Source organism: Anabaena azotica FACHB-119 (genome assembly GCF_014697625.1).
Lineage (GTDB): Bacteria > Cyanobacteriota > Cyanobacteriia > Cyanobacteriales > Nostocaceae > Trichormus > Trichormus azoticus_A.
In genome coordinates this window covers 1-57,671 of the sequence record NZ_JACJSG010000038.1, presented here as the reverse complement: position 1 = coordinate 57,671, position 57,671 = coordinate 1, and the positions used below count along the sequence as shown (strand labels likewise).

The window sequence follows — 57,671 nt, the reverse complement described above, 5'->3', positions numbered from 1 at the left end:
CCATTTGATGATAAGTTTTTTGACTTTTCCATATGTTCTCATACTTTAGAAGATGTCAGAGATCCATTATATGTATGTTCTGAACTGGTTAGGGTATCAAAACGTGGATATATAGAAGTTCCATCCAGACTAATTGAATCATGTCGGGGATTAGAATCAGATAAATTAGCTGGATTATCACATCATAGATGGTTAGTTGATATAACAGATAATCATGTGCAGTTTCTCATGAAATATCACATCATACATGGAGATTTCCAGTTATCATTTCCGCCATCGTTTGTCAAAACTATCCCAGATAATGAAACTATTGCCTTTTTATTCTGGGAAGATAAATTTGATTTTTCTGAAAAGCGAATTGATGGATTAGAAAACATCTATGAAGAACTTAGCCAATTTGTTTCTGCCAGATATCAGTATCCTCAGTATAGATATAATATTCAACAATTTACTAAAGAGGGAAATAGAATTTTTAAAGGTATAAAACGTCGATTATTTAGTTAAGTAAATTAGTATCATAGAAAATATGAGTATACTGTCTGTTGGATGCGGTAGAAAGCAAAAACAACCAAACTTAGTGAGACTGGATATATCGCCTGAAGTAGAGCCTGATATAGTTTGGGACTTAGAAAAGATGCCTTATCCTTTTAAGGATTCTACTTTTTCAGAAATAGAATGCTTTGATGTGATCGAACATTTAACAAATATTCCTAATAATTTACAGGAATTTCATCGGATTCTCAAGCCAGGAGGATTACTAAAAATTACTACTCCTCATTTTTCTTGTGCAAATTCATATATAGATCCGACGCATAAATGGCATTTAAGCTATTTCTCCTTTGATTACTTTTCTGATAGCCATAGTTTATCATATTACTCAAAGGCTAGATATCAGATTAAATATCGTCATATACAGTTTCAAGGTGGCAGAGTGAATCGTTCTGTGATCAGGAGATTAGCAAATAAATTTCCCCAAACTTATGAACAAAGATGGGCTTGGATATTTCCAGCTTGGTATGTTTATTTTGAATTAGAGGCTATTAAGTAAGCATTACTATATTTGATTATGAAAGTTATTCACATCACACCAAGTTACTTTGATGATGTATCAATTATCGGTGGTGGTGAACGTTATCCCACAGAGTTAGCATCTTGGATGTCTCGGTTCGTGGATACTACACTAGTAAGTTTTTCTTCTGAGAGGAAATCTTACACACAAGGTAAACTTAAATGCGAAACTTATGCAGTTAAAAAATTTATCAAAGGTAGTAAGATTAATCCTCTATGCTTTAAATATCTAGCAACAATTTTCAATGCTGATATTATCCATATACACAATATCCATACTCTAGTTTCTGACGTAGCTTGTCTCGCCGCATCTTTTCTTAACAAACGAGTTTTTGTTACAGATCATGGTGGTGGTAGTTCTTTTTATATCAATCATAAATTACCCGTTTTTCGTGGCTATCGTCAGGCGATCGCTCAATCACAATTTGCCTTAGATTTTTTGCCAACTACGCTGAGTAAAAAAGCAATTGTGGCTAAAGGAGGTGTAGATATAGAGAAATTTTGTCCAGATGCTAGTTTAAAAAAAGCACATAAAATTCTCTATGTCGGTAGAATTTTGCCTCATAAAGGTATTAACTACTTACTAGAAGCTTTTCGCTTGCTAAATCACTCAAACTACAAACTGACAATTGTTGGTAGAGTTTACAGTGAACAGTTCTATCAAGACCTCAAACAACTAGCAGATGGACTCAACGTAGAATTTATTCATGATGCTGACGATCAGCGTTTACTTCATGAGTATCGTGCAGCAATGGTGACAGTTTTGCCATCTGTACATAAAAACTGCTACGGAGAGTATACACCAGTTCCTGAGTTGATGGGCTTGACATTGTTAGAATCGCAAGCTTGTGGAACTCCGGTTATTTGTACTGATGCTGGTGCAATGTCTGAGTTTGTGGATGATCATTGTACTGGCTTTGTAGTTAAACAAAATTCTGGCGAAGCGATCGCATCTGCTCTACATCAAATTGTTCACTTATCGCCAACAGAATATGCAGGATACCAAACCCGTTGTCGTGAGTGGATAGAACCTCTCAGTTGGTCAACAGTGGTCAAAAAACATTTAGATATCTACCAAAATGGTCAATAGCTCCCTTCGCATACTTATAGCTACCCATTCTCCACTTGCTGCTGAGTTTGGTGCAGGTCAAGTAGCAATCAATTTAGCAACAGCTTTACGGGAGCAAGGACACCATGTAACTCTCTGGTCTCCTCATTCGCTCCCCAGTTTCACAAGCCCCAAAAGATACATTCAACGTATCCAATTAGTACGTTATCATCTGGATGAGTTTATTAAAACTCAAGAACCTTTTGATGTGATTGATAGCTTTACTGTATTTATCACTGAGCAAGTTGCTAAATCAGCTTTAGTGGTAGCTCGTAGTGTTCAACCAGAAATTTTGTACATACCATCTAAATTAAATTATTCCCAAAAAAGTAGTTTTAAAAAGATATTATTACTCCCATTTCGTTATTTATTAGAAATACCCTATATATTTTTCCTCCTACAAGGATGGAGCAGGGCAAACTATATTCTTTGTCTTGGTAGCAGGGAACTTGAATGGATGAAGAAATGGTTTCCCTGGTGGAGAAGTAAATTAATTTCTTATATAAATGCCCTCTCAACCACTGACCAAGCCGAACTCACGAAAATCCGCTTACATCGCCAAAAACATCAAGGTAAAGGTATTCGCTTTCTTTGGATAGGTCGTTGGATTTCTCATAAAGGAACCAGTAAACTAGTTGACTTTATTGTTAAAAGAGCAGCTTCACATCCTGAAGATATTTTTACTATTGCCGGATGCGGTTATGATGTAAGTAAACATTTTCCCGCAGAACTTACTGAGTCAGGCAAATTAAACATAATCTCATCATTTGCCAGGAGTCAACTTTATTTTTTGCTGGCTAATCACGATGTTGGTTTGTTTACAAGTAATGTTGAAGGTTGGGGGCTAGTGTTAAATGAAATGCTAGAGTCGGGAATGCCTGTTTTTGCTACATCAGCAGGCGCAGTACCTGACTTAAAGCCTTTATTTAAAGATAGTTTACAATCATTTCCACCAACATTAGAATTAACCTTAGACACCATACCTCTATCCGAGTTTAAGGATGAATATTATCAAATATACAGTTGGCAAAGTGTAGCCAAATCTTATCTACAATTTATTTATGCCAATTTATGCCAATAATTTACAGGACTTACGCAATTGGCACTTGGGGTAGGGTGCGTCAGATGTGGAAAATCCTTGAATCTGTACGAAATTATTGGGGCTGACGCACCCTACAGTTAGTTTAATTATGACAGTTGCATAAGTCCTAAAATAGCCTCTCATTGTTCCATTATTTCTATGATACTCTTTGCCATATCATCCCAAGTATAAGCTCGTAACTCTTGTGAAAGAGTAGATACTAATTGACTGTAGTATTGTTGATTGCACCGCCACTGTTGAAGCCGCGCGGCTAAATCAACAGCATCCTCATAATTACGAATTAACAAGTTTTGCAGTTGTGGTGGGTAGCGTTCGGCAACTCCAGCTGTAGCGCTGACTATACTAGGTAAACCACAACATAATGCCTCATGCACTCCCAAACCATAGGCTTCATACCGAGTGGGAGCAACCAAGCAGTCAGCAGCCTGTAGCAATTTCGGCACATCAGAACGAAAGCCTAAAAAATGTATATTAGAAATACCAGACTCAGCAGCTCGACGCTGCCATAATGGTAGTTCTGCACCTACTCCAATTACCACTAAGTCTGCATCCCAATTTGGGGACTTACATAACTGTTGCCATGCTGTAAATAGTGTATCGAATCCTTTACGGCGATCGCCTAAAGCACCAATAAAGACTACAATTGACTTGTCAGTAGACCAACCTAACTGCTGACGTAGTAAAGTTCGCTCTTGTTGAGTAACTGGATAAAATATTTGCGAATCGATGCCATAGTAGACTGTGTGCAGTTTTTGCTCAGGAATTGCCAATTTCTCAATCAAATCTCGTTTTGTACGTTCTGAATTGACAATAACTACTCGCGCCGAATTTAAGGCCTTTCGTTCTTCAGCCAAAAACATCTGACGAGAAACTATCCCCTTTAACTGATGCAGTAACCCAGCTTGATAGTTAGGTGCGTAAGCAACATGAGCATAATGCACCCAGTTAGTATCTCCCCACTGACAGTTACCACCATTTACTAACACTCTACCAGCACCAAGACGTTGTGCTTGAAAGCGCCCCATCCAATTGAGTAAAGGACTGCTAAGTAAATACGAATTAGCCACTTTTGGCACAGGATGGAATTTTACATGAGGATAAGCTAACAATTCATTTGCTACTCGATGGGCTACTAAATATACCTCTTGTCCTTGCCTTGCTAAGTAGTCAGCCAGAGCAAAATTAGCTCTATCCATCCCACCTATTTTGACAAAATCACCAGTTACTAGCAGATAAGACTTCATATAATAATATTATTAAGTTTGTCTAACCTTAATTACTTGACGTGATAATTTTCGCAAGGGTTTTTCTACCAAATAGTATATTGGTAAAGCTGAAAACAAAATAATCAAAAGACAATACAGAACTAAGGTAAGCCGCACAATTAGTAAACTTTCACTTACGATATTAGATGGCAGAAACTTACTTATTAATGTAAGTGTAATTGTATGAGTCATGTACAAAGAATAGGAAATTTCACCAAGATATACTAATGGAGGGGCTTGCAAAAATAATGAAGAGCGATTACCACTTATACCTAGTGTGGCAACGAGTATAAAAAACAAAATAATATAAACTATAGTTTGCAACTGAATGGATTTTATAATAAAGGGTAAAATTATAAGTAGTATTAATAGCACTTTGTCTAACCAACGCAAAGCAGTATAGCGGATTGCAATCAGATAGAATACAGATTCATCTGCGTCCATCTGCGTACATCTGCGTTCAATCATTTTTTCTGTACCTCACTGACTTGAAAACCGCTATAGTAGATTTAGATGGCTGGCAGAGCATACCCAGAACTACTCCACCTATGAAAGTTGGAATGACAACAATAATACCTTTAAATACTAAAGATTGTTCAATTACATATACCCAAACCGAAAGTACACAACTGATAACTATAAGGGCAATTAGCGCAGTACGTCTAAGACGAGAAAGTACTACTGCAAACATTGGCAAACAAATATAGGCGAACCATTCAGAACTAATAGACCATGAAGGATAGTTCCAACTAAGATTAAATGAGTAATCCCACGCTTGAATCAAGAAGCAGTTTGAAAAAAATCTTTCTACAGAATGTGCTTCATCAATCGGCCACCCTCGACGTGCTGTCATTGCAAGACAGATTAGCAAAGTGACTATATGAACTGGATATATACGACCAAGACGTAACCATAAAAATTGGATAATACTTTTGAATGAAAGCAAGCTATCCGTAACTAAGTAACGGAGTGATAACAGGTAGCCACTCAGAATAAAAAATAGTGGAACAGCAAGATGTCCGCAAGAAATTAACGGGTTAATGATTGACCATTCTGGCAGCAAGTTGGTCATAAATTCGGCAATATGATAAAGCACAACCCATAAGGACGCAATTCCCTTAATTGAGGTAAGCGAGTAAATATGATGATTTTTTTCATGGTTTAGCCCCATAACTCTACTTTCACTCATTTCACTGATGAATTTGCGATCGCTCTATTTTTAGCCGCTACAAACAATGCTGTATTCAGTAACCAGAATTCCATTCCACCTTGGCTCATAAACAGAGGATAATTAAAAGTAATTGCCACTGCCCCAATGTCGTAAGCAAAAATTAACCCACCCCAGAGAGCAAAATCACCTAATTTACGATTGATAGCAATCTTCCAAGCAGTCTGACAAGCTTGAGTTAGCGCCACAATATAAGCAAATACAAGAGGTACTCCACCATCAAGTAACCATCCAGTCCATTGAATTTCTACCCAAATCGGTTGGGATACTAGGTCAGTATTATCGCCAAAATAGGTATTTACCATTCCCCAACGCCCTAAACCAGCCCCCAAAGGATATTTAGGAAGTAGCTCCTCAATCGTTGCCTGCAAAAAAAACCCTCTGTTTTGCCGATAAACTTCATCAGGAGATGCCGAAAATAAACTAGATATACGTTCCAGTGTAGACTTTCCCCCCATTGCCAGCGCCCAATAAAATGTTGATGTAAATAAGGCTGTCACACTTGAAGCCATCATTGTTAAACGTGCAATTTGTCCTGTTCTGAGCAACACTCCTGCCAAGAAAACCATACAAATAGCAGCTAATACCAACATCGAACGTATTTGTGATAAATAAATGCAAAACAGACCAAGACCAGCACTACCTATCCCTACAATTCGTAAAATCGGGTTTTTATATTTAAGTGCAATCACAACACCAAACAAAAGAGCATAAAAACCTGCAGTTGCTGCCCCTCCCGGTGTATCAGTCAAGCCCATTGGTCTATAGACCTGTTGACCATTAGCTAAAGTGATTAATAAGTTATCTCCCTGATAAATACTTTTTTGAACAGTGATAGAGAGAGATGGTTGGAATTTTCCCGGAAAATATACCTGTAAAACTCCAAAAATCGCACTCATGGTGTGAATAGTCCACATCAAAAACATTAAACTCTCAAACCCAATTTGTGTGAGATTTAAACTTCTGACCCAAAACAAGGGGCTGAGAATAGCAATATACATAGCGCATTCAGCAGCCCCTGCGGTTATAGAATTAATATAAGGATGAAGACTGAATTGTAACAGCATGATTAAGATTATTAAAAATGCTGGGTTAGTGGCGGGATGTTTAGCACCTTTTGAGCGCAACAGTACTAAGAAAAATAGGCTCAGGGTAAAGGAACCTGCTCTTATTGGCACTCTGAGAATGCCGATTTGGGGAAATAACAGCAATATCTGAAGAGTAAACTGTAGCAGAATAAAGGTATGCGCCCAAGTCCAGTTTAATTTTCTGCCTAGAAAAGAATCTAGGAAACTCTGGTTTACTTTAAGAATCATTTAGCCTTAAAAATATAAGAATATAAGTTATCTATGATAATCTTTATTTTTGATTTGACAGCTAATAAACCAAACTTTATAAAATATCTGTAGATGCTAAAAAAAACATCAGATTTAAAATTATAAAAGGTCTTATAGAATCAACTTTCAGTTCAATAAATATCATTAAACTTTCAGTTTCTGCCCCACCAAAAGGATATTGTCACTGAATGCACGTCCGTGACAACCAAGTTTTTTAGGCCAGTGCCACGGGGTAAAAGGTATACGACCCTGGTTACTGTAGTTTATTTCAGTATCGGTAAGTTTACACTCCGTAGCAATACGGATAAAATCAATTTCTAGTAAAGCTGTTATGTGCGCTGGATAAAGACCTGGTGCTTCCTGAAAAGCATTGAACTGATTTTTGAAAATTAAACTCAACTTACTCAACAAGCTCAACTGATTGGGCGTAGTCACAATTACTAATCCTCCTGGTTTGGTGAACCTTACCAGTTCTCGCATAAAAGCCCGTGGATTTTCTAAGTGTTCAATAATTTCAACCGCACATACTACATCGGCAAATCCATCTGGCAAAGGTGTTTTACCAATATCTAAATTGAAGGGAATAAATTCGATCTGTGGTGGTAAGTCAGGATAACGCACAGCATCAAAACCAATATAGCAATCACTGCGATCGCCTACAAATGACCACAGTTTGCCGCTACCACAACCAATATCTACCAGTACACCGCCACCAAGATACCGTTTTGCTAATGTTTTGGCTACCATTTGGTAAATAGGATCGCTACTTGCACCAAGGCTTTTTTGCGCTCGGTTTTCAACATCAGGTTGTACTATTTGCTCACTGCCATCAGATGAAATCATGCTACTGCCTCATATTCAACAACTTCAGAAAGTAGATTGTAAAGTCGAGTCAGCTGTTGTGCAGGATTACAAAGATACTCAGCCCGTGGTTTTCCCCCAGCCGCCAGAGTCGCTCTCTCGCTAGGATTTAAAATTAGAAAATTTAAAACATCACTCAAAGCGTTAATATCATTTGGTGCAACCAGTCGCCCGCAGGAATCATCGACAATTTCCATTCCTGCGCCTATAGTAGTTGTCACAACAGGTAAGCCTGCATAAAGAGCTTCTACAAAAGCAATCCCAAATGGTTCTCCGCCTGTATTCGGTTGACAGTGAATGTCAGCCGCCGCTAACAAGCGTGGCACATCAGTTCGTTGCCCTAAAAATAGCACACGATCCTCAATACCAAGTTGTTGGGCTTGTATCTTTAGTTCTTGCAAGTACTCAGCTTCATGGGAGCGTTGTATTCCACCAACTAGCCAGCATATCCAACCTGGGATGTCGCGTAGATTTCCCAAAGCAGACAGCAAAAAACTTTGTCCCTTCCATCGCTCCAGACGAGATACTTGAATAAGTACTATTGCATCATCGGGAGTATTGAGTTCAGCCCTTACATCTTGGCGAATCGACGCATCCTTGCCAATATCTGGACAAGCTACTGGACATAGAAGAATTTTGCTATCAATTTGAGGGTAGAGATTTGATACAGCAGCCTGGGTATAAAGGCTATTAGCAATTACTAAGTTTGGTGGAATCTTTTTAGCCCACTGCTCTAAAGGATGCTTGCCATTAGGCACATCATGACACCAGAAAATGAGTGGTATACATTTAGCCCTAACAACCGACCCAAAAATTGCTTGCGACCAGCAAGAATGGCAAATCACCAGATCAAATCGCTCTTGCTTTAATAATTGCTGGAGTTGCAATCTAGCTTGCCACATTGTCCAAGGATGACTAATCCGCACTTTACCTAGTGAATGAATTTTTGCACCAAAACTTCGCAGTTCATGAGCCAATCTTCCTTCAAAACATAAAGCAAAGTGGTGTTGCATCTGCATACATAAACTTTGCTCTTTTGCTAATGTCACCAATAACGTTTCTATGCCACCAAATAAATTTCCTGAATAAATATGCAAAATTTTCATAACGAACTAACCGATGATTGTGATGTGTTCATATAGTTCCACTCTTGAGCCAAAACTTCTTCATAGAATTCAAAACTTCTTTGAGCCATAGTTACATGGTTAAAATACTCAGATCGTTTGCGGCTACTTATGACTAATCGATTACGCAAACCAGGTTCATCAAGCAAACGCTTTGCTGCCTTAGCTAAAGCTATTGGGTCGTTAATTGCTACAGTCAGCCCTTCTTGTTCATGCCGACTCACCCAAGGCACACCACTACCAGGAATATTAGCATTGATGACAGGACAACCACTCGCCATAGCTTCGACCTGAACTAACCCAAATCCCTCACTACGTATATTAGAAGGAAACCAAAGAGCCGTCGCAGCGTGATAAGCACCTACAAGTTCATCCTCACTCAAACGACCTAGCCAGACAATACGGTCGTCTACCCCCAGCTTTTGGGCTAAAGCTTTCAATTCTTGTTTTAAAGACCCAACTCCAACTACAATCAGTGTTCCTGGTACTCGGCTCAAGGCTTCAATTGCTATATGCAGTGCTTTGTAGTAAACAAGCCTACCGACTGCTAACCAAATTGGCCCTTGATATTTTTCCTTTAAGCTGCTGCTGAAAGTAAGGGCTATTTGATTAGGTTGGACGTAATTAGAAGATGGTAATCCAAGGGGTAAATAGCTCAATTTGTGGCGGTAAAGTTGCAAAAATTTTGAGCCTTCAATATAGGGAAAACTAGTTGTTAAAACTCGTGAACTTTGGCTATAAATTAAATGTTCAAAAGGGCGTAATCCATACTTCAACACTTTTTGCTTAATTACATCACTGTGGTGTGTAATTACTAAAGGAACACGCTTGTGTAATGTTGTTAAGGCGATAAGCATTGTAGGATTAGGCGTATGCAGATGAAGTAAAGTGTTGGGTTCTTTAACCAATTGGTAAAGTTTCTTTGGCAGTTCTGGACAAATATCAAATCTAGCAAATGATCCCAGCCGACCAAGGCGCGTAATATTTACATCACCATCTATTTCGTTAACGGTTTTAGTTTTAGTAGATAAATTTCCTTCCTTATCAAATCCATTCACACAAACTACATGAACTTTTGCACCCAAAGCAGCTTGAGTTTGAGCTAGTATTTGCACATGAGTTTCTATGCCCCCTCGGTCGGGAGGATAATATTTAGAAAGATGAATGATTCGATAATTGAGCATTTTCAGTATCTAAATTCAAAATGGTTCTTGGCGCGAATTATCAAGTCAGGACAAACCTATAGCTTCAATATTAAGTTTTGAAGCTTGTCAATATTAGGTATATGAGTTATTTTGGTTTATTTATACCACTAAAAAAACTGATATAAACACTTATGTACACAACAATGTTGCGCCTTTACAATAATTTATAGTTCTCAAGCATTACTTGAATTGGTATTAATTGATTGTCCAGATTAGAATCGATTTATTTTATAACTTAATATAAGTATTCTATGCAATAGTAAGAACACTTATACGATTACTAACAATGCTATTTTGCAGCATATGAATTTGGTAAATTCAGAAGTGATTTAAGTAGTTTTAGCTTTAAAAAGCTATTATTTTATACTTGTTTTGGCAAAGTATAAAACCATAAGCTTTCCACTGAAATACCGTCTACATATAAAGACACATAGAAAGAAACCCTCACAGCCTCCTCTTGATAAGGGCAGACTAGAAGGAATAACAATAATGTACATATTTACAAGAAAATGGAAGAATAAGTAATAGGACTTACGGAAGTGTCATAATCAAACTAACTGTAGGGTGCGTCAGCCCCCATAATTTCGTACACATTTAAGGATTTTCCACATCTGACGCACCCTACCCCATGTGCTTATTATTTCGTAGGGTGCTGCACTGCCCACCACCTGCTTATTGAGAAGGTGCAAGATATGAATAAATAATATACAAAATTTTTAGCTGAATTTCTCACCTATAGTTGGTTATCGAATGATGTAAGAAAAATGCCAACTTTTAATATTTAATCTAAATAATATATGTCAACAATTTACTATTTGAAAACTATCATAAATATCATTAATATATAGCCAGCAGTAGAGATTGCCATGCAACGTAGTTCTCAGCCCAAAATGATTCTAAAATTGGATAAACACTAGAGTCTACAGCTCCATTCAATGGAATAGATACCTGCGTCCATATACAACGGTTATCTCTAAGAACTTCTTGACCAAAAATCCACGGTAATAAACGATTCCAAGCTAAGTCATAAGTATAGCGATTTTGCATAAATTGATTGGAAGTAACGGTACTACCTCCACGTGGATTAATACAGGCTGTCAGGTAAGCTTGTTTACTGTCACTATAAAGCGTATAGTAGCCAATTCCTTTTACATACTTAATATTTTTCAGATTATCCTTAAATAAATTTTTACTTAGTTGCTGTAAAAAAGGGTTTGGCTCGCCTCTAGTATTTATGACATAACGCATTTGTAATTCCAGCGACTGACTATTTTTGATATAGCTATAATCCTTTCCTGATAGCACCATCAGAACTTTAGTATTTACTGGAGTGTCAGACTTTGGCTGGTTCCAAGACTTCACGTTTACTTGTTTCCAACTATTCACAGGTATTGTGTTTGGAAAAATTGAGTTGGTCACAGGTCGTTTACTAGCTATTAAATAGATAGAAGTTAATAAAATTGATAGCCAAGTAGTAGCAAGAAAGAAACGCCTCTTTGGTTCTACAATTGCTTTAGTGTTAGAATCAGGCTGTTCTTCTGAGGATAACAATTCTAGAGGCAGTATCCAATTACACAAAATTGCATAAGTAATAGTTGCCGTTGCCATGAATATAGCTCCTCCTTTGTAGTTGTGCCAATAGTCAAATAGACTATGATTATTAACTACGACAGCTAACAAAGCCACACGAATACAACCAACTAAAAACCCTGTACAGAACGCAGATATTACTAATCCACATCTCTGTCGCCAACTTAAAGAAGGAACAACTACTATGATTAACAAAGTGAGCTTTAGCAACCATAAAATTAACATACCCCCCGTACAGTAATAGAGAACTTCAACTTGACCTGTAGGCAGTTTGACAAAAGCACCATGAACAGTAGCTTTTAACCCTATATAGTGGAGTGCAAAAGCGGATATGGCTGCAGTTAATTCACTAAAATGTAGCCGAAACGCAAAAATTTCATTGATGAAGCCATAGGGAACAAGCATCAAGCACAACAATAAAAATAAGCGCCAATAATGTCTTAACCCTGCAAAACCAAAAGAGAGTAATCCTAATCCTAATGCAGCAACAATAGGCCCAAATCGAAACAAGAATAAGTCTAAATACCACAGGTAAATGGGTCTAAGTATTACCAGAAATAGCAATCCTAAACCTAAGAAACTAGAAAACCAAGTTGTAGTCGTCTCTTGTTGCCGATTTTGCCAAAGTAGAAAAATAATACCAGCCCAGTACAGAGCATAAAATGTAGTTTCCTCATCTTCTAGAGGATGATTGCTTACTATATTTAAATGCAAAACTGCAAGAGTAGTGAATATACCAAGCAGATAAAAATACTGGGTTTGCAGTAAAGGTTGAAAGCGAAGTAAAAACGCTTGTCTAGCTTCCTTCAGCTTTTGGCTACTGATGAACATTTTAGTTTCAATTTTCTGAACTTATTTGAAGTTAGCAATGAGGAACATAGCCCTCATTACTGACTTAATTAACATTTTTCTCAATTACACGAACCCAACGAGTCAGTCTCCACAGGGTAATGAAGCAAACACCAGATATTATTGCTCCTAAGTTAATTCGTACAGACGTTTTAATTAGATTTTTAATTTGTTCTCGCTTGGCTATATTAGCAGATACTAGAGTATTTTGAGCAGATGTTTGAATTTGCTGAGATATTTTATTTTTCAAGTCTTGAGGAGATTGGCTAGATGCAATTTGATTTTGCAGGTTTAAACTATTGGCTATGTTAGTTAATTCTTGCGGAGAATTTATTGTTTTCAGTTTTTCGGTTATTTTTTGTAGTTGTTCTTCTTGTTGTGCCTGTTGATTAGTAAATTGATTATTAATATTTCTATAGATAGTCAAGCTGTTATTAATTCCTAAAGGCAGCATTAATAGATAGAGGATACCGATTGTCAAAGTAACCCAAGAGAAAAATTTTAGAATTGAGAGTTGTTTAGGTTTGATAATGCTGGGTTGGCTATATAAAAATATAAATATTAATCCTATTAAGATAGACCATACATGATCGACCATTTGTCCAATTACTTGAAATTCCCAATTGGGATTTGTTAAGCGAGGAGGAATAAGAATGGCAAGGTAGTCAACCAGAGAAAATATAAGTAGGGTATAGCCAAGAAACCGTAATAAGCCGAATGAGCGCTTTTCAATAATTTCTGTAATTTCTACAGGTTTTTTAATAACTTTTTCTTGTTTTTTGGTTTTCATTACGATGGGATTACAACAAGTCGTCGTGAACTACTAGGCGGCTTATAACGAACAGAAAAAATCAACAATAAAACTGGCATCACGCAAAAAATCACCAAAAACGATAATAGTGATGCCTGATTTACAACCAATCCTGACTGTATTGACTGTATAAACTGCACAAGCTTTGTTAGATTGTTCATAATCATATTTCCACCTCCCCCGTGTATGTCAATAGATAGATGTTAATTTTGATTTTATATTGTGAATGTCAGTAGAAAATCCAACAAAATATCCTCATTATGAATTTGGGCAAAAATCAAAACAGTATTTACACTTAAATTCTGCTGGATAGTCATTTAGCATTAAGTATTTATCCTGACAACATTCATTTATTAATTTAATAAGCCAGATTATAAGAAGTAGCTCTAATCGCTTATGTACAGCAGAACAATGAAAATTGTCGCTTTTTGCTTCTTGAACTTGATTTTAAGCCAATTAAACTTAATTTTTTAAAATGTCAAGAGTACATCTACATTTTCAAGACTTACGCAACTGGAACAATTGTAGGGTGCGTCAGATGTGGAAAATCCTTGAATCTGTACGAAATTATTGGGACTGACGCACCCTACAGTGAGTTTGATTATGACACTTGCGTAAGTCCTATTATATTCATGTCAGTAGCCAAAATTAAAATAGACACTCTATTAAATATTTACACGCAAGAACTGATAAAATTTAGATTGAATCCAAAAATATCACCTAAAAAATTAAAATCATCCCTAATTTTCGATGTGCTATTATCTGACATTTTGTATTTTCTCAATTAGCAGGTAATAGACAATGCCCGCCTTACGAAATAATGAACTTTTCATCCCATTATTTGGTCAATAATAGGCTAGTGCAAAATATAAGCGTCTCCCTGGCGCGACTCAAGTTCCCGCAAAATATAAAACAAGCATATTTTGATCATTTTTTTTATAAGCCCATATTAGGGTTTGAAAATGTGCAAGTTGAGAGTTACTTAAAATTCAAGTATTTATACTAAAGCTTCACTATATTTCAATAATTGTCATCCGTAATTATACTATAAATTCTTAATAAATTGGCTGAAATTTTATGAGCTAACTTGCTTTTAGAAAAAAACTATTGACGATCAGTGTAAGTTCTATCAATATGGGTAATACAAATATCAGGCATCAATAGGCATTCAAATTCTATTCTGATTATAATTCGGTAAATATAAAATTACTAGAGAAGAAGATGGAAGAACATTTACAATATTGGACGATTCTCAAGCGTCGGTGGTTGCCTACTTCTATAGTTTTTGGGCTGCTTTTAATATTAAGTATTGTTAAAACTGTAATAGAAACGCCAGTTTATCAGGCATCGGGGCAACTTGTACTCAAAAAGAACGCTACCTCTTCGCTTACAGGAGTAGGGAACCAATTAGGACAGTTGGAGAGTTCGGTAAGCGGTAGACCTTTAGGAACAGAGGTAGCAGTTCTGCGTTCCCTACCTCTAGCTGAAAGAACTATCAAGGCTCTCCGCCTCAATATTCACCCTTTAGTATTTTTGAAAAACCTACAAGTAAGAAATCTGGAAAATACAGATATATTAGAAATTTATTATACAGATACAGACCCAAGAAAGGCATCGGAAATTATTAATACCTTAATGAGGATTTATATAGAAAATGATATTAATGCTAATCGCGCTCAAACCAAATCTGCTAGAGACTTTATTGCTCAACAATTACCGTTGAGAAAAGCTGCGTTACAAGTTGCTGAAAAAAATCTCCAATATTTTAAACAACAAAATAGAGTTTTAGACTTAAAAGCAGAAGCGTCATCAAGCGTTGGGATTCTTTCTGAGTTAGACAGACAAGTAGCTGCAACTAGATCCGATCTAGCGTCTCAAACTGCACGTATGGAATCAATCAAAGAACTATTTGGTGTCTCTCCCCAAGAGGCTGTAGTTGCTGGTTTTGTGGGTGAGTCTCCATCAACAACTTTAGTTCTCGGACAGTTACAAGAAACTCAACAAAAAATTGAACTTTTAAGGCTGCGTTTGACAGATAATCATCCTACGGTAATTAATCTCAAAGAAGAGGAAGCTGTTCTTAAAAAGCAACTTCAGCAACGTATAGAACAAAGTTTTATCGGCAGTGCGGGGCGTTTAAATCAAGAGAAAAATCCTGAAAAAATTGTGCAGCTGAGAGGTCAAGGTCTGCAACAAGGAATTCTGGGTAACTACGCTAGCATTGAAGCAGAACGCCTGAGTTTGCATGTACGTTTGAAAGCTTTAGCTGAAGTCATCAAATCTTATAGACAAAGAGCTAATACTTTACCACAGTTAGAATTGCAGCAACGCCAGCTAGAGCGGGAAATAACTGCAACTGATTCTAACTATCAAAGTCTTTTAGCTCGGTATCAGGAACTTCAGGTAGCGGAAAATCTACAGGTAAGTAATGCTTTGGTTGTAACACCGGCATTAATTCCGGGAGTACCAATTAAGAGCCGTCAATATATAAACTTGTTGCAGGGATTAATTGGTGGACTTGTCCTAGCTGGACTCACTGCGTTTATGTTGGAGAAATTCGATAAAACCATCAAAACAACAAAGTCTGCCAGAGATTTACTTGACTATACATTACTAGGCTATATTCCACCATTTACCAATGACAATCCCATTCCTGAATTAATCGTTAAAAACAAACCCGACTCTCCTGTCAGTGAAGCTTTTCGGATGTTGCAGACTAATTTGAGAGTGTTTAATTCAAAGCAACCAATAAAAGTTATTGTGGTATCAAGCGCTGTACCTAAAGAAGGAAAATCGACAATTGCTGCCAACCTAGCAATTTCCATATCTCAACTTGGGCGCGAAGTACTGCTAGTAGACGCTGATTTGCGTAATCCCAGCCAACATAAAATTTGGGAAATGGCTAATGAGCTTGGCTTAAGTAACGTTCTCAAAAGTGAGTCAGATTTGGAGCAGGCTGTTATTGAAGTTGCACCCAACTTAGAAGTTTTAGCATCTGGTGAAATGACTCATAACCCATCTGCACTGCTTGATTCTAGCCAAATGGCTATATTTATAGCACAAGCGGCGCAAAAATACGATTTTGTCATCATCGATAGCCCTCCTTTGACTGTAGCTGCTGATGCAACTATTTTAGGCAAACTGGTGAATGGAATTTTGTTTGTGGTTCGCCCTGGAGTTGCTGATGCTGATAGTGTTTCTCTTTCTAAAGAACTATTAGAGAAAGCAGATCAAAATGTTTTAGGTATAGCTATTAATGGAGTTAAGGCTAATCAGCAATATTCGGGATATAACATGAGTAGTATGTAAATGATCTTTGATATTATATTCAGTTATACCAAGTCGAAATCAGCGTACATAGAAATAGGACTTACGCATGAAGACGAAAAATCAAGGGTTTTGATAAGCTTATAGGGGTACAGGACTGTAAGTTTTCAAAACCCTTACTCCCCTACACTCAGTTTAATAAACCAGGGTGGTTTCATACAGAAAAAGAAAAATTTATAAGTCTTGATTTTTCGTTTTGTAGCAGAGATTTTGACCCCTCTCCAAACCTCTCCCCCCTTGGGGGAGAGGCTTTGAAACACAATAATCTTTTTTCTCTGATTGTATGAAACCACCCTGCTACACCCAGTTTAATAAACTATCTTGATGCGTAAGTCCATAAGTCAGGCACATATTTGGATTTATGCCATCTTTTTCAAAGTTTATGAGATGAGCAGGTACAATCCTCAAGTGTCAACTTAGACAGTTCATAAAAGTATGAGCTTGGACTGATAGCTGGTGCTTTTGATACCAAGCATAAGCGTTATCTGCAACTATTTGTCCTGTTGATAAGTTCATCGTTTGTAAATACTTGTCCGCTAACCAATAGTGTTTTCCTGCTTCTAAACCATCAACATCTTGACCTTTATAGGACATACCTATAGGGAGTAATCCATGAGCGCAGTAAGCTGCGAAAATCGTTGATTTTGCCAAGTATTGTGTATGGTAGTTAAAAAAACCTACCAGAGAGTTTAATAATAAGTTGCTGATTTCCTGAGCAGACTTAACTCCCATACAAACAACAGGAATGGCATTGACTGCATCAATTTTATAATCTAGAGGTGGCCCAATATCTAAAATTTCATCAATTTCCAATTCGAGACAAGTTCGCTGCAACGCTAATTGCGAATTCAAATAAACACGAGAACGGGAACCAGGACTGCCAAATACTACCAAACTTCGAGAACGTTCTAATAAAGAGGTGATATGTTTTGGTTCACCTATGTTAGAAAAAACTGGCAAAGCTGGAATTGTCGAGTGTTTTCCTTGACCTAATTTATTAATAATATCAGCATATCCCTGCTTGTTGGTAAGACAGCGATCGCTCAACCGCACCAGACGTGCAGCTAAATTTCTTTGCACTGGCGATGTCCAAAACTGACTTGTCCATATAGAACCAAAAGCATAGAGTTCATGAAACATCGTCACCAATTGTCCCTTAGTTACAGCTTTTCGCCAATACTCCAACCCTTCTACTAACCAAACCGGACAGCCTCGCCTTGCATAACCATAACCTACATAATGCAAGAGAACTGTTGTTGGGTGCTGGTTAGACGGTAGTAATTCTGACAAAGCTGCTCTGGAGCAATCAGCTACTTGTTTAACTGCAAATCCCTCTACAGACGCTTCACCAGACCAATTTGGATCTCCAACTACAAAGTTAATTACTATGCCAAAATCTTGACGCAGTTGCTTGGCTAAATTTAGAGCATAATCTCCAACTCCATCCACAGCAGGGGGTAGACGGGGAACAATAAAAATAATTTGATGATTTAACTGACTCATTATATTTAGTTTGTCTTCATGATTTCGGTAATAAAATTTGTGACCCGAACTACTTGTGTTTCTAGATCAAAATCTGATGGCTGAATGGGTATAGCTTGTTTCTTGATGGCTATCGCTTCATCTGTAACAGTTGCCATCAAATTAGCTAGGGCATCAATATAACATTCTTCCCAAGGTTTAGCCCCTGGTAGCCGCCAAACCCAATCTCCAGCAATATCATATGCCATAGGAATTTGACTTGTAATTACTGGTAATCTCGCTGCTATATATTCACTTAGCTTTGTTGTATAGCGAAAGCTACCAACTGCATCCACACTCTGAGGTAAGCTAGCTACATCCATAGCTGCCATGTAGTCCAGCACTTGCTCATAAGGAACATTACCAGGCAAAAAAATTCGTTTCCCCATATCCTCACCAGCTAATTGCTTTAAATAAGCAAGCCCACTTCCATCCCCCACTACTAAGATGGTGACGTTGTTAGGGTTGATTTTCTGGAAGGCTTTGATTAATTCGTAACCATAGCAGTATTGAAATCGCTCAATCAACACTATTGAACCCAATAATCCAAATACTAGAGAGTCATCAGGAATTCCTAGTTGCTGACGAATGCTCACACGACTATCAGCTAATTGTTCCACAGTGCGAGAAAAATATGCCCAACCCGCAGCAGTTACTCCTTTGGGTGCGCCAAAAGTTAGCGCCCGACCCACTAAGTAAGGTGTCCAACCGATAAACCCAGCGCAAAAGCGGCAGAGCGTTTGTTCATAAACCTTTACGATTGGGACGATGAGCGGATAATTTAAACTAATGAAAGGCGCGATCGCATCCCCACTGCTAACAACATAGGGAATGTGAAAAAACCATTGTAGGAATAAACAAGCCATACCTCCTAAAACTCCAGTACCTTCCATAACTATCAGTCTGGGTTTTGTCTGCAAAGCTTGTTGAATGATGTTAATAAAGCTTTTGAACTTATTAGCTCGTTCAAATGGTACAACTTGCAAACTAAACTTTTGTAAAAGTTTTAATATTCTAGCCTCCTCATTCGATTTTGTACCTTTAGTGGCAAAGACCAAAATTTCAGCACTCTTCATGTGGTTGTTCTCACAGTAATAGATTAATATTAGTGATACACTATACCCCATAAAAAAAGTGATGTCCGTAAGGAATTTAATTGGCTTGCTTTGCGTCAGCAATTGAGCAAAGAATTTGAAATTGAACAGACATTGTTCTCCCCTGTCGGTTGGTTGGGAGGATTTATCAACAGCCAAACATTTTTTATTTGCCGTAATGGAAAATTATAGAAGAGCAAAACCTTGACTAAAAATCGAATACGCTTGGCAATTCTTTGTGATTACCCCGAAGAAAACTGGCCTAGTATGGATTTGTGCGCTCAGATGCTACTCAAGCATTTACAAGCTGAACATGATACAGCTATTCAAGCCATACAGGTATGTCCAACATTTCAAGGGCGTTGTCAAAAAATCCCCTGGTTGAAAAAAAAGCGCTTTACTTACAATACTGACCGCTTACTCAATCGGTTTTGGGACTATCCCCGTTACCTTAGTCAACGGACAGCAGATTTTGATTTATATCATGTTGCTGATCACAGCTATGCCCACCTAGTCCATATCTTGCCACCAGAACGTACAGGTGTATACTGCCACGATATAGATGCTTTTCGTTCATTGCTAGAGCCAGCCCAAGAACCTCGCCCTAGATGGTATCAAGCCATGTCACGCAAAATTTTGCTTGGTCTACAGTCATGTGCTGTTGTATTTTATTCCACCGCAGAAGTAAAAAGGCAAATAGAGCAATATCAACTAGTGGAACCATCACGCCTAGTTTACGCTCCCTATGGTTTTGCTCCAGAATTTAATATTACTACCGAGAACACTAGTCAGACTGACCAAAAAATTTTAGAACAAATAGGTAATGCACCTTTTCTATTACACGTTGGTAGCTGCATCAAGCGCAAACGCATTGACATTCTTTTAGAAGTATTTGCACGAACCAGAACTATTTATCCATCTCTGCGACTCGTCAAAGTCAGTGGGGAGTGGACACAAAGTCAACTGCAACAAATTTCGCAGCTGAATATCGGCGAATCAATAATTTATCTACAAGGTTTACAGCGTTCAACCATAGCAGCCCTTTATCGACGAGCATCAGTAGTGTTATTAACCAGTGAAGCAGAGGGATTTGGCTTACCTGTGATTGAAGCTTTAGCCTGTGGAGCAATTCTCGTTGTTAGCGATATTCCTGTTCTGCGTGAGGTAGGTGGACAAGGAGTATTGTATTGTCCGACGGAAGATATATCAGCTTGGGTAAAGATGCTAGAGCAAGTATTAGCAAAACCAAATCTTGCACCCGCTATTAATTTGCGTTTAGCTGAAGCTGAGAAGTATTCTTGGTCTAACCATACCGAGATTATTGCACAATCATATTTACAGTTAGTTTCTCATCAATAAAACACAAGAAGGACGAATTAAAAACAAAGATTAATCGTGAAAACTATATGAAAATTCTATTTGTGAATCCTATCGGAGCAATTGGTGGTGCGGAGAAAGTATTGCTGACTATCTTTGCTGCGCTCCTAAATACACAACCAAATCTCCAACTATACCTGATTGTAGGTACAGATGGCGCATTAATCAAAGAGTCTGAAAAATTAGGAGTACAGGTCACACTATTGAAATTGCCAGAAGAATTTAATCAATTAGGTGATAGTGCCTTTAAAAGTAGCAATAAAGGTAGTAGTAAAGCTGTCAGCGCATTGATGTTACTACTACAATTAATAAAAGTTTTACCCAGCATAAATAAATATTTTCAAGAATTTCACCAATTAATACATAAAATTAATCCAGATTTAATTCATTCTAATGGTATTAAAACTCACTTATTAACAGCATTTGCTGGAGTAAAGGATACACCTGTTATTTGGCACATCCATGACTTCTACGGCTCACGACCGTTAATGGCAAAACTCTTAAAATGGATAAGCTTTCGCGCGACACTGGGAATAGCTATATCCCAAGCTGTTGCTCAAGATGCCAAAATCACTCTACCTCGGCTACCAATTGAAGTAATTTACAATGCTGTAGACATAAATTACTTCTCCCCTGCTGTTCCCACTACTCCTTGTTCTAACTTTATCCTGAAAGTTGGATTAGTAGCTACATTTGCACGTTGGAAAGGACAGGACATTTTTTTGGAAGCAGCACATCAAATTGTCAAAGCGCATCCGAACTTAAGCGTTCGTTTCTGTATCGTTGGTGGAGCAATTTATAAAACTCGCGGTTCTCAATTTTCCGAACCAGAGTTAAAAAATAAAGCCTCAGATCTGGGAATTACAGAAAGAATTGATTTTATAGGTTTTCAGCAAGATATAGTCAAAATTTACCGTTGGTTAGATATTATAGTTCATGCCAGTACCCAACCAGAACCATTTGGGCTGGCAATAGTGGAAGCAATGGCTTGTGGTAAACCTGTGGTAGTCTCTCAAGCAGGTGGCGCTGCTGAGTTATTTACTCATAATTATGATGCAGTTGGTGTACCACCAAGGGAACCGACTGCTTTAGCAGCAGCGATTTTAGATTTGCTAGAAAACTCGCAAAAACGTCAATTCATTTCTAAAAATGCCAGACATACTGTCACAGAACATTTTAACCATGAACGTTTAGGGCAGCAAATTTTGGCGATTTACTCAGCCTTGAAGCAAGATTAGTAGTGTGTTAAAGTTATCATCTGCCAAGAATGGCAATATCTCAGTTTACTCGGCTTTGCGTCTGGCTAACAAGCGATCGCGTATTCCCACAGGGTGAAAACGCAATATAGACATTTCCCAAAGACTAGCAACGCTCAAAAACCTTTGATTTCGCTGATCTTCAATCAGGTTTTTTGCCGTATCACTAAGATTCAAACTGCCCTCAATAAACCATAAAAATGTATGGGTGTCGAGCATTAGCCTCATGGAGCGTATTCCTCAAAATCCGCCAAAGGCTCATCAAAATCATCTGACATTTTCACTAAACCCCTAGCACTACCAAACTTAGGACGTGCTTCTACACCACCAAGCGGCACAATCTTGAAAGATGTACCATCGCTACGTGTGATGATGACTTCTTCACCAGTAGCCGCTTCTTCAATTAGTTCTGCTAGGCGAGTCTCAGCTTCTTGCAAATTAACTTGGTGCATTTATGAGGGCAATATTTTTCTTGTCTTCGTTTTTTAGTATAGGCTGAAGTTGGGTTCAGTTTTGAGCGATCGCTTTTTCACTCCGCTACTGAGTTTAACTGCAAATTCAACTATCTTTGAGCCAATTCATTCAGGGCTTCATTAATTACCTCATCACTCACACCGTGACGTTTCAAGCTAGCAATCAAAGCTGAAACCGTATCACCCTCTAGACGCTCAAGATCAGATCTGAGTCCTTGTCCAATATAAGCACGAACTAAGGGCTGATAACCAGAGAACCCTAATAATGGTGCTATTCTCTTCAAATCTTCAATTACATCTTCAGGAATGCGAATTGTGATTGTCGTCATCGGACGATTTTTATCTAATCGCTTTTTCAGTGCTTCAGCTTTCATAATATTCTCGCTCCTTGCGTATCGCTTTCCGAGCAAATTCTCTCTGTGTTCTCTGTGTCTCCGTGGTTTAATAAATTATTTTTTACACACAACTTTGTTTATGCTGATTCTAGATGAGCGACGGGAATTTCTTCGGTTCTTTCTGGAGGTTTCGCGCCAGTTGCAACAGCATGAACCGCATGGAGAATATCAGCAGAATAATAGCGATTTCCACAGTTATCACAAATACCTATTGTCACATCTTCAAGAATGACAAATCCATCTCTATGTTTAAATGCTTCACGCTTAACAGTCCGGGGTTGAACGGTTCCTTCGCAATACTCGCATTTATATCCATACATACGCCTAGCCCTCAAGCTCTGTAACTTCATAAACAGTAATAATCAGATAACGTCCACTAGTTGCGAAACGCCCAACAATCCCAACAGGCGTTTGTTGATCTAATGCAGTTCCCACTACTATATATTTTGTGCCTCTTGGATCATCTTTTTCAACCCGGATAACTTGACCTGTAAAAACAGCCTCTTCCACATCCAAAATTGTCAGCATATCCTCAGCCATTTCTTCCATTGCATGGGCTGACATATCATATTGGCGGAGTCTAATCTTTTCTCTAATACGGTCAATATCACTACGAGGCACTTGTTTGTTTTAGTAACATTTTGCTCATTTTACCAAGCCTTAAGTAAAAAATCAGGCTTGGTTAGTATAGGCTGAAGTTGGGTTCAGTTTTGAGCGATCGCTTCACTATCTTAACTTCAGCCAACAACTTTTATTTTGTTCTCTGTACATTATTACTCTGTTGCTGACGCTGGGCAATTTCGATTAGTAATCTTAATGCGTTATTCACTGCTTCATCGTTGGGAAAAGCCTGTGCAACATCGGGATCTAAACGTACTAGGTTCGTTTGTGTCCGATATCGCTCAACATATTTACCTCTAACTCCTCCTTCCATTTGGGCAAAGTCATACTCATAACATAATTCATCTTCCATTTCGTTTTCAACTTCCTTCTTCATGAAACTTTCTCTCTTTGCGGGTGCTGATAATTATTATGTACGGATACATTCACCTATTACTTTTTACTTCCTCAATTACAGCTTCAATATCTATGACTTGCGCGACGCTTCCATAAATAGCAATAGTCACTTCAACAATACTTTGCGATTGATTAGACAGGTCTTTTATTATTTGATTTAATATTATTTTTAATGCTTCTATGGCTGAAAATCCTCCGGCTCCAGTACCAAGCAAAGGAAAAGCAATACATCGATAACTAGCTCTACTTGCTTTTTCTAAGCTAGTGTGTATGACCTGCTGGATTACTTCTTTAGAAGGCCCTTTGCCAGTGTCAAAATCGATAACCACTCCATGAAATACCTTGCTTGCCGATAGTTTACCTGCTGTTGTAACTACAACTTCGCCCAATGAGAGAGGAACTAATTTCTGAGCTTCTGTATATATTTCGTTACCCCCTTCACAACGGATTCTGTAAGATACACCTCCTCCCATTGTTAAATAACTGTCATCTGAACTGACAACAACATCTGTTATAAGATTGGTAATATCACCATGATAAATTTTAATTAATCTACCATTTATAGCTAATTCTCCTATAAATAAGCCTCCCATCTCATATTGATTTATTCTTTTAAATGTTATTAGTTTTGAAAATTCCGATTCGCTAATTACTTGATTTTTGAAATTATTAATTAATTCGCGTAATTCTCTTGTTTCATTTTCTTGACGATGCAATTGTATAGTATATTCATCTATTATTTTTTGTAGCTTTCCGCTATCTTCCTTATTTTCATTATAGCGATTTCGAGCTAACTCTAATTCACCTACAAGCGTTTGAATTAGCTGATTTTTATCTTGAATAAGCTTTTCTGCTTCTTGTTCAGGTTGGGAGGTAGCTTGATTAATTGCAACTTTTAAAGTTTCTAAATTGTCCTTTTGAGCTTTCAGAGCGTACTGTTGACTTTGTATTATTTGCTCCTCAAGTGCAACATAAGCTTTAGGATCTTCTTGCCTTAGTTTTTGTTTAATTTCGGCAAGTTTATTTTCAAATATTTGATTTTCTAGTTCTTGCTGCCGTCGAATAGGATCAACGTTAATACCTCCCGATATTATTTCTATAAATGAATAAGATATTTGCCCAATTCTATAAGAGTTATTATTCTGTGGTAAATCTTTGGTACTCTTCCAAATAACATATAGTAAAGTGACACTAATAAATAAGATTAACCAACCGAAAACAACCCCAAATAGATAGCCTTTAAAAAAATCATACTTGTCAGTTTCCAAAATAAATTTATCTAGAAGTGGACTAACTACACCGCCACCAACTACTATTAGTAAACCTCTATAACGCTGAGAATCTGAAAGTTTTTTGCTACCAGTAGAAGCTCTCCACCCATCAAGGTAGAAAATCATGCCTGCAATTATTCCAATTAAAAAAGAAATAGTTGATATTTCGGGTATCATAATTTATTTAATAGATGTTTTCTGCCTGGGTGAGCAAATTATAACAGCACTCAGTATAGCCAACAAAAAAGCCTGCATCCGCAGGCTTTTTATTAATTCAGTAATTTTACTTACCTTTTCGCTAACTTCTTCGCCATCTTTCTTAAACGAATAGATTGAGGTGTTACTTCCACCAACTCATCGGGGCCGATGTACTCTAACGCCCGTTCGAGACTCATTTCTACAGGTGCTTGCAACTGAACTAACTCATCGCCACCGGAGGCGCGGTGGTTGGTTAACTGCTTGGTTTTGCAAACGTTTAATTCCAAGTCTTGGGGACGGTTGTGTTCACCCACAATCATACCCTTGTACACTTTAGTACCAGGAGTGATGAAGAACAAACCTCTATCTTCTGCGTTCTTCATGGCGTAGAAAGTAGAAACACCTTCTTCAAAAGCAATTAATACACCTTTGTTCCGGGCTTCAATCTCACCACAAAGCGGACGATAATCTAAGAAGCTGTGGTTCATGATACCTTCGCCACGGGTCATCCGCATAAATTCACCACGGAAACCAATCAAACCACGGGCGGGAATGACAAACTCTAACTGAGTACGGTTGCTAACCCCTGGCTGCATATCCTGCATTTCGCCTTTGCGTTGTCCTAAACGTTCAATACAGCTACCAACTGCATCGGAAGGAACGTCTAACACTAACAATTCATAAGGTTCGCATGGTTGACCGTTGACTTCGCGGTAAATTACCTGTGGCTGAGATACTTGGAACTCGTAACCCTCACGGCGCATGGTTTCGATTAAGATACCCAGGTGGAGTTCACCACGACCGGAGACGAGGAATTTATCGGGGGAGTCGGTTTCTTCTACGCGCAGGGCGACGTTAGTTTCTAGTTCGCGGAATAGGCGATCGCGCACTTGTCTAGATGTCACCAGTTTACCTTCTTGACCTGCAAAGGGCGAATCATTCACCCAGAAGGTCATCTGCAAGGTAGGCTCATCTACTTTAATTAATGGTAATGCTTGGGGTTCGTTGGGGTCGGTGATTGTTTCCCCGATGTTAGCATCAGCGAAACCAGCCACAGCCACAATCAGACCTGCGGAGGCTTCTTCTAATTCCACCCGCTTGAGTCCTTCAAAACCCAACAACTTACTAATTTTTGCCTTGACAATTGCACCACTTTCTGTTACCAAAGCAGCCTGTTGTCCGCTACGAATTGTGCCGTTGTGGATTCTCCCAATCACAATCCGTCCCAGATATTCAGAATAATCTAGGGTGGTGACTTGCAATTGCAGAGGCTTAGTAGCATCACCTACTGGGGGTGGAACGTGGCGTAAAATTGCATCAAATAAAGGCTGCATATCCTTGGGTTCCTCTTCCAAGGATTCTTTTGCATAACCAGACAAACCAGAGGCGAACAGATAAGGGAAATCACACTGGTCATCATCTGCGCCTAATTCCAAGAACAGATCCAATACTTTATCAATAGCACCGTGGGGTTCTGCTTGGGGACGGTCGATTTTGTTGACCACAACGATAGGACGTAGACCTTTTTCCAGGGCTTTTTTCAACACAAAGCGAGTCTGGGGCATGGGGCCTTCGTTAGCATCAACAATCAGGATACAACCGTCAACCATGCCGAGTACCCGTTCAACTTCGCCACCGAAGTCAGCGTGTCCGGGGGTATCAATAATATTGATTAGGGTTTCTTTATAGCGAACGGCTGTATTCTTCGCCAGAATCGTAATTCCTCTTTCCCGTTCTAGGTCATTGGAGTCCATAACGCAATCCGGAACGTCTTCACCTTCTCGGAAAATGCCGGACTGTCTCAGAAGTGCATCAACCAAGGTGGTCTTGCCGTGGTCAACGTGGGCGATAATGGCGACGTTACGAATTGGGAGCGTCATAGAGGCTTTTAGTGAGTCTAGGGGGAATTTTACAATTTACATTTAGGTCAAGGCTGTTTTAACAGAATCGGGGATGTTAAGCAAATTCTGTAAAGAAGCTTTAATAATTCTAGCGTAATTGTCACAATTCTAGTGGGCTTTATCAATGCAGCTTTTTTCCAGCATCATGCACTTCCAGGCATTTATTTGCAGAATAGACCAAATATATAGTGATTATTTGCACCTTAGCCCCATTTACGGTTAGTTTACTCAAATTTAGGACAAGTGCGTTAGCGTTCGCGTAGCGTCTCGTAGAGAAGCTTTGCCGTTCGCGGTAGCGTCTCTGAAAGAGAAGGCATCGCCTGTATCCTAAAATAAAATCATGGAAGCACAACCGTGAGAAGTTCGACGTTACATAACCCCTGATGGCCAGATTCCTTTTGATGAGTGGTTTTTCACTCTCAGAGGTTGTTTATAAAGTAAAAATAAAATTACTGTAGGGTGTGTTAGGCGCTTATTTTCGATATGATTGGTCACTAAAAAACTATCCTAACGCCTAACACACCATCTATGCGGGGGTGCGTTACGGCTAAATTTCAACGTCTTTTTGTCTCAAATCTTTTCATAGCCGTAACACACCCTACTGGACTGGCAAGGCTAAAATGTGGCAATAGGTTTGGATAAATTTGAACGCAGATGAACGCAGATGAACGCAGATGAACAAGATGATAGATTTTTCGCTAATGCACAAGTTTAGGCTTGCCACGCCACTAGTGGACTGTCTAGACTAAATTTGTGCATTAGCCAACTCTTGTGGGATGGGCATCTTGCCCGTCCAGTGCAGGCAAGATGCCTACACCACAAGAAAATTTTTTGCAACATTTTAGCCTTGCCACGCCACTACTTAAGATTTACTACAATTGTGCTTCTTTTGTGCGGCGGGGATAAAAGCACTCAAGAACAAGAGATTTCCCAAGCTATAGAATACTGGACTGATTATAGGAGTTAAACTTATGCCTAAGAGCTTACCTTATCATGATTTTCTCATTGCCCGTCTTCAAGATCCAAATTATGCGGCTGGGTATTTGGAAACACATATGGAATTAGAAGCCGGAGAAGAACCCGATCCTAGACTGCTTAAATTAGCACTAAGTCATGTAGCTGAAGCACTTAGCGAACAAAATATGACTCCTGAACAAGCTAAACAGCATCGAGAAAAACTAGATGAGTTGTTATCTCAAACAGGAAGCGAAGCAATTTATAATTTGGGTAGTTGGTTAAATGCTTTAGGATTAAAACTTACTGTGGCTGTTGTTGAAAACGCAGATAATCATTTTACTAATACTGCTGATCAATCTGAATTGACTGTATAGTTAATTATTTCACCTTCAACCAACTAAAAATATCTGCTGTTGTTATTTGCCAATCTGCTAATACATCAACGGTATAAGGTTTGCCGTTAGGAGTTGAGTTTTGTATGAAGGACTAAAGTCCTTACTACGAACTCAATTACAATAATTTTGCTAATGCTAATGTAAACCCTGGTACAATATCTTCACCACTTAAGATGGCTGTGGCTGGATATTGGGTAACTGAACCATCTTGACGATAAACTAAAGCTTGTCGATTTTTACTATCAATTAACCATCCTAACTTGACACCGTTGGTAATATATTCTTCCATCTTGGTTTTGAGTTTGGATAAGCTGTCATTTTTGGAGCGAATTTCTATTACAAAGTCAGGCGCTAAATTGATAAACTTATCCTCTTGCTGATCCCAATTTTCTGGTAAGCGTCCTTTAGCAACGAAAGCTGCATCAGGCGATCGCACCGCAGAATTAGCTAGTCTAAAACCAGTACTCGGCCCAAAAACTTCACCTAAATCTTGACTGTCTACCCAAGTCATTAAAAAAGTTACGGCTTTCGCCTCTCGATTACCAGAAATTCCCCCGGTTGGTGGCATAGTTTCTATAGTTCCATCAGCGTTACGTTCAAACCTCAGTTCTGGGTTTTGTGAACTCATCAACATCAATTCTTCATCAGTGACAGTATAGAAAGACTGCACCGTTATTTGTTTGCTGTTCATGATGATGTTATGAGAAGTTGGAAAGTTATTCCCATTGTATGCTGAGGAAAATCGCTATAATTTTTTAACTGTGGCACGATAAAGTAGTCTGTCGCCCTGACAATAGCCGAGGTGGGTGACTATAACTGTTTCACCAGGCTGTGCTGTTCCGCCTTTTAATTGATGCAGTTGCGGATCATAAGGTATCTCCGCGCCTACAGATGCGATCGCCTCTATCCCCCAAGCTTGTAATAATTTTTGTAAAGAATTTTGTACTAATGGCACAATTTTCACAGCCGCTAATTGATGATCATCTTGCGCTTTCTTAGCGGCTGTCGGCCATTGCAATAATAAAGTTTCCAGCAATTGTAAACTCGACTGCTGGAACTCTTGCCGTAATATTTCTCGCTGCTGTTGTAGTTGAAGCTGCGATCGCTCATACTCTCTTTTTAAGTCAGCGATTTCTTGGGGACTGGAGACTGGGGAGGGTTCGATATCTGATTCTAGAAAAGTTGATAATAATTGGCTCAAGGGTATTTGTAGTGCCTTTGATAGCTTTAATAGTATATCCAAGCGCATCTGTTCTAGCTTGCCTTGACGCAGGCGCAACACTTGATACTCGGAAACGCTAGCTTGGCGACTCAAAGCTTTAAAACTAGAAATACCTGCCTGTTGCATTAAATTTTGCAACTTTTGAGAAAAATCAGACATACGAGATTGAAGAAACAAGAGGGAAAAAGGAAAAGGGGAAAGGGTAACTTCTACCCTTTCTCCCCCACCTCTGGGTTCCCCTCCTTGGAGGGGTTAGGGGTGGGTTACTCCCTCTTATTCTTCCAGCAAACTTCTCAACATCCAAGCAGTTTTTTCATGCACCTGCATCCGTTGAGTTAGTAAATCTGCCGTGGGTTCGTCGTTGACTTCATCTACCACAGGAAAAATAGAACGTGCTGTTCTCACAACAGCTTCCTGTCCTTCCACTAGCAAGCGAATCATTTCCTTAGCTTTGGGAACCCCTGGAGTTTCAGGAATTGAACTCAGTTTGGCATATTCGCTGTAAGTCCCTGGTGCTGGATAACCAAGCGCTCTAATTCTTTCAGCAATTAAATCCACTGCTAGAGCTAATTCTGTATACTGTGTTTCAAACATGAGGTGCAGTGTTTGAAACATTGGCCCTGTCACGTTCCAATGAAAATTATGTGTTTTCAAATAAAGTGTATAGGTGTCAGCCAACAGGCGAGACAACCCCTCGGCGATTTTAGCCCGATTCGCGTCATCAATGCCGATATTTACATTATTAATTGTTCCTTGAGATGCCATAAATGTCTCCTAATTGAGTAATTATTAATTGGGGAAGGGGGAAGGGGGAAAGGGGAAAGGGGAAAGGGGAAAGGGAAAATATTGCTCCTCTGCCCCTCTGCTCCCTCATCTCCCCCACTCTCCACTCCCTATTCTCTACGCTAGGTGCATCTTCAAAACACTACGCGGAGCTTTGCGAACTCTCGCTAAAATGGTTTCTTTACCTAAACGTTGGCAGGCTTCATATCTATGGCAACCAGAAAAGCCATAATATTGTCCATCTACTTCGAGAACGTCTATGGGTTCCTGTTGTCCAATTGCGGCGATCGATTCCATTAGGGCTTGTACTTTATGGGGATCGTTGCCACGGGGCAATGGTCGCCGAATTTGATTTAACGGAATTTCTTGTACCCTAACCATGAGGTGTAAACTCAATTAATTCTGTTTCGTATCTCTATATAAATCATAGTCATAATGACTTCGTTTTGCAACTTTTTTGAGAGCAAAACCGGAAAGGGTATTATTTGGAGCGTTCATGCGACAAAACCACGAATTTATAGAGCAATTCCCCCCAGATCAGCGCCACAGCACAAAGAAAAAGCATTACAAAGCCGTCAAACATCCGTTCTGGCGTTTTTCCTATCCAGTATTGATGACATTCTGCTTGTTGGGATTGACAGGCGCATCAGCTACTGAAGATAGGATTAAAGATTTAGAACTGAAAATTGGCATTGTGCAACGATTTGGGGAACAACCCAAAGCTAAATTGCAAATAGAACCAACAACAGGCGATCGCTTAAAACTCAAGTTTGCCGAAGGGGACAAAGAGCGGATATTGCTTACAGACAAACCCGTCAAGCTAGAAACAGTCATGCAAGCCTTGCCCAAACCAACAATTGAAGAGGTTGTAGTTTTGGGTACATATCGTACCTACGAAATGGCAGAAAACAGTGCTGAAAATTGGCGTAAGCAGGGAATAGAGGTGGAAATAGCCCAGCCAGAACGTTGGCAGGTTTGGGCAAAACGGGATGTCTATAAAACTCCCTTGCTACGACGCTTATTATTTGGCAGCGTTAAAGCTGGAGGTAATAATTTAGCATATATTGATACTAGGGTACTGCCAAAAGTGCCGCTAGTTAGTTGGGTAGTTGATGGTAAGCGCTACAACCCAAACACCGTAGAGATTACCACAGCTAAAAACCTAATTCGGTTGAGAAAAGGTGAAAAATTAGATACATCCCGACTGTATGCTGGGCGGATTAATGTTCAACCCAACGCTTATGGTACATACACCCTTGTCAATAAGGTTTCATTAGAAACATATTTGCGTGGCGTTGTTCCTTACGAAATTGGCACTAACGCCCCAACAGCCTCAGTAGAAGCCCAAGCCATTCTGGCAAGGACTTACGCCTTAAGAAATTTACGTAGATTTGCTATAGATAATTATCAGTTGTGTGCTGATACCCACTGCCAGGTTTATTACGGACTGGGCGGTACAAACGCCAAAATAGATCAAGCGATCGCCGCAACTAGGGGTATGGTACTTACCTATAATAATGAACTAATAGATGCACTTTATTCATCTACCACAGGTGGGATTACTGCCTCCTTTAGCGATGTTTGGAATGGCGAGGATCGACCTTATCTGCGCCCGGTAGTAGATGCGCCCACCAACGTTTGGGACTTTTCTAAACAAAATTTAAAAGATGAAAAGAACTTCCAGAAATTTATTAGCCTGCAACAGGGATTCAATGAAAGTAGCTGGGATGTGTTTCGTTGGTATAAAGAAACATCATTGGACAGAATTATCAAAGACTTACAGAAGTTTTTACGGGCAAAAAATAGCCCTTATGCCAAATTCAAAACTATTGAGGCAATGGCTATCACCGAGCGTAGTCCAAGCGGACGTATTCTAGAACTAGCAGTCAGAACAGATATTGGTGTATTTACCTTACATAAAGACGAAGTTCGTAGTGCCTTTGCTGCCCCCGTAAGTACACTTTTTTACCTAGTACCCCTCAACAAAGGCAAAGAAGATTTATGGGGATTTGCTTTCATTGGTGGCGGCTTAGGACATGGCGTTGGTTTGAGTCAGACTGGCGCACAAAATCTAGCAAAACTAGGTTGGTCTAGCTCCAAAATTCTGCAATTTTACTATCCTGGTACAAAACTGCAACCTCTCAGCGAGGAAATCAAGTTTTAATTGAGGGACTGGGGACTGGGGACTGGGGACTGGGGACTGAGGAAGGGGGAAAGGGGAAAGGGAAAGGGGAAAGGGGAAAGACTATCTCCCCTGCTCCTCTGCTCCCCCACTCCCTCATCTCCCCACCTATGGTATCCATCAGAAATTGTTTATCACCCCTGGCTGCTCTTAGGTGGTATTACTCTGAATATCTACATGGCAATATAGGAGAATAAATTGCATACAATTCTTATTATTTAAATAAATCATTTACTTGTATGACTATATTGCAACCCTCTCCGTTTCTAGGCAAAAAGGATACTCGGACTGTAGGCAAGGGTTTTCAGTCAGTATTTTTAATTATATTTACCCTGTTGATGACTGCTGGCATCAGTGCGCGGTTAGTGTACTTGCAAATTATCGAAGGTTCCAAGTTCAAGCAAAAAGCCGAATCAAATCGGGTGCGCGTAATTCCTAAACAACCAGAAAGAGGAAATATTTTTGACCGCCACGGTAAGCTGTTGGCTAGCACAAGGTATCCTCGTTCTGTCTACCTTTGGCCGATGGCGCATACCAAACCCTCCTGGTCAGTTGTCGGGCCGAGATTGGCGGCAATTTTAGACATTCCTCAAGCAGATATTGAACAAAAATTAGCAGAGGCTGGTGCTAACTCTTCTTCACTTATTCGTATTGCCCGTAATCTTGATGAAGCCCAAATTACAGCGATCAAAGAATATCAAAATGAACTGACAGATGTAGAAATACATACAGAAGCTGTTCGCTATTATCCTCACGGTAAAGAATTAGCTCATGTGTTGGGTTATACACGAGAACTGACGGCTGAACAATTAAAAGCTAGGAAAGCTGAGGGTTATCGTTTGGGTGATGTGATTGGTCAAATGGGTGTGGAAAAAGCCTATGAGAAATTATTGCGGGGTGAATGGGGCGGTCAACAAGTAGAAGTGGATGGGGCTGGTAGACCATTACGTGTGTTAGGGGAGAAGCAAGCCAAAGCGGGTAATGATATACACTTAACTATAGATTTGGATATGCAGAAGGCGGCGGAAAAAGCTTTAGGCGATCGCAATGGTACGATCATTGCCATTGACCCGAAAAATGGTGCTGTCTTGGCGATGGTGTCGCACCCCACCTTCGACCCCAATATTTTCTCTAAGCAAAAACTCAGCCAAAAAGACTGGGAATCTGTACAAGGTGAAGACCATCCCCTAGTTAATCGGGCTTTAAGTGCATTTCCTCCCGCCAGCACCTTCAAAATTGTCACTAAGACGGCTGGGTTAGAATCAGGAAAATTTGCCCCCAACACAATATTGCCAACCTACGGTTCCTTAACTATTGGTGGAACTCGCTTTGGTGAATGGAATCACGCAGGCTTCGGCCCGTTGGGTTTTGTTGGGGCGATGCAGTGGAGTAGTGATACATTCTTCTATCAAATTGGTAGGGGAGTCGGCGGCCCCACCTTAATCGAATGGACGCGCAAATATGGTTTTGGTCAAAGAACAGGTTTTGAATTTGTCTCTGAAGAATCTAGAGGTTTAGTACCCGATGAGAAATGGAAACAGAAAGCCTGGAAAATGCCCTGGACTATAGGCGACACCATTAATATGTCGATTGGTCAAGGTGCTTTATTAACTACGCCTTTACAAGTTGCTGTCATGTTTGCCGTACCCGCCAATGGCGGCTACCGTGTCCAACCACATTTACTTAAAGATAATGAAGAAGCCAAAAACTGGCGAGAACCTGTAAAGATGAAGCCAACAACCATCAAACTTTTACGTGAAGGTTTACGTAAAGTAGTTTCTGACGGTACAGGCAAAGTATTAAATCAGCCAACAATTCCCCCAGTCGCCGGGAAAAGCGGCACAGCCGAAGCCTGGAAGCGTGGAGTAAAACAAAATCATGCTTGGTTCGGTGCTTATGCGCCTGCTGATAAACCAGAAATTCTCATTGTTGCCTTTGCCGAACATTCTGGTGGCGGTGGTGGTAGCGTGGCTGCGCCGATGATCCTACAAGTGATGGAAGACTACTTCCAACGCAAATATCCCGGTAAGTATCAAAAACCAGCCAAATAATAGGAGGGAACAGGTGACAGGTGACAGGTGAAAGGTGACAGGGGATAGGGGACAGGTGACAGGTGACAGAGATAAAACAAACAGCTTGACCCTTTGTTTGAACTGAATAGCACTTTTCACCTAAATGAAACGTGAGTTCGATGAACCTCTCCCTCCCAACCTCCCTCTCCTACAAGGAGAGGGAGGAGAAACGAAAAAATCACCAAGCCCCGTTGGGGCGGGGTGTAGGGTGTGGGGTTGCAGGATCGAGACAGCCCCAACAACCAGTGGGTCAGAAGCCCCACCCTTTGAGGGTGATTGCATTGGAATTCGTCAGAATCCTCTTCCAATGCCGTCTTCACTACCCCCTACCCCCTACACCCTACACCCTGTTCAACCTCTTACTCCCCTCTCCTCGTAGGAGAGGGGTTGGGGGAGAGGTCAAAACAAGGCTTGTCGAACTCACGTTGAACTGAATAGCACTTTTCACCTAAATGAAGTACATGACTATCCCCTGTCCCCTGTCCCCTGTCCCCTGTCAACTACCTCTTGACATTCGTCGCTAATTATGTTGATAATGGTTCTTTGTGGAAACTTTACCTCAATAAAATAAACACTTGGCTAACGTCATTGTCATAGGCGCTCAATGGGGCGATGAAGGAAAAGGTAAAATAACTGACTTACTCAGCCGCTCCGCAGATGTGGTAGTACGCTACCAAGGGGGTGTCAACGCTGGACACACAATTGTAGTCAAAGGTCAGACCTTTAAGCTGCACTTGATTCCTTCTGGAATTCTATACCCCGATACGGAATGTATGATCGGCTGTGGTACAGTCATCGATCCACAAGTTTTAATAAAAGAACTCGACCAATTAGAAAGTTTAAATATTTCTACTAAAAATCTGCTCATTTCTGAAACAGCTCATGTCACAATGCCATATCATCGGCTAATTGACAAGGCATCAGAAGAGCGGCGCGGCAGCCATAAAATTGGAACCACTGGTCGAGGGATTGGCCCTACCTACGCGGATAAATCTGAGCGTACAGGGATTAGGGTTTTAGACTTGATGGATTCGGCAGCGCTACGCGAGCAGTTAGAATGGACAATCAATTATAAGAATGTCATTTTAGAAAAGCTGTATAATCTGCCGCCCCTAGATCCTGAAGAGGTAATCAAAGAATATTTGGGGTATGCGGAACGGTTACGTCCTCATGTTGTGGATACATCGTTAAAAATATACGATGCAATTCAACGAAGGCGCAACATATTATTTGAAGGCGCACAAGGTACGCTCCTAGACTTGGATCATGGGACTTATCCTTATGTTACCTCTTCCAACCCAGTAGCCGGGGGGGCTTGCGTAGGAACAGGATTAGGCCCGACAATGATAGATCGGGTGATTGGTGTGTCCAAAGCCTACACAACGCGAGTCGGCGAAGGGCCATTCCCCACAGAATTAGATGGGGAAATAGGTGAACTACTGTGCGATCGCGGGGCGGAATTTGGCACTACCACCGGACGTAAGCGGCGCTGTGGCTGGTTTGATGCAGTTATCGGTCGCTATGCCGTGCGAATCAACGGCATGGACTGTATGGCAATCACAAAACTCGATGTCCTCGATGAATTAGAGGAAATTAAAGTTTGTGTAGCTTATGAAATCGACGGCGATCGCTGCGATCATTTTCCCACCAGTGCGCGTCAATTTGCTAGATGTCGTCCCATCTACAAAACCCTCCCTGGATGGCAAGTGCCAACAAGCCACTGCCGCACCCTGGAAGACTTGCCCCAGCAAGCACTAGACTATCTCAAATTCCTAGCAGAATTGATGGAAGTCCCGATTGCGATCGTCTCATTAGGCGCAAGCCGCGATCAAACCATCATCGTTGAAGACCCAATTCACGGGCCAAAACGTGCCTTGCTGCACCCAGACGGCACACCAGCGACCCTGCTAAGTGCCTAGTCAAAAGTCCATAGTTCATAGTCCACAGTCCAGAGTTTTGTGACTAATGACTAATGACTAATGACTAATGACCCTACGGGTTCGGCAGTTGCTTTAAGTCGGGAAACCCGCCCAACGCACTGCCTCACAACTGATAACTGATAACTGATAACTGATTAAACTATGCCTCTGACAGTCGAAACCAAAAAACGTCCAGAAGGCAGCAAACCAAATGCTTTGCGCCGCGCTGGACTTATCCCCGCTAACTTGTACGGACACAACGGTAGAGAATCAATTTCTTTGGTAGTTGATGCCAAAGTAGTTGAAAGATTGCTCAAAGCTGCTGCTGTGAAAAAAACAGAAATTGAACTGAGCATTCCCGAACTGCAATGGACTGGTAAAACAGTTCTGCAAGAAGTTCAAGTGCATCCAGCTAAGGGTACACCATATCACATTAGCTTTTGTGCCACAGCCAAAGGTTAAAGCAAGTACAAAATTTGTGATAATTGCTGATGAACCAGGGGTTAAACCCTGGTTTTTTGCTGCTTGTAGTCAGGACTTTAGTCCTCTACAAAACAGCAAACGAAAAAACCGGGACTAAAGTCCCTACTACGAACTTAAAATACCCATGACACAAACGAATCTTCCAGCTTTCATCCAGCAGATGTTACAACCCGGATTTTATCCCCATGAAGTAACAGAACCCATTCAATTAATCCAGACTCACGTTTCCTATGTCCTTATCACAGGCAAATATGCCTATAAACTGAAAAAGCCTGTGAATTTTGGCTTTTTGGATTTTTCCACCTTAGAAAAGCGCAAACATTTTTGTCATGAAGAACTGCGCTTAAATCAACGAGGTGCAGGTGAACTGTATTTAGAAGTGTTACCCATCACTTTGTCAGGCGAGCAATACATTTTAGGGGGAACAGGTGAAGTTGTCGAGTATGTGGTGAAAATGCGCCAGTTTCCCCAAGAGGGTTTATTTAGCGAACTTTTTGCCCAGGGTAAACTAACCGAGTCACACCTAGAAGAGTTAGGCAAGGTAGTGGCTCAATACCATGCTAAAACTGAGACTAATGATTACATTCGCAGTTTTGGCGAAGTACCTCAAGTTAGAGCTGCTTTTGATGAAAATCATGAGCAAACTGAGAAATATATTGGTGGCCCCCAGACGCAGTTGCAATTTGACGAAACCAAAGCGTACACCGAGCGTTTTTTTGCAGAGAAGCAAGAATTATTCCAGCGCCGAATGCAAAATAACTATATTCGGGAATGTCATGGAGATTTGCACCTGAGAAATATCTGCCTATGGGGAGATGAAATTCTTCTGTTTGATTGTATTGAATTTAACGAGCCTTTCCGGTTTGTGGATACCATGTTCGATGTCGCCTATGCTGTGATGGATTTGGAAGCACAGCAACGCCCAGACTTGAGTAATGCGTATTTGAATACATATCTAGAACAGACTGGCGACTGGGAAGGGTTAGAAATTTTACCCATTTACTTAATTCGTCAATCTTATGTTAGGGCGAAGGTGACTTCGTTTTTGCTGGATGATCCCAGTGTTCCCGCGACGGTGAAGGAGGAAGCGAGTAAAACAGCCTCGGTATATTACAAACTGGCTTGGGAATACACTAAACCCAAACAAGGAAGGCTGATTTTAATGTCGGGGTTATCTGGTTCTGGGAAGAGTACGACTGCAAAATATTTAGCCCGTCAATTTAATGCAATTCATATTCGCTCAGATGCAGTTCGTAAACACTTGGGGGGAATTTCTTTATTAGAACGTGGTGGTGATGATTTGTATACCCCAGAAATGACCCAAAAGACCTATGCGCGATTATTAAACTTGGGGCTTATACTAGCTAAACAAGGTAACACAGTAATTTTGGATGCTAAATATGATCAGCAAAATTTACGAGAGGAAGCGATCGCCCAAGCTAAACAACATGAGCTTCCCCTGCAAATAGTCTACTGCACCGCACCCTTAGATGTTGTAGAAGAACGGCTCAGGAAACGTACTGGCGATATTGCTGATGCTACAGTTGATTTATTAACTGCTCAAGTCAAGCAAACTGAACCCTTTACTGATGTAGAACTATCCTACGTGATAACTTGGGATACAACTCAACCACCACAGACACAACTGGAACAGGTAATAGGTAATTGGTTTGGACTGACGCAAGTGTCATAATCAAACTAACTGTAGGGTGCGTCAGCCACAATAATTTCGTACAGATTCAAGGATTTTCCACATCTGACGCACCCTACCCCAAGTGCTAGAACAGGTAATTGGTAATTGGTAACTTACCAAGAATATATGGGGAGAAAGTGTAGGACAAAATCTTTACCCCTACAACGCCACTTGCTTTAAGCCGGGAAACCCGTCCAACGCAGTGGCTCCCCTTACACCCCTACACCCCTATCCCCTTAGTTCATCTATGGCTAACAACAACAACCTATTTAACTTCACTCCCGAATTTGTTTCTCAACTCATATTCGGAGCATTTTTAATATTTATTTTAATAACGACAGGTTCGCCAGTATCTCTAAGTATTTTTCTGGGAATCCTTGGTGGTTTTGCCTTGGGTTGGTTTACTAATGCTAGTAAAAATAGTCCGCAAGCGCCTGTAGTGGCTTCTTCTGATGGTATTGATGCAGGGCTAAAATACTGGTTATTTTTGTTGCTTGGTTTTTCATTGATGGGATATTCTACGCCCATGAGTATCTTACTAGGCGGAATAGGTGCTATTGGTGGAGGCTGGATAATTGCTTGGTGGAGAAGCAAAGAGGAAACGAGAACTCAGTTACCCAGCGATGCTGCACAAGGGGATAACAGCGAAGAGCCTAGTGACAAAATTACCAGGCGACAAACAAGAAAACCAATCCGGCGTTATCGTCGCACTCCCAGGAATTTAAGTTTTCCATTTTTCGGCAATAATCGGAATAATAACGGTGAGTGAATTGTTTTTGTGTATGAGGCGGGTAGTAGGGGCGCACAGCAGTGCGCCCACACATGACGAATTATGTTTATTGTTTTTGAGTAGCGATCGCTAATTTTGCACCCTGTACCTGACGCACCTGATCCATCACTGCCACCACTTTACCGTGTCCTACTCTTTCATCAGCATTAATAATTACTAAGGCTTCTTGGTTTTTACCCATCAAATTACGCAACTGTTGAGCCAGAGAATCTACGAGAATTGGTTGACGATTTAGACTTACTGCCCCTTGTTCGTCTACTGTGATAGTAATTTTTGTAGGTACTTGCTGTTGTCTAGCCGTTGCCGCTTTGGGTAAATTTACTGGTAAGCCTTCTGAGCGCGTTAAAAATAATGTTGACATGATAAAAAATGTCAGTATCGCAAAAATCACATCAATCATCGGCACAATATTAATCTGTGCAGGAATATCAGGTTCATCTTGTAGGCGCATAGGTTCTCTGGTAGCATCGGCAATAAAGTATAGCAGGGGATAGGGGAGTGTGGGGAGAATATTCCTTTTCTCCTGCCTTCTGCCTCTTACGTTAATAACAAAGCTACATAACAGGATAGTTTCAGCCCTGTTCCCTGTCACCCTTCGGGTTCGCCAGTTCCCAGGGCGCGGGAAACCCCTCCGGGTTCGGCAGTCCACTCGGCGGCAAAGCCGCATGTGTGGCTGCACTCACCGCCTACAGGACTGGACTCACCTGTCCCCTGTCAGCTACTATATATGTTGGAGAAAATTAGCGATCGCTCCTGACTAAAGCCTTAACGCCACCATACCAATTGCCTAAATCCTGATTAATTTCTGGGAACTGTCAAATTCAGGTTAAAAGGAATTTTATTTTTCTTATTCTCGCCCCATACCAATTCACCAGAAACCTCATATTTTCCTGGTAATAATGCACTTTTGTCTTTAGTTGGAGCATCAACTAAAAGATAACGCTCACCTTCTGCAATGACAGTCGTATCACGTATTTTGCCTGTTTTAACTACCTGATTTTCTTGCTTAATTGTCCAATTGCCTCCAACAATAGCTGATGCCTTACCCTTATTCTGCACTAATAATTGAATTTCACCTTGAGGATTTAATCTTGTACTATCAGGGATAATATTAGCCAAAATATTCCCTTTACGTACATACACAGCCACACCAATACGAGGAACTAAATCAGTATTAACTACTACATTATTCTTTTCATCATTTCTGGTTACTGTTGTCGCTTGCAAGTCCTCAGTGAAAATCATGGTGCGATATTCACCATCAGGTAAGCTAGGCGGGAAACGAACCACAAAACGGATATTTCGCTGAGTTGAACCTGGAACCTGCATCTCTTGCGGAGAAAACCGTAAATAAGGACTGAGATCATTAGGGCTAGAAGATAGAGTTTGAAACCCTGTTTCTTTATTGTAGGTAAATGGCAAAGTATAAACACGGGCGCGAAATGCTTGCGAATCAAGGTTAGTCACAGTAATTAAACCTTGCGCCTGTCCTCTGTTTTCTTGGGTTTCAAATATCATAGGGGAAACTAAAATATTTGCTTTAGCAACATTTACCCAGATTAAGAAGCTAGATACCAAAATACTGCTTAGAGGTAAGAAAAATCTATAAGAAAACATAATACTGATTGCTAACTTAACTCAAGAGTTTGAAGTTTCAGTCAATGTACATAAGAGTCTGTATATATTAATTCAACAATGGACAATTAACAATTGACAATTGAATTTTTTCCTCTCCCGCTTAAGTGAGAGGATTGGAGAAGAGGATTTATTTTTTGTTTTTTTTCTCCTTTCTTGGAGAGGTCTTAAACCTTGAATGAAACAATTGTCAATTTTTAATTGATAAGTCGGTTAGAGTTTAGAGTCTTGATCTAACCGATTAAATAAAAGCAAGCTTTAGCTCATGCTAAGTCATCCAATGACTACAGCGCTGTGATGTTTACAGGTACTCTATATGTGTAAGTACCAGTAGGAAGTGAATTACTACCATTGTCAACATAAACCTCTACCTCAAGTAGTCGGTTGTTAGGAAATGGGAAACCCAAAGTAGCTGTTTCAGCACTACCACCCTTTTTAGCAAAATTACTAGTTACACCTACAATTTTCGCACCATAGTCAGCAACGTTGGTAGACAAATCATTTTGCGGAATAGGAATACCAAGGCTTAGTTGCGCTCCACTATTGCAGGTTAAGGTAAAACTACCATTACTTGCACCTGTTGCCTGTGAAGAGTTTGTAGTCAATCTAGCTGGGTTTGCAACTCTGAGAACACCAGCAGTAATATTACTTGTCGAGCAGGTAGGTGCAACGGTTCCTGTTACATCTATATTTACAGTACCTACAGTTTGAACATTGACATTGACAGTACCTCCAACTTGAAGTTGAGCATTCACTTTATCGGTGAATATTACACTGCTGATGGCTAGGCATCCAGCGACAAAAGCTAAACGACGAATCATTGATTAAATTCTCCTACTTTTAACTATTACCCATTAGATACCAAAGCAGCTTTTTTATCTTTATCTTGCAGAATTGTTTCCAGATAGATTTATCATTGAAAAATGCAGTAACTATCTCAGTAGAATAATTCATGCTGATAAGTAAAAAAAGCTGTAAATTAAATCTAAAATTTAATTTTTAGGTATCAATTCTAAGTCATTGTATACACAAAAAATTAGCATATCCTCAGCATAATTACTGAAATTTTATACGAGATTTTTAGTTTCTAAAAGTATTACTAAATCAAAATTTTAAAATTAGCAACTTGAGAAATACCTTTGTCTTAAATATTGGTATTTTTACTGATGTCTTTATTCATTAACTAGATTAGTTATATATTTAACGAGTATTTTTTAACGACCAAAAATCTATTTATCATTATTTAATTGTTATATCATTTATATTATTTCTAATAAATTAAAATTGGATTTCTTTGTTTCAAAATCTATGTAAAGACGACAATCTTAATCCAATTAATTCTAATATAGCCTATACTATTTAAATATTATTTAGTAATAAAAAATCAGGATTTTCTATATTAAAATGGTGAGAATAAATACCTATGTATTAATTTTTATACTTACGTTTTTCTTAACACAACCTATAAAAGCATTAGCTCAGTTTTCGGTTAATTTAAATTTTCAAACAAAACCTAAATCAGTACAAAATAATATTAAGCCTCAATTTTTTTTTCTAAAAGCTCTGACAAACAATCAGATTTAGTAAATACTAAGTTGAATTTATTTACTGTGGGATTGAACCTTGGCAATCGTAATATTAATCCTGCTGTACTAGTACGAGGAAGTGAAGACGGAACACAAGCCATTAGTTTAGAAAATTGGTTAATTCCCTACAATGCTGTAATCCAAGCATTAAAGTTAAATGTCACCACCTTAAATGATGGTCAATTAGAAATGCGTTCTGCTGGAGTTGTCACCCGTATCAATCCTCAAGAATTGCAGAATGACCCAGAGTTAGGGTTAGTATTTTCAATTCAAGATTTACAAAGGTTGTTTGGAGTAAAAGCAGAATTTGATATTAATCAGTACGTAATTGTTTTAAATGTTCCCTGGTTGAGTTCGGTTAATTCTAATCAATTTGATGATAACGATAGACCAGTTACGGTGCAAGGTTTATCAGTGATCAGACCAGATAAATTTAACGTTGCAGCAGTTGAACAAAGGGTAAGTGCTACAGGTTCTAGCAGATTTTCATCAAGATATACTGGGGATTTTCAAGCTGTGGGTACAGCTTTTGGGGGTTCTTGGTTTATTCGTACAAGCCAACCAAATTTCCCAAGTTTACAAACATGGAATATCAATGAAGCTCAATTTTTGCAGCAAACTGATAAGACAGATTATTTTGTCGGTTCTCAACCTACCTTTTGGCAAAGTCAAGGAAGTGGAGATTATTGGGGTTTTACCTTAATCCAACGTCAAGGATTTACACCACCTAATGATTTGTATGCAGGTGCTTCAGATCCTCGTCAACGTTTACAAGCTTCATCGATTCCCAGAACAATTTCAGGACAAGCTCAACCAGGAACATTAGTAAGATTAGTCAAAGGTTTTGGTAATAAAGTAATTGCTGAAGTATTGGTAGATTCTTCGGGAATTTATCGTTTTGAAAATATTCAGACTGGGAACAGAAATTTAAGTGGTAACTATCGTATTTTCCTCTATCCTCAAGGAAGACTAACCGCACCGCCAGAAATTCGAGAAGCAACATTTTCAAGCATGGTAGGACAAATTCCAGCAGGTACTTCAGCCTGGATGATTTCTGGAGGATTACGGCGTAATTCTAATAATCAAAGCTTTTTCGGAAATTTTTCTGATTTTAGCGGCGGTATCTCTGGACGTTGGGGTTTATCAGAAAATCTCACAGTTGGTGTTGGTGGCATTTATGATCAATCTTTCAAAGGGTTATCTGAAGTATTTTGGCAACCTAATAATTTTCCTTTGCAAGTAGCGGTTTCTGTCCAGGGTGGTAATGAATTAAATATGAATGCAAATATTCGTTATAACCCTTCACCTAACTTCAGTGCCTCATTAACTAGTGACAGACTTTCTAGCCGTTTCAACGCTGACTGGCGTGTATCAAGTAATATCGGTTTGTTCGCGGCTTTGGACAGTCGTACTGCAAGCTACGGTGGTGTCCAATTTAATTATAGTCAAAGGAATTTTTATATCTTTGCTCGTGCGAGTTGGGATACAGACAATAATTTACGTTGGTTTTTGTCGCAGAGTTTGGGTAAGATAGCACTGAATTTACAAGGTAATGAAATTGGTACTTTATCAGAATTAACTTATAACCTGTCAGAGAATAGTGTTTATTCCTCTGGTCACTCTTTATTGTTGAATTATGAAAGCCGCAGTCAAAATTTTAATGATAAGTTGCTGACTTTGGCATGGCTGTACCGTTCCCAACAAAAGGCAAATGATGGTAATTATCTGTGGGAAGCGAAGCTCGGTTATGGAATTGGCACTCAGGGTAGTGGCTTAGTTGCTACGTTAGGAACGACGGTGTTACCGGGTATGATGTTACGGGGGCGCTATCAAGGTATATCTTTAACTAGCGATGATAGTTCTTTTAGTTTAGAACTTGTGTCTAGCTTGGGTTTACAGGGGGGTTTGAGTGCTGGGGATAGACGCTCTCAAGATTTCCGCACTCAAGGCGGTTTAATGATCAAACCATTTTTTGATAAGAATCAAAATGGTAAGCTCGATTCTGGAGAATCTGTTTACACTGAGAATGCTAACTTGTTGCTGTTAGTCAATAATCAACAGCTTACTAGGTTCCGATCGCAGATTGAGAGCGATCGCATCAATTTACGTCTCAACCCAGGAACTTATCGTATAGATATAGATCCCGCAGGATATCCTCTCGATTGGCAAGCCACAACAGATGCCTTGGCTGTCAATGTAGTTGCTGGTAGTTATACCTCTGTAATGATACCTCTAGTTCGCTCCTATACTCGCTCAGGAGTAGTTACAAATGCCAAAGGTAATCCCATTGCTGGAGCGAGGGTAGAAGCTATACAAGCAAGTACAGGAAAACGTAGCTTTTCTGTTACCAATAGTGCAGGCGTATATTATTTAGAAGGGTTGCAACAGGGTGAGTATGACCTGCAAGTTAATAGTCAGTCAACAGGTAGTCTCAAACTAGAGGAATCCTCAGAAGCGTTTCAAGAGATGAATATCAAGCTTTAACTGGGGACTGGCGACAGGGAACAGGGGACAGGGAATAGTCAATGGAATTGACTATGATATTCATCAGCTTTTTACAATTGGATAACTTTGGCTCAATGCAAACCCGCGATAAATATTTATAAAAAAAAGTTAACAAAGTTTAATATAATAATTCTATTCACCAATAAGTATTTTTGCTCAATAACATGATAGCGGATGGATTTCCTTTGCTGACCGCGATTATATTGCTACCACTCGTTGCTGCTGGATTTATTCCCCTGCTGCCTGATAAAGACGGCAAGCTCGTGCGATGGTATGCCTTGGGTGTAGGAATCGCGGATTTTATTTTAATGTGCTACACCTTTTGGCAGCATTACGATGCCAGCAATCCAACGTTTCAACTAGTGGAAAAATATGATTGGGTTCCTCAGTTAGGTTTTAGCTGGGCAGTCTCAGTTGATGGAATATCTATGCCACTCGTGTTGCTGGCTGGGTTTGTGACGACGCTGGCGATGTTTGCTGCATGGCAAGTTGATCTTAAGCCCCGTCTGTTTTATTTCTTAATGTTGGTGCTGTATTCTGCCCAAATTGGGGTGTTTGTCGCTCAAGACTTACTGCTGTTCTTCATTATGTGGGAACTGGAACTTGTTCCGGTTTACCTGCTTGTCTCGATTTGGGGCGGTCAAAAACGCCGCTACGCTGCGACAAAATTCTTACTCTACACCGCCGCAGCTTCAATTTTCATCCTAGTCGCAGGGCTAGCAATGGCTCTCTATGGCGACAACACTACCTTCGATATCGTCGAACTGGGTGCAAAGAATTATCCTCTAGCTTTAGAATTGTTACTTTACGCCGGATTATTAATTGCTTTTGGTGTCAAGCTGGCGATTTTCCCCTTACATACTTGGTTGCCTGATGCCCACGGTGAAGCTTCAGCACCTGTATCAATGATTTTGGCTGGTGTGTTGCTAAAAATGGGTGGATATGGACTAATCCGCCTGAATATGGATTTGCTGTCTGATGCTCATATTTATTTCGCCCCAGTTTTAGCAACTTTGGGTGTCATCAATATTATTTACGGTGCTTTAAACTCCTTTGCTCAAACGCACATGAAGCGCCGCCTCGCCTACTCTTCCGTTTCCCACATGGGATTTGTATTGTTGGGTATTGCTTCCTTTACCGATGTGGGTGTGAGTGGGGCGATGCTGCAAATGCTGTCTCACGGTTTGATTGCGGCGGTACTGTTCTTCTTGGCTGGTGTTACCTACGATCGCACCCATACAATGGCTATGGATAATTTGGGTGGTATCGGTCAAGCTATGCCCAAAGTGTTCGCCTTGTTCACCGCCAGCGCAATGGCTTCTCTAGCACTCCCTGGAATGAGTGGCTTTGTCAGCGAACTGAAAGTGTTTATCGGTGTTACCTCTAGCGACATTTACAGTCCCACATTCTGCACTGTGATGGTGTTCCTCGCCGCAGTAGGTGTGATCCTCACACCAATCTATCTGTTGTCCATGTTGAGACAAGTATTTTACGGCACTGGTGCAGACCTCAGTTGCAACATTAACAATGAAGCTTATGAGAATCTAGAGGATGAAGGTACAGCTTGTTTTGGTACAGACTGTCTCTTACCCAGCCAAGCAGTATATCGGGACGCTACTCCTCGTGAAGTGTTTATTGCTATCAGCTTCTTGGTGTTGATTATTGGTGTGGGTGTTTATCCTAAGTTGGCTACGCAGATGTACGATGTAAGAACTGTAGCTCTTAATACGCAAGTGCGGCAAACATACACGCAAATTGCCCAAAGTAACCCGAAAATCTATGCTAAAGGTTTCTTTACTCCGAAAATCGCCGAGCCTGAGTTAATGGCTGTTTCTGGAGTCGTCAAGTAACTTTATTTAACTCCCAATCGGATAAATTTAGGCGATCGCTTCTTTGTGGGGCGATCGTTTTTATATAGCAGGGGACAGGTGACAGAGTGTAACTGTAGTGGCGTGTCTAGGTTAAAATAGTGTAATAAAAAATCCGTTTCATCGGCGTTCATCGGCGTACCCTGCGGGAAGGCTGCGCCAACATCGGCGGTTTTTTATTTAAACCTATTGCCACATTTTAGTCCGGTCGCGCTAGTAGGCTGCGTCAACCCCAAATACCAGTTGCGTAAGTCCTGATGATGTTTTGGGGGTTAGTCATGGGTAATGGAATCAGCACCTAAAGTTAATAATGCTGACTTCTGTGCTGCTGTTAAACCTGTGACTCCATGAATATTCATTTGTTCATAAATTTGCTCGGCTTTGAGGGTGTTGATACAATGTTTTGTGGTTAAATCCCACAGCTTAATGGCAGCATAGCCATCACCAGCAACCAGTAGATTACCTTGGGGCTGGAAAGCGACGCACATAACCCAATGGCTGTGTCCTGCGATGGTGTCTAGGCAATTACCGGAGGCGACATCCCAAAGCTTGATGGTGTTGTCGCTACTGGTACTAGCTAGGATACTACCATCGGGACTAAAAGCGATCGCCCACAATATCTGTTCATGTCCTTGCAGAGTTTGCCAACATTCACCAGTCTCAATATCCCACAACTTAATGATTCTCTCTACACAACTAGCAGTTGCCAAGGTCTTGCCATCAGGACTAAAGGCAATCCACCATACCCAGTTATGATGACCTGTAATAGTTCGGTAGGGTTTGCCTGTGGCTATGTCCCAAATCGTGACGCTATAATCAAACCCACCAAAAGCTAACTTTGTCCCGTCGGGACTAAAGGCGACTGACATTCCCAGGTGGACGGGGAATTTAGCCAAAAGTTGTCCTGTGTCGGCATCCCACAACCGACTTACGTTGTCATAACTGGTGCTGGCTAACAACTTGCCATCAGGACTAAACGCCACGCCTGTCACCATACCTATATGTCCCCGTAAAACTCTGACACATCCACCTGTGGCTACATCCCACAATCTTATGGTAGTGTCAGCACTAGCACTAACTACTGTGCGACCATCAGGGGCAAAGTCAACAGCAAAGATTAAGTCTGTATGCCCGTATAAGTTGCGACATTCTCCATTGAGAGTCCATAACCTGACGGTGCGGTCTTCATTTCCAGAAGCAATGAGATTACCCTGGGGATTCCAGGTGACTGATTTTACCCAGTTGCTCCTGCCTTTAAAGATTTGCAAACAATCGCCGGTGGCGATATCCCAAATTCTGAAGGAGAAATCATCAGCACCAGAGGCGAGGATAGTACCTTGGGGATTAGCCGCGATCGCATTTACAGAGTTAGCATGGTGCAAGATTTTCTGACATTGCTGATTCGTAATATCCCAGAGGCGAATTGTACAATCTATACCACAACTAGCGAGAGTATGATCGTTGATGAAGGCGATCGCTAGTATGCCATTTCTATGTCCGGCTAAAATCCCCAGGCAAACACCCTCATTTATATCCCACAATCTCACAGTTTGGTCTAAGCTACCACTAGCAAGTATCCCCGATGAATTAAAAGCCAGAGATTTAATCCAGTCTGTATGACCTTGTAAAGTAGCAAGGCAAGCACCTGTAGCTAAATGCCACAGTTTCACCGTACCATCTTCACTACCACTAGCGAGGATATCGCCTTGGGGACTCAACGCCACAGACCAAACTCTCCGACTGTGACCTTGTAATACTTGATTGCATTCACCACTGCGGATATCCCAAACCCTAATACTAGAATCAACGCCACTACTAATCAAAGTATCGCCAGCATCGGCAAAGATGACACAGACTATACCACCGCTATGTCCCTGTAGAGTTTGCAGACACTGCCCAGTTTTCACATCCCATAGCTTAATAGTTTCATCTTGTCCCACAGTTGCTAAGGTATTATCATCTGGACTGAAGGCTACACACCAAGTAAAACCTATATGTGCCTGACATTCGATTAGCTGCTGAGTGTTAATCACATCCCAGAGAATGAAATACCCATCAAAATGACCAGTGGCTAGGGTTTTACCATCGTTGCTAAAAGCTACAGTGATGATATTGCTAAAAGTTGTGGCAAAAACGGACTTAGATAAATCAGCATGGGCGAAATTCACCCTTTTAAGTGGAGTGTCTTGCAGATATGCTTGCCAAATTGTCAGGTGAGAGAAATCATAGCCAGTTAGGTCAGTTTGTAGGTGACAGAAGAGATTGAGGAGATTACCGCCTGCGTATCCGGGTTCTGGGTAGGGAGTGGGGAGGGATTGGGGTTTTATGGTTTGTAAAGTCTGCCTTAGCTGGGTTTCAATTGCTTGTTTGCTGCGGAGGTTTTGTTGCAGATGTTCGATGATGGGTTGTAGGATGAGTTTAGTTTGGGCAACTCTAATGTAATCTTTGGCAGTGGCTTTAATTAAGGCGTGGCTATGAAACAGTAGGGGTTTGTTATGTGTATTTTCGAGGATTTCTGCACAAACTTGCTCAATTAACTGACCTGTGACATATTCCATTACTACAGGTTGCAGTGTGAACTGTACAGGGGTAGGGGGAAGTGATTTTTTTTCAATCAAACTACGTCTAGTTAGGGAATCTAAGGCTTCCAAAAGCTTCATTGAGGATACTGGTAAGACCAAATCTGCCCGTAAATCGGTGAGAGTAATGGGTTCGCGGTTAATTGCTAACCAGTAAATGAGGTTTTTTTCTAGGGGCGAGAGACGATGAAATTGCTGGGCTAATAAGTCGTAAATACTACCAAAGACGGTGGAACCCTGGGCGAAAAATTCAGTGATATTACCTGCAAATAATTCTTGAATGGTGGTAGCGATAATTTTTAAGGCTAGGGGATTACCCCCATAGTGTTGAATTAGCTGTCGCCAGTCGCTATCGTCACCAGAAAAAAAGCTGGTGCTTCTGACTAATTGTAGAGCGGCGATCGCACTTAACCCCGGCAGTTGCATTGACCGCACAGGCAAATTTTCCCCCTCTAAAGCTGTTATTTCTGGCGGTTTTTCTCGACTTGTCAGCACTAGACAACTTTGATGAGCCGCTTCACCGATTTGCTTGAGCAGATATCCATAATCTGTATAATCGGCTTGATAGCGCCCAGAATGTTCACCAATAGCTAAAATTGATTCAGCATTATCGAAGATGACAAGACAACGGTGCGATCGCAGATAGCTCATAAATTGTGCAATCAGATGATCAACATTCTCCGCTAAATTCACCAGTTGACCATCAGCAAAAAAATGTAGCAAGTTGGCTAGCAGTTCAGTTAAAGGTGGACTATTACGCAGACTACGCCACACCACAAACTCAAACTCACCTTGAATCTGCTGTGCTAATTTGATTGACAGGGAAGTTTTACCAATTCCCCCCATTCCTAAAACTGCCACAAGTCGGCAACGGTCATGAATTATCCAGTACTCTAATTTACTAACTTCCTCGGAACGTCCAAAGAAAATGGAGACATCAACAGCTTCGCCCCAGTCGGTATTTTTTGGGGACTGGGAGAAAGGGGAAAGGGGAAAGACTGTTTCCTGTGCGCCTATGCGCCTCTGTGCCTCTGCTTGGTTTCCGGCTCTGACATAATCGTTTGGGGTGAGTTCTAAGCTAAAGGCTCTAAAAAAGTATTCTAGGGTTTGTTTGTCAACACCTTCCTCTCGTGCCAAAACTTTAGAAACTGTAAAAGGCGCAAGTTGAGTACGGTAACTCAATTCTTCGATAGTCAATCTCGCGCCATCGTTTTCTAAAATCTCTACCTGATTTCTCGCCTCCTGAAGCTTCTGGAAACCAGGGAGGCTAAGAATAACACCACGCTTGCGTCTTTGCTTGTGCAATTCCATCACCTTACAAGACCAACGCTAACAGGACTTACGCAACTGGCACATGGGGTAGGGTGCGTCAGATGTGGAAAATCCACAGAATTTGTACGAAATTATTGGGGCTGACGCACCCTACAGTTAGTTTGATTATGACACCTACGTAAGTCCTAGCTAAATTGAAATTATTTTATCGGTTTTTAAATGATATGGCGAATTGACGTTGCTGACTACATATACAGCTAAAATTACTTAGGTATATTTTCATGGTTATGTATTTTTTATATTAAATTGGATAAAAAAATCAATAGCATTATGTACATAAATTTTTTATCATTAATTTGGGCAATATATACCTAGTAAATTCTCTTGACTGCAAATATTCCTTAATTCCTAGAGGTTATGCCAACTAAGGTTATACAAATAGCATTTCTATTTTTAATTTATGAATCATCACTTGGTTCGTACTATCCTGCTAATCAATAAATCCGCCCAAGAGCGGATGATATTAACTCGCTATTTACAGCAAGACAGTATATATACTTATGAGTTCATAGAATTTACGACGACAAAAGCGGCTTTAAATTGGTGCTACCAGAAAACACCGGATGCCATTTTGCTGGATTTTTCCTTACTGAATGAGAATAGGGCAAATTTTCTGGAGAAATTGAGTTTAGCAATGATGGGCGGAACATCAAAGCTGCTCAGTGAGAGCCAATGTGCTGTCGTCCTGTTGATAGAACCAGAGGACAAAAATCTGGTGGGTGCGATGAAAAGTCGCGCTCAACAATATTTGCACAAGAATCAGATTACACCGGAAATTCTGCAACAGGTAGTTTCTCTTGCCATTGAACGGATGTCTTTGGTGCGGGAGCTAGCAAAAACTCAAGCAGCATTGCAAGAGAGTAAAGAAAGTTGGCAGTTAGCAGTACATGGTAGCAATGATGGCATTTGGGACTGGAATCTGCAAACTAATCAAGTTTTTTTCTCGCCTCGCTGGAAACAAATGCGGGGCTTCACAGATGATGTGATTAGCTATAGCTTAGAACAATGGATGAGCCAGATTCATCCTGATGACCGCGATCGCATCATGATGGCAGTGAATGACTATTTTCATCACAAAACCCCCTTGTTTCAGGAAGAATATAGAGTACAACACAAAAATGGTTCTTACTTTTGGGTCTTAGATCGCATTCAGGCCTTGTGGGATGAGTTAGGTAACGTGATCCGCTTGAGCGGTTCGCAAACAGATATTACCAAGCACAAACAAACCCAAGAGGCATTGCGGGAAAGCGAACACCGCTATGCAACATTGACACAAGCAGCCCCAGTGGCTATTTTCCGGCTAGATACAGAAAGTAATTGTATTTATGTCAATGATCGCTGGAGTAACTTGACAGGTAGAGAAGTAGAATCGGCTTTAGGTAAAGCGTATGTAGACTGCATACATCCAGAAGACCGCGATCGCCTGGTGAGACAATGGTCTGAAGCAGTAGGTCAAAGAAAAACCTATCAAAACAAAGGCAGATTTCTCCATCCAGATGGTAGTGTTATTTGGTACTACTTGCAGATATTACCCGAAATCGACGCAAATGATCAAATTATCGGCTATGTCGGCACACTGACAGATATTAGTGAACAGCAAGCTGCTCTACAGGATCGCATAGAAGCCGAAGCGCAGTTACGCAAAATCTCAGAACGGCTAACCCTAGCAGTCCGTTCGGGAGGGTTCGGCATTTGGGAATACGATTGCTTGCATAAAAGACTGATTTGGGATGAACGAATGTACGAGTTGTATGATATTCGCCCTGAAGATTTTCGCGGCGATTTTAATGCTTGGTTTAACCTTTTGCATCCAGATGATCAAGATGATATCTGGGCAACTATGCAGCAAGTTCTGTACAACAACCAAGAATATGATACAGAGTACCGCATCATTCAACCAAGTGGAAAAATTTGTTTCATCAAAGCCTATGGTATTGTCAATCGTGATGAACAAGGCAATCCTTTATGGATAATTGGCATCAACCTTGATATTACCGAACGCAAACAAGCTGAACAAGAACTCATCCGCAATCGGGATTTGCGAGAGGCAATTTTTAACGAATCTACTGATGCTTTATTTTTGGTTGACCCGGTAACATTACTGACCCTAGATTGTAATCGGCGGGCAGTAGAGCTATTTGAGGCCGTTGACAAAGCTGAATTGATTGGGATTGAAGGGAAGACACTCCAACGCCGTCCCTTCACTGATGATGAAATAAATACTATCGTCGCCCAAATGGAGATGAAAGGGTATTGGAGTCAAGAAATTGAATATGTAACTTGTCAAGGTAAAGTATTTTGGGGAAACATTGCTGCCAAGCCGATTACGATAGCTGGCCGTACCTTAAATTTAGTCCGGGTCACAGACATCAATGAACGTAAACAAGCAGATGAAGAACTTTGGCGAACAAATGAACAGCTTGCCAGTGCTAACGCCGAACTGGCCCGCGCCACACGCCTCAAAGACGAATTTCTGGCAAACATGAGCCACGAATTACGAACGCCCCTCAATGCGATTTTGGGTATGTCTGAAGGCTTTCTAGAAGGTGTGTTTGGCTCTATTAATCAAAAACAAGAAAAAGCGATCGCCACTATCGAGCGCAGTGGTAAACATCTTTTAGAACTAATTAATGACATCCTCGACTTATCCAAAATCGAATCAGGCAAACTCGAACTGCAAATCAGCGATGTTCCCGTCAGGAGTCTTTGTGATGCTAGTCTGACCTTTATCAAACAAATGGCCTTGAAAAAGAATATTCGCCTCACCACAGACATTAATTCTCAAATTGACATTATCCAAGTAGACGATCGCCGCTTGCGCCAAGTACTCATCAACCTCTTCAGCAACGCCGTCAAATTCACCCCAGAAGGGGGATCTGTCAGCCTCAAGGTTTGGCTGGAAGAAGTGGGAGTGGGGGGAGATGAGGGAGTAGGGGGAGATGAGGGAGTGGGGGGAGAAAAACTAATATCCCAGTCCCCAGTCCCCAGTCCCCAGTCCCCAGTCCTCAATCCCCACCTCTGCTTCTGCATCATTGACAATGGCATCGGTATCGCCCCAGAGGACATAAAAAAGTTATTTCAGCCTTTTACCCAACTTGATAGCAGCCTCAACCGCAATTACACTGGTACGGGCTTGGGTTTAGCACTGGTAAAACGGATTGTATCCTTACATGGAGGAACAGTGTCAATTAGCAGTGAAGTTGGCAAGGGCAGTTGTTTTACTGTCCGCATTCCTTATTTAACTGAGAATCATTCACTCAAAAGGCAGCTAATCGTTGCATCGCCGAACTATCGTTTACCTGCAAAGAATGCTCAAGTTTTGATTATTGAAGATTCTATTCCGGCTGCTGACCAAATAACTCGCTACTTGGGGGAAATGGGAATGCAGTTTGTTGTCTATCCACGAGGTGAAGGAGCCGTAGAAGAGGCTTTACGTCTCCAACCTGCGCTCATTATCCTCGACTTGCAACTACCTAACTTGTCAGGTTGGGATGTCCTCGCCCAACTCAAGCTCAACTCTGAAACAAGAGAAATTCCAGTTATTATCACCTCAGTAGTTGATGAACCAAGTAAAGGACTGGCTCAAGGAGCAGTTGATTATTTAGTAAAACCTATTACCCGTAATCAGTTGCAAGCTACACTGGAAAGGCTGCAATCTCCTGAACAGGCAAACTTACCTGCTGCCCCCGTAGTAGCAAAACCACCTTTAATCGCACCTGTAGTTTTGCTGGCGGAAGACAATCGTGCAAATATAGATACTATATCTGGGTATTTAGCAAGCCGAGGATATGACCTCATATTGGCAGAAAATGGACAACAAGCTATTGATTTTGCTCTAGAAAAATCCCCGGATTTAATTATTATGGATATTCAGATGCCAGGAATGAACGGATTAGAAGCCATACGCCATTTGCGTAATCATCGGCGATTTGCAGACTTGCCGATCATTGCCTTAACCGCACTAGCCATGCCAAGCGATCGCGCCGCTTGTTTAGCCGCCGGAGCCAATGAATATTTGACTAAACCGATAAAACTTAAACAACTTGTATTAACAATACAACAACTTTTACAGGTATAGGGGGTTGATAATGGGGAAGATAATATAGGTAGGACTTAGGTATGAGAACGAGAAATCAAGGCTTTGGGCAAGGGTATAGCTGTGGGAAAGCCTTACACACTTATACACAGTCTTAAGAGACAATTTTACTGTATAATTCCAGAGATAAAAGTAAAAATTATTACTAAACAATGAATCAACGCCCCGCTTCCGCGCTCCAGCACTCAGCACTGACTACTCACAACGTTTAATAAGGTAGGAAAATTATTAATGGAAACTCAACCCTCCATTTTGGTAATTGATGATGAACCGGATAACTTTGATGTTGTTGAGACATTGCTGGATGGAGAAAATTACCAGCTACATTATGCACCGAGTGGTCAACAAGCGATCGCAAGGCTGAATAGTTTCCAGCCGGATGTGATACTACTAGACGTGATGATGCCTAATTTAGACGGTATGGAGGTATGCCGACGTATTAAAGCTGATCCGCAATGGCAGTCAGTACCAATTATCATGGTAACAGCATTAACAGCTAAAGAGGACTTAGCTCGGTGTATTGCCGCAGGAGCAGATGATTTTGTCAGTAAGCCTGTTAATAGCGTAGAGTTAAGGGCTAGGGTTCATTCGATGTTGCGAATTAAGCAACAGTACGATAACTTACAAACCCTGTTGCAATTGCAGGAAGACATGGTGAATATGATTGTCCATGACCTGCGAAATCCTCTAGCCAGTATCGTTTTATCAACAGAAATTCTCAAGATTGCTCACTTGCAACCAACTCAACAACAACAGAAAATTGATCAAATTGCGATCGCTACTCAACAACTGCAAACTTTGATTGATAGTCTGCTGATCATGGCCAAGTTAGAATCTGGTAAAATGGTGCTTAACTACACAGAAATAGACCTCTGTGCTATTTGCATATCAGCCGTAGCAGATTTTAAGGAAATTGCTGCTCAAAAACACCTGACCCTCATCAGTGAATTACCTGAACCAGGTGGCATTGTTAAAATAGATGTAGCTATTTTTCGGCGTGTTTTGGATAACTTGCTTTCCAATGCCATTAAGTTCTCGCCAGCAAACGCACAAGTGACTCTCAAAGCAGAGTATATAGAAACTGGTGCGAAAGTGCAAGTTATGGATTTAGGTACGGGAATCGCTCAGGAATTAAAACAAACCATTTTCGAGAAGTATGAAGTCGGTAATGTAATATCAGAGGTTTCCCAACTCGGTCTGGGACTAGCATTTTGTAAAATGGCGATCGAAGCACATAACGGCAATATTACAGTGGAAGATAATTCTCCCCAAGGTGCTATTTTTACAGTATTTATTAACCAACAATAAGTAATATCAAATCAGGTTAATTAGTGATAATTACAGCATCATTAACAATTACTATTGACCAATAACCAATGACAGATTAAACTAGTAAAATTTCATTTGCATAAACCTGTTTTCTTATTTTTAATCGTTCTGTCGATTAATCCAAACGCCCCTTAATCCTGCTGCTTTGGCTCCTTGATAATCTTCTTCGATACTATCACCGATATGCCATGCTTCTTCAGGAAAACAATTGTGTTTTTCTAAAGCCACAGCAAAAATTTTGGGATCAGGTTTTGCCGCACCCACTTGAGTAGAAATAGTCACAGAAGAAAAGTAATGACTCAACCCTAAACTCTGCAAAACTGAGTACAACCGCGAATCGAAATTAGATAGTACACCCAATTCAATCCCTATATGTTGCCAGTTGTTCAGAGATTGTACAACATCAGGGTAAATCACCCAAGGTTCGGCAGTACCAAAATGGATATATAATTCACTAAAAAAACCAGAAAAATCAGAGAATTGCTGGACAACACCAGCAGTTTCAAAAGTATTTAGGGCAATTTTACGCCACCATTCAAACTCGCATTGGGGTATGTCTTCGCTATCAGCACCAGGGAATATTGGCGGTGGAGATGCTTTGAAGCTTTGAATAAATGCCTTATCCACAATTTCCGGTGCAACTTCCACACCAAATTCCTGCGCTATTTGACTATAAACTTTACCGACACTACCCTTAACACCGAAGAGAGTCCCCACCGCATCTACAAAAATAACTTTAGGCCTTTCCATATTGGTCAACAGTCCATAGTCAACAGTCCATAGTCAACAGTCCATAGTCAACAGTCCATAGTCAACAGTCCATAGTCAACAGTCCATAGTCAACAGTCCATAGTCAACAGTCCATAG

The 57,671-nt window shown here is 40.4% G+C and carries 46 protein-coding genes and 1 pseudogene (1 of these 47 running past the window's edge); 19 read left to right on the top strand and 28 right to left on the bottom strand.

Translation table 11 applies throughout. The features are described from left to right. The 4 genes in view from H6G83_RS24145 to H6G83_RS24130 are tightly spaced (at most 22 nt apart) and all read left to right on the top strand, a layout consistent with a single transcriptional unit that may run on beyond the window. Positions 1-504, top strand: the 3' portion of a protein-coding gene (locus tag H6G83_RS24145) for a methionine biosynthesis protein MetW (RefSeq protein ID WP_190476619.1). 237 nt of this gene lie to the left of the window's left edge; the window shows 504 of its 741 coding nt (coding positions 238-741); its start codon lies off the left edge, out of view; its stop codon occupies positions 502-504. Positions 505-526: 22 nt separating this feature from the next. Then, a complete protein-coding gene (locus tag H6G83_RS24140) occupies positions 527-1,048 on the top strand; it encodes a class I SAM-dependent methyltransferase (protein WP_190476617.1) in 522 nt (173 codons plus the stop codon). Positions 1,049-1,066: 18 nt separating this feature from the next. Then, entirely contained in the window at positions 1,067-2,158 is a 1,092-nt protein-coding gene (locus tag H6G83_RS24135; RefSeq protein ID WP_190476615.1) for a glycosyltransferase family 4 protein, read from the top strand. Further along, on the top strand, positions 2,148-3,257 hold the full coding sequence (locus H6G83_RS24130; protein ID WP_190476614.1) for a glycosyltransferase family 4 protein: 1,110 nt from the start codon (positions 2,148-2,150) through the stop codon (positions 3,255-3,257). Before H6G83_RS24135 ends, H6G83_RS24130 begins: the two co-directional genes overlap by 11 nt. Before the next feature lie 140 nt (positions 3,258-3,397). On the opposite strand, the gene H6G83_RS24125 is transcribed toward H6G83_RS24130, so the two are convergent. From H6G83_RS24125 to hpsJ-A, 8 genes are all read right to left on the bottom strand, one after another. Next, positions 3,398-4,522: a glycosyltransferase family 4 protein gene (locus tag H6G83_RS24125; RefSeq protein WP_190476612.1), complete on the bottom strand. Its 1,125-nt coding sequence runs from the start codon at positions 4,520-4,522 to the stop codon at positions 3,398-3,400. A gap of 481 nt (positions 4,523-5,003) precedes the next feature. Continuing rightward, a complete protein-coding gene (locus H6G83_RS24120; protein WP_190476610.1) occupies positions 5,004-5,732 on the bottom strand; it encodes an acyltransferase family protein in 729 nt (242 codons plus the stop codon). Further along, positions 5,729-7,087: a hypothetical protein gene (locus H6G83_RS24115; protein ID WP_242044780.1), complete on the bottom strand. Its 1,359-nt coding sequence runs from the start codon at positions 7,085-7,087 to the stop codon at positions 5,729-5,731. Before H6G83_RS24115 ends, H6G83_RS24120 begins: the two co-directional genes overlap by 4 nt. A 165-nt stretch (positions 7,088-7,252) precedes the next feature. Beyond that, a complete protein-coding gene (locus H6G83_RS24110; protein ID WP_190476608.1) occupies positions 7,253-7,951 on the bottom strand; it encodes a class I SAM-dependent methyltransferase in 699 nt (232 codons plus the stop codon). Continuing rightward, positions 7,948-9,075, bottom strand: a complete 1,128-nt coding sequence (locus H6G83_RS24105; RefSeq protein ID WP_190476606.1) for a glycosyltransferase family 4 protein — start codon at positions 9,073-9,075, stop codon at positions 7,948-7,950. Before H6G83_RS24105 ends, H6G83_RS24110 begins: the two co-directional genes overlap by 4 nt. Beyond that, complete coding sequence (locus H6G83_RS24100; protein ID WP_199328574.1) at positions 9,072-10,277, bottom strand: glycosyltransferase; 1,206 nt, start codon at positions 10,275-10,277, stop codon at positions 9,072-9,074. The genes H6G83_RS24105 and H6G83_RS24100 overlap by 4 nt, the downstream gene beginning before the upstream one ends. An 858-nt stretch (positions 10,278-11,135) precedes the next feature. Beyond that, the gene (locus H6G83_RS24095) at positions 11,136-12,719 is read right to left on the bottom strand and encodes a cyanoexosortase A system-associated protein (RefSeq protein WP_190476604.1); all 1,584 of its coding nucleotides are present in this window, start codon (positions 12,717-12,719) and stop codon (positions 11,136-11,138) included. A 64-nt stretch (positions 12,720-12,783) separates the two neighbouring features. After that, positions 12,784-13,527 carry an HpsJ-like protein, cyanoexosortase A-associated gene (gene hpsJ-A / locus H6G83_RS24090; RefSeq protein ID WP_190476602.1) on the bottom strand — a complete coding sequence of 248 codons (744 nt, stop codon included), beginning with the start codon at positions 13,525-13,527 and terminating at the stop codon, positions 12,784-12,786. Positions 13,528-14,769: 1,242 nt separating this feature from the next. On the opposite strand from hpsJ-A, the gene H6G83_RS24085 reads away from it, so the two are divergent. Continuing rightward, positions 14,770-16,857 carry a GumC family protein gene (locus tag H6G83_RS24085; protein ID WP_190476599.1) on the top strand — a complete coding sequence of 696 codons (2,088 nt, stop codon included), beginning with the start codon at positions 14,770-14,772 and terminating at the stop codon, positions 16,855-16,857. A gap of 429 nt (positions 16,858-17,286) precedes the next feature. On the opposite strand, the gene H6G83_RS24080 is transcribed toward H6G83_RS24085, so the two are convergent. Beyond that, complete coding sequence (locus tag H6G83_RS24080; protein ID WP_190476597.1) at positions 17,287-18,378, bottom strand: glycosyltransferase family 1 protein; 1,092 nt, start codon at positions 18,376-18,378, stop codon at positions 17,287-17,289. 5 nt (positions 18,379-18,383) lie between these two features. Further along, positions 18,384-19,472: a glycosyltransferase gene (locus H6G83_RS24075; RefSeq protein WP_190476595.1), complete on the bottom strand. Its 1,089-nt coding sequence runs from the start codon at positions 19,470-19,472 to the stop codon at positions 18,384-18,386. Between the two features lie 222 nt (positions 19,473-19,694). Between H6G83_RS24075 and H6G83_RS24070 the strand changes: the two genes are divergently transcribed. Both H6G83_RS24070 and H6G83_RS24065 read left to right on the top strand, forming a co-directional pair. Then, entirely contained in the window at positions 19,695-20,849 is a 1,155-nt protein-coding gene (locus tag H6G83_RS24070) for a glycosyltransferase (protein WP_242044775.1), read from the top strand. A 47-nt stretch (positions 20,850-20,896) separates the two neighbouring features. Continuing rightward, positions 20,897-22,105 (top strand): glycosyltransferase family 4 protein, encoded by a 1,209-nt coding sequence (locus H6G83_RS24065; protein WP_190476593.1) that lies wholly within the window; start codon positions 20,897-20,899, stop codon positions 22,103-22,105. Between the two features lie 45 nt (positions 22,106-22,150). Here H6G83_RS24065 and H6G83_RS24060 read toward each other — a convergent pair whose 3' ends face one another. From H6G83_RS24060 to typA, 8 genes are all read right to left on the bottom strand, one after another. Beyond that, on the bottom strand, positions 22,151-22,351 hold the full coding sequence (locus H6G83_RS24060; RefSeq protein ID WP_242044774.1) for a type II toxin-antitoxin system VapC family toxin: 201 nt from the start codon (positions 22,349-22,351) through the stop codon (positions 22,151-22,153). Further along, positions 22,348-22,575: a type II toxin-antitoxin system Phd/YefM family antitoxin gene (locus H6G83_RS24055; RefSeq protein ID WP_190476591.1), complete on the bottom strand. Its 228-nt coding sequence runs from the start codon at positions 22,573-22,575 to the stop codon at positions 22,348-22,350. Before H6G83_RS24055 ends, H6G83_RS24060 begins: the two co-directional genes overlap by 4 nt. A 110-nt stretch (positions 22,576-22,685) precedes the next feature. Next, on the bottom strand, positions 22,686-22,970 hold the full coding sequence (locus H6G83_RS24050) for a hypothetical protein (protein WP_190476589.1): 285 nt from the start codon (positions 22,968-22,970) through the stop codon (positions 22,686-22,688). Between the two features lie 98 nt (positions 22,971-23,068). After that, positions 23,069-23,311, bottom strand: a complete 243-nt coding sequence (locus H6G83_RS24045) for a YgiT-type zinc finger protein (RefSeq protein ID WP_190476588.1) — start codon at positions 23,309-23,311, stop codon at positions 23,069-23,071. Between the two features lie 4 nt (positions 23,312-23,315). Next, a complete protein-coding gene (locus H6G83_RS24040; RefSeq protein ID WP_190476586.1) occupies positions 23,316-23,612 on the bottom strand; it encodes a DUF4258 domain-containing protein in 297 nt (98 codons plus the stop codon). 130 nt (positions 23,613-23,742) lie between these two features. After that, a complete protein-coding gene (locus tag H6G83_RS24035) occupies positions 23,743-23,988 on the bottom strand; it encodes a hypothetical protein (RefSeq protein WP_190476584.1) in 246 nt (81 codons plus the stop codon). Positions 23,989-24,037: 49 nt separating this feature from the next. Next, complete coding sequence (locus H6G83_RS24030; RefSeq protein WP_190476573.1) at positions 24,038-25,456, bottom strand: macro domain-containing protein; 1,419 nt, start codon at positions 25,454-25,456, stop codon at positions 24,038-24,040. Positions 25,457-25,566: 110 nt separating this feature from the next. Further along, on the bottom strand, positions 25,567-27,357 hold the full coding sequence (gene typA / locus H6G83_RS24025; protein ID WP_190476571.1) for a translational GTPase TypA: 1,791 nt from the start codon (positions 27,355-27,357) through the stop codon (positions 25,567-25,569). A gap of 892 nt (positions 27,358-28,249) precedes the next feature. On the opposite strand from typA, the pseudogene H6G83_RS35510 reads away from it, so the two are divergent. Both H6G83_RS35510 and H6G83_RS24020 read left to right on the top strand, forming a co-directional pair. Then, a pseudogene (locus H6G83_RS35510) lies at positions 28,250-28,345 on the top strand (type II toxin-antitoxin system RelE/ParE family toxin); the annotation flags it as partial. A 4-nt stretch (positions 28,346-28,349) separates the two neighbouring features. Beyond that, the gene (locus H6G83_RS24020; protein ID WP_190476569.1) at positions 28,350-28,709 is read left to right on the top strand and encodes a helix-turn-helix domain-containing transcriptional regulator; all 360 of its coding nucleotides are present in this window, start codon (positions 28,350-28,352) and stop codon (positions 28,707-28,709) included. Between the two features lie 136 nt (positions 28,710-28,845). Here the strand turns inward: H6G83_RS24020 and H6G83_RS24015 are convergent, their stop codons facing one another. From H6G83_RS24015 to H6G83_RS24000, 4 genes are all read right to left on the bottom strand, one after another. Then, positions 28,846-29,421, bottom strand: a complete 576-nt coding sequence (locus H6G83_RS24015) for a Uma2 family endonuclease (protein ID WP_190476567.1) — start codon at positions 29,419-29,421, stop codon at positions 28,846-28,848. Between the two features lie 54 nt (positions 29,422-29,475). After that, entirely contained in the window at positions 29,476-30,111 is a 636-nt protein-coding gene (gene grpE / locus H6G83_RS24010; protein WP_190476564.1) for a nucleotide exchange factor GrpE, read from the bottom strand. Between the two features lie 114 nt (positions 30,112-30,225). Then, positions 30,226-30,717, bottom strand: a complete 492-nt coding sequence (locus tag H6G83_RS24005; protein ID WP_190476562.1) for a Dps family protein — start codon at positions 30,715-30,717, stop codon at positions 30,226-30,228. 135 nt (positions 30,718-30,852) lie between these two features. Beyond that, a complete protein-coding gene (locus H6G83_RS24000) occupies positions 30,853-31,116 on the bottom strand; it encodes a ParB N-terminal domain-containing protein (protein ID WP_190476560.1) in 264 nt (87 codons plus the stop codon). Positions 31,117-31,231: 115 nt separating this feature from the next. Here H6G83_RS24000 and H6G83_RS23995 point away from each other — a divergent pair, with 115 nt between their 5' ends. The 6 genes from H6G83_RS23995 (at position 31,232) to H6G83_RS23970 (ending at position 39,853) form a co-directional block, all read left to right on the top strand. Further along, the gene (locus H6G83_RS23995; protein ID WP_190476558.1) at positions 31,232-32,899 is read left to right on the top strand and encodes a SpoIID/LytB domain-containing protein; all 1,668 of its coding nucleotides are present in this window, start codon (positions 31,232-31,234) and stop codon (positions 32,897-32,899) included. A gap of 257 nt (positions 32,900-33,156) precedes the next feature. Continuing rightward, entirely contained in the window at positions 33,157-34,968 is a 1,812-nt protein-coding gene (mrdA, locus tag H6G83_RS23990) for a penicillin-binding protein 2 (RefSeq protein WP_190476556.1), read from the top strand. A 596-nt stretch (positions 34,969-35,564) separates the two neighbouring features. After that, entirely contained in the window at positions 35,565-36,908 is a 1,344-nt protein-coding gene (locus tag H6G83_RS23985) for an adenylosuccinate synthase (RefSeq protein WP_190476554.1), read from the top strand. A gap of 162 nt (positions 36,909-37,070) precedes the next feature. Then, positions 37,071-37,370 (top strand): 50S ribosomal protein L25, encoded by a 300-nt coding sequence (rplY, locus tag H6G83_RS23980; RefSeq protein WP_190476552.1) that lies wholly within the window; start codon positions 37,071-37,073, stop codon positions 37,368-37,370. A 145-nt stretch (positions 37,371-37,515) separates the two neighbouring features. Beyond that, on the top strand, positions 37,516-39,084 hold the full coding sequence (locus tag H6G83_RS23975; protein WP_190476550.1) for a bifunctional aminoglycoside phosphotransferase/ATP-binding protein: 1,569 nt from the start codon (positions 37,516-37,518) through the stop codon (positions 39,082-39,084). A gap of 247 nt (positions 39,085-39,331) precedes the next feature. Then, a complete protein-coding gene (locus H6G83_RS23970) occupies positions 39,332-39,853 on the top strand; it encodes a hypothetical protein (protein ID WP_190476548.1) in 522 nt (173 codons plus the stop codon). Positions 39,854-39,920: 67 nt separating this feature from the next. On the opposite strand, the gene H6G83_RS23965 is transcribed toward H6G83_RS23970, so the two are convergent. From H6G83_RS23965 to H6G83_RS23955, 3 genes are all read right to left on the bottom strand, one after another. Beyond that, a complete protein-coding gene (locus tag H6G83_RS23965) occupies positions 39,921-40,325 on the bottom strand; it encodes an ExbD/TolR family protein (protein ID WP_190476546.1) in 405 nt (134 codons plus the stop codon). 347 nt (positions 40,326-40,672) lie between these two features. Next, positions 40,673-41,491 (bottom strand): fimbrial biogenesis chaperone, encoded by an 819-nt coding sequence (locus H6G83_RS23960; protein ID WP_190476544.1) that lies wholly within the window; start codon positions 41,489-41,491, stop codon positions 40,673-40,675. A gap of 302 nt (positions 41,492-41,793) precedes the next feature. Then, complete coding sequence (locus H6G83_RS23955; protein ID WP_190476542.1) at positions 41,794-42,330, bottom strand: hypothetical protein; 537 nt, start codon at positions 42,328-42,330, stop codon at positions 41,794-41,796. Positions 42,331-43,119: 789 nt separating this feature from the next. On the opposite strand from H6G83_RS23955, the gene H6G83_RS23950 reads away from it, so the two are divergent. Together H6G83_RS23950 and H6G83_RS23945 are read left to right on the top strand one after the other, a co-directional pair. Next, on the top strand, positions 43,120-45,579 hold the full coding sequence (locus H6G83_RS23950; RefSeq protein ID WP_313936880.1) for a carboxypeptidase-like regulatory domain-containing protein: 2,460 nt from the start codon (positions 43,120-43,122) through the stop codon (positions 45,577-45,579). Positions 45,580-45,764: 185 nt separating this feature from the next. Next, positions 45,765-47,450 (top strand): NAD(P)H-quinone oxidoreductase subunit 4, encoded by a 1,686-nt coding sequence (locus H6G83_RS23945; protein WP_190476655.1) that lies wholly within the window; start codon positions 45,765-45,767, stop codon positions 47,448-47,450. A 2-nt stretch (positions 47,451-47,452) separates the two neighbouring features. Here the strand turns inward: H6G83_RS23945 and H6G83_RS23940 are convergent, their stop codons facing one another. Continuing rightward, positions 47,453-47,602, bottom strand: a complete 150-nt coding sequence (locus H6G83_RS23940; protein WP_190476541.1) for a hypothetical protein — start codon at positions 47,600-47,602, stop codon at positions 47,453-47,455. A gap of 138 nt (positions 47,603-47,740) precedes the next feature. Next, entirely contained in the window at positions 47,741-51,358 is a 3,618-nt protein-coding gene (locus tag H6G83_RS23935) for a WD40 domain-containing protein (protein WP_190476539.1), read from the bottom strand. Between the two features lie 421 nt (positions 51,359-51,779). Here H6G83_RS23935 and H6G83_RS23930 point away from each other — a divergent pair, with 421 nt between their 5' ends. Both H6G83_RS23930 and H6G83_RS23925 read left to right on the top strand, forming a co-directional pair. Then, positions 51,780-55,457, top strand: a complete 3,678-nt coding sequence (locus H6G83_RS23930; protein WP_190476537.1) for a PAS domain-containing protein — start codon at positions 51,780-51,782, stop codon at positions 55,455-55,457. Between the two features lie 249 nt (positions 55,458-55,706). Next, positions 55,707-56,783 (top strand): hybrid sensor histidine kinase/response regulator, encoded by a 1,077-nt coding sequence (locus H6G83_RS23925; RefSeq protein ID WP_190476535.1) that lies wholly within the window; start codon positions 55,707-55,709, stop codon positions 56,781-56,783. 120 nt (positions 56,784-56,903) lie between these two features. On the opposite strand, the gene H6G83_RS23920 is transcribed toward H6G83_RS23925, so the two are convergent. After that, a complete protein-coding gene (locus H6G83_RS23920) occupies positions 56,904-57,554 on the bottom strand; it encodes an HAD-IA family hydrolase (RefSeq protein WP_190476534.1) in 651 nt (216 codons plus the stop codon). Positions 57,555-57,671 lie beyond the last annotated feature (117 nt).

Bases quoted from the DNA above. Each gene is read 5' to 3' on its own strand.
- H6G83_RS24140 (WP_190476617.1), top strand. From the start codon at position 527: ATGAGTATACTGTCTGTTGGATGCGGTAGAAAGCAAAAACAACCAAAC.
- H6G83_RS24135 (WP_190476615.1), top strand. From the start codon at position 1,067: ATGAAAGTTATTCACATCACACCAAGTTACTTTGATGATGTATCAATT.
- H6G83_RS24130 (WP_190476614.1), top strand. From the start codon at position 2,148: ATGGTCAATAGCTCCCTTCGCATACTTATAGCTACCCATTCTCCACTT.
- H6G83_RS24125 (WP_190476612.1), bottom strand. From the start codon at position 4,522: ATGAAGTCTTATCTGCTAGTAACTGGTGATTTTGTCAAAATAGGTGGG.
- H6G83_RS24120 (WP_190476610.1), bottom strand. From the start codon at position 5,732: ATGAGTGAAAGTAGAGTTATGGGGCTAAACCATGAAAAAAATCATCAT.
- H6G83_RS24115 (WP_242044780.1), bottom strand. From the start codon at position 7,087: ATGATTCTTAAAGTAAACCAGAGTTTCCTAGATTCTTTTCTAGGCAGA.
- H6G83_RS24110 (WP_190476608.1), bottom strand. From the start codon at position 7,951: ATGATTTCATCTGATGGCAGTGAGCAAATAGTACAACCTGATGTTGAA.
- H6G83_RS24105 (WP_190476606.1), bottom strand. From the start codon at position 9,075: ATGAAAATTTTGCATATTTATTCAGGAAATTTATTTGGTGGCATAGAA.
- H6G83_RS24100 (WP_199328574.1), bottom strand. From the start codon at position 10,277: ATGCTCAATTATCGAATCATTCATCTTTCTAAATATTATCCTCCCGAC.
- H6G83_RS24095 (WP_190476604.1), bottom strand. From the start codon at position 12,719: ATGTTCATCAGTAGCCAAAAGCTGAAGGAAGCTAGACAAGCGTTTTTA.
- hpsJ-A (WP_190476602.1), bottom strand. From the start codon at position 13,527: ATGAAAACCAAAAAACAAGAAAAAGTTATTAAAAAACCTGTAGAAATT.
- H6G83_RS24085 (WP_190476599.1), top strand. From the start codon at position 14,770: ATGGAAGAACATTTACAATATTGGACGATTCTCAAGCGTCGGTGGTTG.
- H6G83_RS24080 (WP_190476597.1), bottom strand. From the start codon at position 18,378: ATGAGTCAGTTAAATCATCAAATTATTTTTATTGTTCCCCGTCTACCC.
- H6G83_RS24075 (WP_190476595.1), bottom strand. From the start codon at position 19,472: ATGAAGAGTGCTGAAATTTTGGTCTTTGCCACTAAAGGTACAAAATCG.
- H6G83_RS24065 (WP_190476593.1), top strand. From the start codon at position 20,897: ATGAAAATTCTATTTGTGAATCCTATCGGAGCAATTGGTGGTGCGGAG.
- H6G83_RS24060 (WP_242044774.1), bottom strand. From the start codon at position 22,351: ATGAGGCTAATGCTCGACACCCATACATTTTTATGGTTTATTGAGGGC.
- H6G83_RS24055 (WP_190476591.1), bottom strand. From the start codon at position 22,575: ATGCACCAAGTTAATTTGCAAGAAGCTGAGACTCGCCTAGCAGAACTA.
- H6G83_RS24050 (WP_190476589.1), bottom strand. From the start codon at position 22,970: ATGAAAGCTGAAGCACTGAAAAAGCGATTAGATAAAAATCGTCCGATG.
- H6G83_RS24045 (WP_190476588.1), bottom strand. From the start codon at position 23,311: ATGTATGGATATAAATGCGAGTATTGCGAAGGAACCGTTCAACCCCGG.
- H6G83_RS24035 (WP_190476584.1), bottom strand. From the start codon at position 23,988: ATGAAGAAGGAAGTTGAAAACGAAATGGAAGATGAATTATGTTATGAG.
- H6G83_RS24030 (WP_190476573.1), bottom strand. From the start codon at position 25,456: ATGATACCCGAAATATCAACTATTTCTTTTTTAATTGGAATAATTGCA.
- typA (WP_190476571.1), bottom strand. From the start codon at position 27,357: ATGACGCTCCCAATTCGTAACGTCGCCATTATCGCCCACGTTGACCAC.
- H6G83_RS24020 (WP_190476569.1), top strand. From the start codon at position 28,350: ATGCCTAAGAGCTTACCTTATCATGATTTTCTCATTGCCCGTCTTCAA.
- H6G83_RS24015 (WP_190476567.1), bottom strand. From the start codon at position 29,421: ATGAACAGCAAACAAATAACGGTGCAGTCTTTCTATACTGTCACTGAT.
- grpE (WP_190476564.1), bottom strand. From the start codon at position 30,111: ATGTCTGATTTTTCTCAAAAGTTGCAAAATTTAATGCAACAGGCAGGT.
- H6G83_RS24005 (WP_190476562.1), bottom strand. From the start codon at position 30,717: ATGGCATCTCAAGGAACAATTAATAATGTAAATATCGGCATTGATGAC.
- H6G83_RS24000 (WP_190476560.1), bottom strand. From the start codon at position 31,116: ATGGTTAGGGTACAAGAAATTCCGTTAAATCAAATTCGGCGACCATTG.
- H6G83_RS23995 (WP_190476558.1), top strand. From the start codon at position 31,232: ATGCGACAAAACCACGAATTTATAGAGCAATTCCCCCCAGATCAGCGC.
- mrdA (WP_190476556.1), top strand. From the start codon at position 33,157: ATGACTATATTGCAACCCTCTCCGTTTCTAGGCAAAAAGGATACTCGG.
- rplY (WP_190476552.1), top strand. From the start codon at position 37,071: ATGCCTCTGACAGTCGAAACCAAAAAACGTCCAGAAGGCAGCAAACCA.
- H6G83_RS23975 (WP_190476550.1), top strand. From the start codon at position 37,516: ATGACACAAACGAATCTTCCAGCTTTCATCCAGCAGATGTTACAACCC.
- H6G83_RS23970 (WP_190476548.1), top strand. From the start codon at position 39,332: ATGGCTAACAACAACAACCTATTTAACTTCACTCCCGAATTTGTTTCT.
- H6G83_RS23965 (WP_190476546.1), bottom strand. From the start codon at position 40,325: ATGCGCCTACAAGATGAACCTGATATTCCTGCACAGATTAATATTGTG.
- H6G83_RS23960 (WP_190476544.1), bottom strand. From the start codon at position 41,491: ATGTTTTCTTATAGATTTTTCTTACCTCTAAGCAGTATTTTGGTATCT.
- H6G83_RS23955 (WP_190476542.1), bottom strand. From the start codon at position 42,330: ATGATTCGTCGTTTAGCTTTTGTCGCTGGATGCCTAGCCATCAGCAGT.
- H6G83_RS23945 (WP_190476655.1), top strand. From the start codon at position 45,765: ATGATAGCGGATGGATTTCCTTTGCTGACCGCGATTATATTGCTACCA.
- H6G83_RS23940 (WP_190476541.1), bottom strand. From the start codon at position 47,602: ATGAACGCCGATGAAACGGATTTTTTATTACACTATTTTAACCTAGAC.
- H6G83_RS23935 (WP_190476539.1), bottom strand. From the start codon at position 51,358: ATGGAATTGCACAAGCAAAGACGCAAGCGTGGTGTTATTCTTAGCCTC.
- H6G83_RS23930 (WP_190476537.1), top strand. From the start codon at position 51,780: ATGAATCATCACTTGGTTCGTACTATCCTGCTAATCAATAAATCCGCC.
- H6G83_RS23925 (WP_190476535.1), top strand. From the start codon at position 55,707: ATGGAAACTCAACCCTCCATTTTGGTAATTGATGATGAACCGGATAAC.
- H6G83_RS23920 (WP_190476534.1), bottom strand. From the start codon at position 57,554: ATGGAAAGGCCTAAAGTTATTTTTGTAGATGCGGTGGGGACTCTCTTC.